Below are 56444 nucleotides of genomic sequence, written 5' to 3' on the forward strand. Positions count from 1 at the left end.
CGGCTGCCGCCGGCGCGGCTCAGCCCGCTGAGCCGGATCTGGATGATCGTGCTGCGTGGCTATCTCGTCGTCGCCGCCGGCCTCGTGCTGCTGCGGATCGTCCAGCTCGCCACGGTGGGAGCGTGACCGCGCGCAATCGCGGCCGGCGATGGAGCGCGATCGTGCTGCTCAGGCTGGCGAGCGCCATCCTGCGCGGCGCGGCCGCGCTCCACCGGAAACGCACAATCTCAAACGCCGGGCTGCGGACGGCGCTGTCGATAGCGCGATGTGTCGAACGGGCCGGCGCGCGGGTCGTGCTCGGCAGGGCATCGCAGCCGGCATTCATCAACACCAAGGACGAGGACAATGGCGGCATCGATTGAACGGTCGGTCGCGACCGGTTTGTCACGGACACGCGGCCGATCGCCGCCGATGTGGCCTGCCGCCTCGCGCTGTTACGTGACTGTCACGGTGGCGTGCAAATCGGAACGGTATCGGGCGCGCCTCAGTTGCTATTGCGAATTATTTGCAATAAGCAACAGGGGATGCTAGGTGCTGATCTGGCTTTGGATGGGACGACACAGATCGGACCGGGGACGGCGGGCGATGATTTCAAATCTCGGGTGGCAAGCGGCCACCAAATCTGCAGTGATGCCGGGCGAAACCGCCACTCGTTCGCGGAAAGCCGCGTCATGACCTGCGTCCGCCTCTTCCGGGTCCAGATCGCCGCCGGCGCAGCGCTCGGTGCGGCAACCTTCGGCGCGCCGGCGACCGCGGCCGATCTGGCGCTCAAATCCCCCGCCGCCAGGGCGGTCTACAGCTGGACCGGGTTCTACGTCGGCGCCCATGTCGGTTATGGCGACGGCACGCTGGGTCCCGGCACCAACCCGATCCTCGAACAGGGCGTGTTCTTTCCGCCCACCATCACCGGCGGGATCGGCGGCTTCCAGGTCGGATACAACAAGGAATTCGCCAACCGCTTCGTGCTCGGCGTCGAGGCGGATGCGACCTTCACGGGCCCGACCGACCTGCCGCGGCGAGTGCTCGGTCCCTTCAATTCGTCGATCGACTATGTCGGCACGCTGCGCGGCCGCGCCGGCTACTCTTTCGGTACCTGGATGCCTTACGTGACCGGCGGCTTCGCCTGGGGCCACAGCCAGGTTCGGATCAACGACGCCGCGGGCGAGGTGATCTCGGAGCCCGGCCAGTACCAGACTGGCTGGACCGTCGGCGCCGGCGCCGAATTTGCGGTGAGCGGCAATTGGACCGCCAAGGTCGAATACGACTATGTCGACCTGTCGCGCCGCACGCTCGGCCTCAATGATTTCGGCATGCCCGGCGTCAGCATCGACCCGCGTATTCATTTGCTGAAATTCGGCCTCAACTATCAGTTCGGCGACTCGCCATGGTCGGCGACGCCGACGCGCACCGCGCTGCCTGAATCGAGCGACTGGAGCGTGCACGGCCAGACGACGCTGCTGCCGCAGACCTATCCGTCCTTCCGTTCGCCCTATGCCGGCACCAACAGCCTTCCCGGCGCGGGGCAGTTGCAGCAGACCTGGACCACGACGGCGTTCCTCGGCGTGCGGCTCTGGGAAGGCGGCGAGTTCTACTTCAACCCGGAAACCGCGCAGGGCTTTGGCCTCAACGGCACGCTCGGCCTTGCCGGCTTCTCGAACGGCGAAGCGCAGAAGGCCGGCGCGCCGTTCCCGAAAATCCGGCCGCAGCGCTACTACTTCAAGCAGACCTTCGGCTTCGGCGGCGAGCAGGAAGACGTCGCCGACGGCCCAAACCAGATCGCCGGCAAGCGTGACATCGACCGGCTCACGCTCGTGGTCGGGCGCTTTGCAGTCGGCGATTTCTTCGACGGTAATTCCTACGCCAAGGACCCGCGCGCCGATTTCATGAACTGGGCGATGTGGGCGTCCGCCGCCTACGACTTCCCGGCCGACCTGCCCGGCTATACGCGCGGCGCGGTGGTCGAGCTCAACCGCAAGGATTGGGCGGTGCGCGCCGGCGTGTTCCAGGTGCCGAACGCACCGAACAGCGACGTTCTGGTGTTCGACACCGGCGGCGCCGTGGTGGAATTCGAGGGCCGCTATTCGATCTTCGATCAGCCCGGCAAGCTGCGCGTTGGCGTGTTCGGCAACCGCGGCAACACTGGCAATTACGCCCAGGCGCTCGCGATCGAGGACGCAAATCCGGGGCTCGACATCAACGACGTGATGGCCGGCATCCGCAAGGACAATCTGAAATACGGCTTCTATCTGAACGGCGAGCAGCAGATCGCAAAGGATGTCGGCCTGTTCGGCCGCCTCAGCTGGAACGACGGCAGGACCGAGATCCTGTCGTTCACCGATGTCGATCGCAGCGTCTCGGGCGGCCTGTCGATCAAGGGCAGCAGGTGGGGACGGGCGAACGACACGATCGGCATCGGTGGAGCGATCAACGGGCTGTCATCAGCGCATCGCGATTATCTTGCCGCCGGCGGCCTCGGTCTGCTGATCGGCGACGGCGCGCTGAACTACAGCCCGGAGCGGATCTTCGAGACCTACTACGCCTATCAGGTGAACAAGAACCTGACGCTGACCGCGGACTATCAGTTCATCACCAACCCCGCCTACAACGCCGACCGCGGCCCGGTGCACATCTTCTCCGGCCGCATCCACGGCGAGTTCTGAACGCGCCATCTCCCAACGTCGTCCCGGCGAAAGTCGGGACGACAGCAAATTTGCCGCGCCGTTCTTCTCAATGATGTCTCGGAGGTGGTTCGATAGAGCAAACGCCCTCTCCCCACTCAGATATATGTAGACCCCCGGGCTTGCCGCAAGCCCGGGATCATCCCGTAGAACGCGCGCCCAATCGAACGGAGGAGTGCGGGATGCGGGAACATGCTGTCGTGATTGCCGGCGGAGGTCCGACCGGGCTGATGCTGGCGGGCGAATTGGCGCTGGCGGGAATAGATGTTGCGATTGTCGAGCGGCGCGCGAGGGAGGACCTGATCGGCGCGCGGGCCGGCGGCCTGCACGCGCGCACCATCGAGGTGCTCGATCAGCGCGGCATCGGCGACCGCTTCGTCGTGCTGGGGACGCGCCATCCGGCGGTGCTGTTCCATTCTCATCTGGTTCCGCTTGAGATCACCGACTTTCCGACCCGGCGCAATTTCACGCTGGGGCTCCGGCAGAACCATATCGAGCGCCTGCTCGGCGAATGGGTCGGCGAACTGGCGGTGCAGACCTATCGCGCGCGCGACGTGACCGGCTTCACGCAGGACGACGGCGGCGTCGACGTCGAACTGTCGGATGGCCAATTGCTCCGGGCACAATATCTCATCGGCTGCGATGGCGGCCGGAGCTTCGTCCGCAAAGCGGCCGGCATCGAATTCGCAGGGTGGGATCCGACCACGAGCTGGCTGATCGCCGAGGCCGAGATGGCGGGCGAGCCGGAATGGGGCTTTCGCCAGCACGACGCCGGCACCTCAGCGATCGGCAAGGCGGAAGATGGCCGGCGGGTGCGGCTGGTGCTGACAGAGCGGCAACTCGGCACCGACCGGGAGCCGACCTTGCGCGACGTCAGCGAGGCACTGGTCGCCGCGTACGGCACCGATTTCGGCATCCACAGTCCGGTCTGGATCTCGCGCTTCACCGACATGACCCGGCAGGCCGTGACCTACCGCAAACAGCGCGTGCTGCTGGCCGGCGATGCCGCCCATGTGCATCCGCCGATGGGCGGCCAGGGCCTCAATATCGGCGTGCAGGACGCGGTGAACCTGGGCTGGAAGCTGGCCCAGGTGGTCAAGCAGATCGCGCCGGACAGCCTGCTCGACACCTACGAAGCCGAACGGCATCCGGTGGCGGCCCGCGTGCTGCGCAACACCATGGCGCATGTCGCCCTCAACCGCACCGATCCGCGCACCAGGGCGCTGAACGAGATCGTCTCCGGCCTGCTGCGCATGGACGAGCCGCGCAGAAGCTTTGCCGCGATGATGTCCGGCCTCGATCTTCACTACGATCTTGGCGACGGCCATCCGCTGCTCGGACGCCGCATGCCCGATCTCGATCTGGTCACCGCCAACGGCCCGATGCAGGTCTTCGCGCTGCTGCACCGGGCGCGGCCGGTGCTGCTGAATTTCGGCGCGCCCGGCGGCATCGCCATCGCGGGATGGACCGACCGGGTTCAGCTGGTCGATACCGAGTATCGCAGCGCATGGGAGCTTCCCGCGCACGGAACGGTTTCGGCCCCGACCGCGGTGCTGGTGCGGCCCGATGGCTACGTGGCCTGGGTTGGCGAGCAAACGCAGGCAGGCCTAACCGAGGCGCTGACCAAATGGTTCGGCGCGTCCGCTGGTACGTGGTGAGCGTAGCCCGGATGGAGCGCAGCGTAATCCGTGATCGGTCGATCCGCACAGAGAGTGGTCCCGGATTACGCTGCGCTTCATCCGGGCTACGGATTTGCCGCCCCTACCCCGCCGGCTGGAACGAATCCGCGCGCGCCATCGCCCAGGCGTCGCGGAAGCGGCGGTCCTGGGTACCTTCGAGCAGTTCGCCGGGGCGCAGCGTCGGATAGAGCTCGGCGAAGGAAGAGACCTCGGTGGTCGAACTTCGCTGCGAGAAGTGGATCGGGCGCAGCTCCTTGGTGTGCTCGAGGCCGGCGGCGGCGAGCAGCTCGGTCAGCGCGTGCAGGGTCGAGTGGTGGTAGTTGTACACGCGGTCGATCTTGTCGGGCACATAGAGCGCGCGGTTGCGGATCGGGTCCTGCGACGTGACGCCGGTCGGACAGCGATCAGTGTGGCAGCTCAGAGACTGGATGCAGCCGAGCGCGAACATGAAGCCGCGCGCCGAATTGCACCAGTCGGCCCCGATCGCCATCGCGCGCGCCATGTCGAAGGCGGTCGCGATCTTGCCGGAGGCACCGATCTTGATCCGATCGCGCGCGCCGATGCCGATCAGCGCGTTGTGGACGAAATTGACGCCCTCGCGCATCGGCATGCCGAGATGGTCCATGAATTCGAGCGGCGCGGCGCCGGTGCCGCCCTCATTGCCGTCGACCACGATGAAGTCGGGATAGAGCCCGCTCTCGTGCATCGCCTTGCAGATCGCCAGGAATTCCCAGGGATGGCCGATGCACATCTTGAAGCCGGCAGGCTTGCCGCCGGACAGCTTGCGCATCTGGGCGACGAATTCCATCATCTGCAGCGGCGTCGAGAACGCCTTGTGATAGGCCGGCGAGATGCAGTCCTCGCCCATCGGTACGCCCCGGATCTTGGAAATCTCCTCGGAAACCTTCGCCGCCGGCAGCACGCCGCCATGGCCGGGCTTGGCACCCTGGCTGATCTTGAGCTCGACCATCTTGATCTGATCGTCACCCGCGACGCGTGCGAACTCGTCGGGATTGAAGGTGCCGTCACGGTTGCGGCAGCCGAAATAGCCGGAGCCGATCTCCCAGATGATGTCGCCTCCCATCTCGCGGTGATAAGGGCTGACGCCGCCCTCCCCGGTGTCGTGGGCGAAGCCGCCCTTCTTGGCGCCGGCATTGAGCGCCCGCACCGCGTTCGGGCTCAGCGCGCCAAAGCTCATCGCCGAGATATTGAAGACCGAGGCCGAATACGGCTTGGTGCAGTCGGGGCCGCCGACGGTGATGCGGAATTTCTGGTCGGCCTTCGGCTTCGGCGCCACCGAGTGGTGCATCCACTCATAGCCCTCGCGATAGACGTCCTCCTGGGTGCCGAACGGCCGCTTGTCGAGCACCATCTTGGCACGCTGGTAAACCACCGCGCGGGTGTCGCGGGAGAACGGCATGCCGTCCTTCTCGCTCTCGAAGAAATATTGCCGCATCTCCGGGCGGATTTCCTCGAGCAGGAAGCGGACATGCGCCGAGATCGGGTAGTTGCGCAGCACCGCGTGGTTCTTCTGGGTGAGGTCGCGGATGCCGAGCAATGTCAGCGCGCCGAAGATGATCAGCGGGATCAGGACGATCTTGAAGACCTTGTGATCGAAAATCCCAACCAGCAGCAGGAGCGCGGTGACGACGGCGCAGATCGTCAGCACGATGAAACGCGGCGAGAACGGAAGCAGCACTGTATCCATGAAATTCCTCCGGTCTGCCCAAATGACCTGTCGGCCGCGAGCCTAATCCAACTCGCGGAACAAGTGCACTACGGTTATACGGCCGAGCCCTCACAGATGTGACAACCGCCCGAATGGGCGGGTGCGGATACCGGTCGAACTAAAACGAAATCGACTTTTGCACTGCAACGAAGCGGAGAGCCCCACAAAGACTGCGCCCCCTTTCCCGCTTGCGGGCGGGGCTAGCGCATATAGCGCTTGCGGGCTTCTGCAACTGACGTGTCCACGTCATCGAGCCATGGAACGAGGCCGATAGGGGGATAGGACAGCTGCCGTCGCACGGCGCGCTGCCAAAATATCGAAAACAACCCCATGCAAAGGAGCCGGCGACGTGCCGGCGCTCGACCAGCACCTTGACACGTCGGGCAAATCAGGGGTATTATTCTATTATCCCGAAATCATGATGTGAATCTGCAGCTCCTCCGTCGTCCCTGCCTGGTGCGCAATTGCGCACGGGAGCAGGCCCATACGCCGCGGCGGACCTTGTTGAAGGGACTCATCGTTCCAGCATCGCCCAACAATTGGCATTTGTGGTTATGGGTCTCTGCTTTCGCAGGGACGACGATGGGGATGGTTCTCGATTCGAGGCGTCACACCACGCGGTGTCATCACTCGCGGATGCCGCCTAGTGGTCGTGCGGCTGCAATTCGTGCGGGATGTGCCCCGGCCTCAGGCCGTCGCCGTCGAGCCAGGCGTTGGTGGTGTCGAGTGCCCGGGTAATGTGATCGGCAGTCCGCGAGAAATCGTAGGGCGAGCCGACCAGCGGGCAGAGCGGCGGCACCACGAAGTACTCGACATCGGGCCCGATGTTCTCGAGCTCGTTGACGAGCTGCCGCGCGATCAGGAGCGTCAGCGCGTGCAGGGCATTGGCGAGCGCGCCGATCGGCGGCGCCTGGTTGGCGCAGGCATGCCCGGTCGGCAGCACGATCAGGCGCTTGGCACCGTGCCTGACCGCGACGCGGACCGGCGTGTTGCTGGAGATCGCGCCATCGGCCAGGAAACGATCGCGGTAGCGCACCGGCGTGAACGCGCCGGGGATCGCGGTCGATGCGACGATCGCCTCGGCGGTCGAACCTTCCGACAGCACCACGCTGTCGCCGCTGATGATGTCTGTGGTGACGATGTGGATAGGGATCCGCGCGTCCTCGAGATTGCGGAACGGGATGTAGTCGTCGATCAGCTTGCGGACGCCGTCATGGGGGATCAGGAAGTCGCGCCGCCACAGGAAGCTCACCAGGGTCCGCCAGGTCACCGGAAACACGTCCTGCCGGTTGAGGCCGCGCCAGATCTCGGCCAGCCGCGCGACGCCCGAGACCGTCGGATCGCCGGCGTAGAACGCGCCGTTCAGTGCGCCGACGCTGGAGCCGACCACCATGTCGGCGACCACGCCATGCGCGGCCAGCGCCTGCAGCATGCCGACCTGGATCGCGCCAAAGCTGCCGCCGCCGGCAAAAACAAAGGCGGTTTTCGGTGCATCCGGATCGGTGATGGACAAGGTGCTGCTCCCAGATCGCCGCGTTCGCGCAACGGCCGCGCGGCGTTGGGGGCGTTATAGCAGTGGGAGATTGGACGGCGCCACATACACAGATGTCGTCCTGGCCTCATGCGCAATTGCGCACGGGAGCCAGGACCCATAACCACAATGCAAAAGGCTGGAGCCCGATGGGGCCCCAGCCTTCGCAAAACAGGGAGCGGTGGTAATGGTCCTGGCTTTCGCCAGGACGGACAATCCTGACGCTCTACGGCCTCAGCGCTCGACGAACGCCTTCTCGATCACGAAGTGACCGGGGGTGTTGCCGCTGCCTTCCTTGAAGCCGCGCGTCTCGAACAGCTGCTTCAGCTCTTCCAGCATCGCCGGGCTGCCGCACATCATGATGCGGTCGGTCTCGATGTCGAGCGGACCCTGATGCAGATCGGTGAACAGCTGGTTGGAGGTGATCAGGTCGGTGATGCGGCCGCGGTTGCGGAACGGCTCGCGCGTCACGGTCGGATAGTATGAGAGCTTCTCGGACAGCAGCGGCCCGAACAGTTCGTCGTCGCGCAGCTTGGCGACCAGCTCCTCGCCATAGGCGAGCTCGGAGACCTGGCGGCAGCCATGTACCAGCAGGATCTGATCGTAGCGATCATAGACCTCGGGGTCCTTAATCAGGCTGGCGAACGGCGCGAGGCCGGTGCCGGTCGACAGCAGCATCAGCCGCTTGCCGGGAATCAGGTTGTCGGTGATCAGCGTGCCGGTCGCCTTGCGGCCGACCAGGATGGTGTCGCCCTCGCGGATCTTCTGCAGCTTGGAGGTGAGCGGGCCGTCCTGCACCTTGATCGAGAAGAACTCGAGCTCTTCCTCGTGATTGGCGCTCGCCATCGAATAGGCGCGCAGCAGCGGCCGGCCGTCGACCTCGAGGCCGATCATGGCAAACTGCCCGTTCTGGAAGCGGAAACCGGAATCGCGGGTCGCCCGGAAGCTGAAAAGCGTATCGGTCCAGTGCTGAACGGAAAGAACTTTCTCTCGATAGAACGCGCTCATGGGTTTTCGTTTTCCCGACTGACCAGAGTTAGAATAGTTTGATTTTTAGACGGCTCGCGACGGCGCGGAAGTAGCCGAAATCACTGAAGATCTCGCGTGTCCATTGCGCCAATGCAGCAGATAGTCAAGATCAACTGGCGTGCAATTGCGATCTCAGAATGGCAGTCGTTCGACTTCGCGCAGAGGTTCAGCCGCGTCATCGTTAACACGTGGTAGTGCACGTAATTTACTTGCTGAGATCGGTATCGATCTGGCAATTAATTGCTACGAAAACCGCGGTGAAGGGAAAATGATCTCGTGGTCCTGATCAGCCAGCGAATCTTCCTGGAAACCATCAAAAAATATTGTTTGGCGCACGCGATTGCCGTCGAGGTGCGGTCCGGCGGCTGGCTGGTCACCATGACCAGGGGCAACGCGCGGCGGCTCGCGATCGGCTACGACGTCGGGCTGAACAGCGCGGTCGCGCATCAGGTCGCCAACGACAAATCGGCCTGCGCGGACGTGCTGGCATCGGCCGGCGTCCCCGTCATTCCGCATACGCTGTTTTTGGGCGCGAAGCTCAGCAAGCACATCCCGGGATCGGACTCGCTGGACGCGATGCAGCGTCTGCTCGAGCAGCATCCGCAGGGGCTCGTCGTCAAACCCAATGAGGGGACCTCCGGCGAGCTTGTCTTCCGTGTCAAGACGCGAACGCAACTGGAGACCGCGGTCGCGCGCGTCCTTGCCGCGCATCCAAGTCTCGCCATCTCGCCCTATGTCGAGATCGCGGACGAGGTGCGCGTCGTGCTGCTGGATGCGCGCGCGCTGATCGTCTACGGCAAGGCGCGCCCGTCGGTGACCGGCGACGGCATAAGATCGCTGCGCGCGCTGGCGCAGGCGAGCGCGACGGCCGAGCAACTCAAGACCATGACCGAGGATTTCGATGCCGCCGCGCTCGACGCCGTTCCGCCCGCCGGCGAACAGCTTCTGCTCAACTGGCGGCATAACCTCGATGCCGGCGCGGAGCCCGTGCTGCTCGCCGATGGCACGACGCGCGAGGCCTGCGTCGCGCTCGCGATCAGGGCCGCGCAGGCCGTCGGCATCCGCTACGCCTCGATCGACGTCGTGCGCACGGATGGCGCGTGGAAAATCCTCGAGGTGAACTCCGGGGTGAAGATGGAAGCGCTGGGGCGCCGGCATCCGGCGCTGGTCGAGGCGGCGTATTCGGCCGCGCTGGACAAAGTGTTCGCGTAGGCAGCGTTTCCCCGCCCGACGACGCGGGCTCGCCGGCGCGATCCCGCACTGTGAGCGCCCGATCAGTTTTGCGGGTGCTCCTTTTCATAGGCGGCGACAATCAATTCCGATTGCTCGATCTGTGCCGTGAGACGCTCGATCTCGGCTTGCGTCTCTGGAAACACGTCAGCCCCCGCCGTATTTCCGGATTGCAATTCCGCGATCAATTCCCGGTTCTTCGCAATCTGCTCCCGGTGCCAATCGATTTCGGGATCGTCTTGCATGGGCCACCCATCGGCGAGATCTACGACGCCAGCTCTCGCAGCAGCATGGGTGGATAAACCGGCTTCTCGAAAAACTTGACGCCCTCAGGCAGCGCGCTGTCCGGGGGCCGGCCCGAGATGACCATAACGCGCACGCCCGGATCGCAATCGACGGCCAAACGTGCAAGCTCGACGCCATCCATTTTGCCCGTGAGCTTGATATCGGTAACCACCAGCGACGGATGACGCATCTTGATGGCCAGCGCTGCCGTCTCGGCGTCCTCGCACTGGATGACGTCGAAATGGCCTTCTTCCAACAACAGCGCAATCATGTCGCGCTGGATCGTGTCGTCTTCGACCACAATTGCTATTTGACGAACTGGTCTCGCGTAAGCCATGGCGACCTCCGAACGATCAACCAGAGTTAATGACCGAGGACGCTGATAGTTCTGGTTCCCCAAGTCATGAGGGCCGGCTCCGGCAGACCTTTGCAAGTTCCGTGCGGAACAACTTTGCAGGTTTCAGCGTCATTGATGGGCGACAAGCCGGACGAGCCGAATGGTTCGGGCCTGAGCAAGGGAATTCTTGCGAGATAGTGCCAGGAGGCAGAGCTCATGAAGGACGTTGTGCAGTCGGATCAGGATCCTCGCGAACCCTACGGGACTGACGTGACGGCCGGCGCGACAGGCTATGCGTCCTCTCGACGATTGATCGAGGATCAGGCGCTTAAACGACCCGCGCTCGTCAAGCAGCCCAGAATGCAGCACGAGACGACCGATCGGCTTCGCGCTCGCCTGCCGCACGACGTCATTTCCGAAATGGAAGCAGAGCTGAAGCAACAGGTCGATCGAATCGTCGCCGAACGACATTAGCTGGTGAAGCGACGAGCTCGCTGACTTCAACAGCCGAATCTTGCCTGCCGATGATGCTCCAGAGATCGCGGCGCGTGGACACTCGAAGGTAGATCCCGCCGGATCGACGGAGCTTTGATGGGAGCGATTCTTGGGCGCGCGGTTTTCCAGGTCATGGTTGTTCTGGCGGCGGTCGGCATCGTTGCCCTCGCATGCATGGCAGTCCGCGGCGGCTGACGCGGGGCGGTGGTGCGGCCGGCACGGAAGCTCTGGCCGTCATTTTGATCGATTCAGCGCCTTGCTCATCCTGCGCAAGGGAGTACGCTTCGGTGCATTGATTGATCCGGAAACAGATTATGCGCAAACTTCTTTTGAGCTTCGTCGCACTCGCGGCGTTCGCCGCCGCCTTCAATCCTCCGGCCGCCAATGCGGTGTTTTGGCGCGGCGTCACGGCCCCGACGAATATCGACATCCACGGCTACCCGATCATCAAGGAGCCGCCTCCGAGCACATGCCAGCTGATCCACGTGAACGGATACTGGGTCCGGCAGTGCCTGGATTTGTCGCGGCGCTATTGGCGGTGAACGGCGCGCGCCGGACTTTGCGACCTCTCCTGCAAAGCGAGAGGCCGAAATTCGCGGCTAAAGCGCGATGAGATTAGGTTGAATCGTCATCGCGCCTTAGCTCTTTGTTTGAGCATGATCTTTTCGGAAAACCGCTTCGCACTTTTCCGGATCATGCGTTAGTTCGACCCGCCCGGCGAATCGTCGAGCGCCTTGAAGGCCTCTTCGAGCTGCGGTGACAGCGCGACATTGAGCTTCTCGCCGGTCGGCAGCCGGGCGACGAACCATTTGTTGTACAGCGGGACGATGTCGCGATTCGAGGCGAGCCTGCGGAACGCCCGTTCGACCACGTCCTTCATCTGCGGCTCGCCCTTGCGGTACATGATGCCGTAGGGATCGTAGGACAGGTAGTCGCCGGTGACGCGGAACTTGTCCTGCGACTTGTGCCGCGCGATCAGGCCGTAGAGCAGGATGTCATCGGTCGCGAACGCATCCGCCTTGCCGTCCACCAGCATCTGGTAGGACTGCTCGTGGTCGGGTGCGGTGACGATGTTGAGGCCGAGCTTTTGTTTGGCGTCGACATTGTGCATCGCCTGCTCGTTGGTGGTGCCCTTGGTCACCACCACCGTCTTGCCCTTCAGGTCGGCGACCTGGGTGACGCCGGAGGCCTTCGGCACCATCAGCTTGGTACCGGCCACGAACATCAGCGGCGAGAATGCGACCTGCTTGCCGCGCTCGGCATTCGCCGTGGTCGATCCGCATTCGAGGTCGATCTTCTTGTCGACGACCGCCGGAATGCGGTCGTCGGAGGTGACCTTGACGTAGTCGACCTTGAGATTGGCGTCGTCGACCTCGGTCCCGATCTCCTCGACGATCGCATCGCACAGCTCGAGGCTGTAGCCGATCGGCCGGTTGGAGTGATCGAGGAACGAGAACGGCGGCGAGCTTTCGCGATAGCCGATCCGCACCGTGTGCGTGGCCTTGATGTTGGCGAGCGTGGGGCTGAGCCCCTCGCCCGCCGGCTGTGCGGACACAGGGCCAGAGAGCAGGCTTGCCGCCAGCAGGCACGCTGACAGCAGGCATGTCGACAGGAGAGGCGCTTCAGCCCGTATCGGCCTCCAGCGGGCGCGATGCATGCATGCCTCCCGTCAATGGCCGGCCATCACGGCGCCGGGCACCGCATCCTGCGGCACTGCGTCGTCGGGCCCGAGCTCGTGCTCGGCCTTCAGCTCGCCCTCCCACTTCGCGACCACGGCGGTCGCCAGCGAGTTGCCGATCACGTTGGTGGCGCTGCGGCCCATGTCGAGGAAGGTGTCGATGCCCATGATCATCAGCAGGCCCGCCTCGGGGATGTTGAACTGCGCCAGCGTCGAGGCGATCACCACCAACGACGCGCGCGGCACGCCGGCGACGCCCTTCGAGGTGATCATCAGCGTCGCCAGCATCGCGAGCTGCGTGCCGACCGACATCTCGATGTGGTAGGTCTGCGCGATGAAGATGCTCGCGAAGGTGCAGTACATCATCGTGCCGTCGAGGTTGAAGGAATAGCCGAGCGGCAGCACGAAGGCCGAGATGCGCGAGGAGGCGCCGAACCTGTTCAGCCCCTCCAGCGTCTTCGGATAGGCCGCCTCCGACGAGGCGGTCGAGAACGCGATCATCAGCGGTTCGCGGATCAGCCGCAAGAGATGGCTGTAGCGTGGCCCGATCACGATGAACCCGACGACGACCAGGATGCCCCACAGGATCAGGAGCGAGAGATAGAAGCCGCCCATGAAGACGATGAGCTTCCAGAGCACGCCGAGGCCGTTCTTCGAGACGGTCGCCATGATCGCGGCCCACACCGCGAGCGGCGCGAACAGCATCACATAGCCGGTGACCTTGAGCATGATGTGCGCGAGGTCGTCGATCAGGCTCATGATCGGCTTGGCCCGTTCAGGCATCGCACCGAGCGCAACCGCGAAGAACACCGCGAACACGACGATCTGCAGAATCTCGTTCTGCGCCATCGCGTCCGCGATCGAGGTCGGGATCAGATGGGTGAGGAATTTTTCGATCGAGAACGCCGACACCGGCAGTCCGGTCGACTGCGCCTTGTCGGGCAGCGTGCCGGGGAAGTTGGCGCCGGGCTGCAGCAGGTTGACCATCACGAGGCCGAGCAGCAGCGAGACGAAGGAGGCGGAAACGAACCAGCCCATGGTCTTGGCAAAGATGCGGCCGAGCTTGGCACCGCTTCCCATATGGGCGATGCCGCCGACGAGGGTCGCGAAAACCAGCGGCGCAATGATCATCTTGATCAGTCGCAGGAACAGCATCGCGATCAGGTTGACGTCTGCTGCGATCTCGGCACGGCTGTCAGGAAAGTAGTTGAAGACAATCGTCCCCATCGCGATGCCAAGGACCATCGCAATCAGGATATACTGCGTAAACCTGCTGGACATTCTCTTACCCCCGTAAGTTCCCGGCGGAGGGCAAGTGTGGCAGATTTACGCAGCTACGCAACACGCTTCGCGTCCAGCGCGACTTTGCCGAAACGTTCCCGTTGTGGAATGCCAGCGCGCGGACTAGCGTTCATGCAGCGCACAATCTGTGCAAGGCGCTGCGCGCGTCGCAGTCAATTGCATGCGAAACGACCAACGCGAGGGGAGACACCACCAATGAACGACACCGTCAATCGCCAGATCCTGCTTGTCGAAAAGCCTACCGGCAAGCTTGGCCCCGAGCATTTTCGCCTGACCACGGGGACGATCCCCACGCCGAAGGACGGCGAGGCGCTGGTGCGGACGCGCTACATCTCGCTCGATGCCGCCAACCGTGCCTGGATGCACGGCGCCACTTACCGCGCTGCGGTGGAAGCCAACACCGTGATGGCCGGCGGCAGCATCGCCGAGGTGATCTCGTCGAAGGATCCCGGCCTGAAGCCCGGCGACATCGTGTTCGGCGACACCGGCTGGCAGGATTATGCCGCCGTGCCCGCCAGGCACCTGGCGAAGATGCCGAAGCTCGAGCCGATGACGCATCTGCTCAGCGTCTACGGCGTTGCCGGCCTGACCGCCTATTTCGGCCTGCTCCATGTCGGCAAGCCCAGGGAAGGCGAGACCGTGGTGGTGTCGGCGGCCGCGGGCTCGGTCGGCTCGATCGTCGGCCAGATCGCCAGGATCAAGGGCTGCCGCGTCGTCGGCATCGCCGGCGGCAAGGACAAGTGCCATTGGCTGACCAGCGAGCTCGGCTTCGACGCCGCGGTCGACTACAAGGACGGCGCCACCTACAAGGCGCTGCGCGCGGCGGCGCCCAAGGGCATCGACGTCTATTTCGACAATGTCGGCGGCGACATTCTGGAAGCCTGCCTGGCGCAGATGAACAATCGCGGCCGCATCGCCTGCTGCGGCGCGATCTCGCAGTATGACGGCGTCCCCTCCGCGCACGGCCCGCGCGGCGTGCCCGGCCTGATCGTGGTGAAGCGGCTGATCATGCAGGGCTTCATCGTGATGGACTACATGGACCAGCGCGATGCCGCGCTCGCCGACCTGCAGTCCTGGGTCGCCTCGGGCAAGCTCAAGGTGCAGGAGGACGTCATCGCCGGCATCGAGAACACGCCGCAGGCGCTGATCGGCCTGCTCGCCGGCGAAAACCGCGGCAAGCGCATGGTGAAGGTGTAGCGGTCTTTCTTACCTCTCCCCGCTTGCGGGGAGAGGTCGGATCGTATCGCAAGATGCGATCCGGGCGAGGGGGTACAGGTCTCGCCCCTCACCCCACCCTCTAAGAGCGAGCTTCGCTCGTCTCGACCCCGCAAGAGCGGAGCGAGGGAGTCAATGCGCCGTGCCCGACGCCTGCGGTGCGGCTTGCGGCGCCGTCTTGCCCTTCTTCGCCTTGCGCCAGTTCTCGAAACTCTGCACCACGACGAAGAACGCCGGCACGAACAGCACGGCGAGGCAGGTCGAGGCGATCATGCCGGAGAACACGGTAATGCCGATCGACTTGCGGGCGTTGGCGCCGGCACCGGTCGCGATCACCAGCGGCAGCACGCCGAGGATGAAGGCAAACGACGTCATCAGGATCGGCCGGAATCTCGCGCGTGCCGCGTCGATCGCCGCATCCAGCACCGACCGTCCGTCGCGCAGATGACGTTCCAGCGCGACCTCGACGATCAGGATCGCGTTCTTGGCCGACAGCGCGATCAACAGGATGGTGCCGATCTGGGTGTAGAGGTTGTTCTCGATATTCAGGCTCAGCAGCACCAGCGTCGGGCCGAGCAGCGACAGCGGCACGGCGAGGATCACCGAGATCGGCGCGTACCAGCTCTCATATTGCCCGGCGAGCACGAGATAGACCAGGAGCAGCGCAAGCGCGAACACGTAGTAGATCTGGCTGCCGACCTCCTTCTCCTGGTACGACATCGCCGTCCACTCGAAGCCCGAGCCGGGCGGCAGCGTCTTTGCCGCGATCTCTTCCATCAACGCCATCGACTGGCCGGACGAGTAACCCTGCGCCGGCAGCCCGATGATGGAGGCCGACGGATAGAGGTTGTAGAGGCTGATCAGCGACGGTCCGATCGAGGGCGTGATCTTGGCCACCGTTCCGAGCGGGATCATGTCGCCGTTGCTGTTGCGCACCATCATGTTCTCGATGTCGCGCAGGCTCAGGCGGTACTGTGCCTCGGCCTGGGTATAGACCTGGAAGGTGCGGCCGAACTTGGTGAACTGGTTGACGTAGCTGGCGCCGAGATAGGACGACAGCGCCGCGAAGATCTGGTCGGGAGTGACGTGCAGGGTCTGCGTCTTGATGCGATCGACGTCGACGTCGAACTGCGGCACCATCGAGCGGAACGACGACTGGACCCGCTGCAGCGCGCTCTGGGTCTGCGCATTGGCCACGATCGCCCCCGTGACCGCCTGCAGCTTGCCGTAGTCGGCATTGCCGTCGCGCAGCTCGACCTGCATGGCAAAGCCGGCGGCGTTGCCGATGCCCTGGATCGGCGGCGGCGGGATCACCAGGATGCGTGCCTCCGGGATCACCGCGAGCTTGTCGTTGAGCCCGTAGACCAGCGAGCGCAAATCCTCGCCCGGCCCGCGCGCGCTCCAGTCCTTCAGGATCAGATAGGCGACGCCGGCATTGGCGAGGCTCGAGGAATTGTCGAGCGCCGAGATGCCGGCGATGCTGATCACCTGGTCGACACCGGGGGTCTTGCCGGCGATCGTGGTGACCTCGTCGAGCACGTGCTGGGTGCGGTCGAGGGCCGCGCCGTCGGGCAATTGCACCGCGGCGAGCAGATAGCCCTGGTCCTCGATCGGAATGAAGCCGGTCGGCACCCGCGACAGGCCGTAGCCGGCAAGCCCGATGATGACAAGCGCAATGGCGACCGAGGTCTTGGCATGCCCGGCGATGCCGCTGACCAGCCGTGTGTAGCCGCGCTCCAGCCGGTCATAGACCGCGTTGAAGCCGCGATAGAAGAAGTTGCGCTGCTCGGGCGGCGCGGGAGGACGCAGCCATAGCGCGCACTGTGTCGGCTTCAGCGTCGCGGCGTTGACGGCGCTGAGCAGCGCGGTGGCGGCGATCACCAGCGCGAATTGCGCGTACATCCGCCCGGTCAGCCCGGGCAGGAACGCCGCCGGCAAAAACACCGAGATCAAGACCAGTGTGATGCCGACGATCGGCGCGAACAATTCGTCCATCGCCTTGATCGCGGCGTCGTGGCCCGACATGCCGCGCTCGATATTGTGCGCCGCGCCCTCGACCACGACGATAGCGTCGTCGACCACGATGCCGATCGCCAGCACGATCGCAAACAGCGTCGAGAGGTTGATGGTGAAGCCGAGCGCGGCCATGGCCGCGAACGCGCCGATGATCGTGACCGGCACGGTGGTTGCCGGCACCAGCATCGCCCGCCAGTCCTGCAGGAAGACCAGGATCACGACCAGCACCAGCAGGCCGGCCTCGAACAGGGTCTTGTAGACCTCCTCGATCGAGGCGTTGACGAACTTGGTGGTGTCGAACGGCGTGTCGTATTTGATGTCCTGCGGGAACTGCTTGGCGAGCTCCGCCATCTTCCTCTCGACGGCCTTCTCGACCTGCAAGGCATTGGCACCCGGCGACTGGAACACGCCGATGCCGGTCGCGGGCTTCTGGTTCAGCGAGAAGATCTGGCTGTAGGTCTGCGCGCCGAGCTCGACCCAGCCGACGTCGCGGACCCGGGTGACGTCGCCGACATTGCCTGTCTTGACGATGATGTCCTCGAACTGGCTCTTGTCGTCGAGCCGGCCGTTGACGTTCAGCGTGTACTGGAACGCCTGGCCTGCCGGCGTCGGCGGCGCGCCGACCTGGCCGGCGGTGACCTGCTGGCTCTGCTGCTGGATCGCCTGGATGACGTCCTGCGGCACCAGCGCGCGTACCTGCAGCTTGTTCGGATCGAGCCAGACCCGCATCGAATATTGCCCGGCGCCGAACACGGTGACGTTGCCGACACCCGGCAGGCGCGACAGCTCGTCCCGGATGTTGATGGTGGCGTAATTCGACAGGAACAGGCTGTCATAGGTCTTGTTCGGCGAGGTCAGCGTCACGAACAGCAGAATCGAGGTCGACTTCTTCTGGACCGTGACGCCCTGGTTCTGCACCGAGGTCGGCAGCTGCGACAGCGCGCTGGAGACACGGTTCTGCACCAGCACCTGCGCGAAATTGAGATCGGTGCCGATCTTGAAGGTCACCGTCAGCGTATAGGTGCCGTCGGCGCCGCTGTAGGACTGCATGTACAGCATGTCCTCGACGCCGTTGACCTGTTGCTCGATCGGCAGCGCCACGGTGTCGACCACCGTCTTGGCCGAGGCGCCGGGATAGCGCGTCGTCACCTGCACCGTCGGCGGCACCACGTCGGGATATTGCGCGACCGCTAGATTGTACAGCGCCACGCCGCCGATCAGGATCATCAGGATCGCGATGACGTTGGAAAGAACCGGGCGCTCGATGAAGAATTTCGAGATCATGGCGCGTGCGTCCTATTTGGCCGCCGCCGGCGCCGCGTCGGCCTTCTGCACCTGCGGATCGACCTTCTGCCCGGGGATCGCGCGCAGCAATCCGGCGGTCACGATGCGGTCATCCGGCTTCAGGCCGCTCTCGATGACGCGCAGCCCCTCATCGAGCGGGCCGGTCGTCACCTTGCGCTGCTCGACCACATTCTCGGCATTGACGATCAGCACGTAGCGGCCGGCCTGGTCGCTGCCGATCGCGACATCGGGCACCAGCAGCGCCTTGTTCTGCTTTTCGAACGGCACGCGAACGCGGACATAGAAGCCGGGCAGCAAGGTCCGGTCCGGATTTGGGAACACGCCGCGGACCGCGAGCGTGCCGGTCGACTGGTTGAGGGTCGGCGAGATGTAATCAAGCTTGCCCTTGTGCGGATAGCCGGTCTCGGTCTGCAGACCGACCTCGACCGGCAACTGCCTGAGTTCGTTGACCGTCAGACCACGACGGCGCGCTTCATCCCGCACGCGTTGCACGTCCTGTTCGTTGACGTTGAAGTTCACATAGATCGGATCGAGCTGCACGATGGTGGCAAGCTGGGTCGGTGACGCCACACCGACCAGCTCGCCGACCGAGACCAGGTGATTGCTGACGATGCCGTCGAACGGCGCGGCCACGTTGGTGTAGCCGTAGTTGACCGCCGCGATCCTGGTGTTGACCTGGGCCTGCTGCAGGCTGGCCTGGGCGTTGTCCCGGGTGGACGTCGAGGTATCAAGGGTCGCCTGCGAGACCGCCTGCCGCTGCACCAGATCGGTCTGCCGCTTGAAGTCGAGCTCGGCCTGCTTCAGCGTCGCCTGCGCGCCGACCTCTGCGGCCTGCGCCTGTTCCAGCTTCAGCTTGTAGGTCTCCGGCTCGATCGTGAACAGCGTGGTCCCCGCCTTCACGAAGGAGCCGTCCTGATAGTTGATCGCCTGCAGGAAGCCCTGCACGCGCGCGACCAGATCGACGGTCTGGATCGGCGCGGTGTTTCCGGTGGCGTCCAGATAACGTGTGATGGCGCGTTGCACCGGCGGCGCAACCTCGACCTTGGGCGGCGGCGGCGCAACAAAACTGTTTTGCTCGCAGGCACTTAAACTGACGAAGGCCGATACGACGAACGCGACGCGCGCAAGCGGTGCATTTCGCAGCCGCACAAAATTGCTCCGACCGAAATGCGCCGACGCGCGCGCATGCCTCATTTCCGAGCCTCGACTCAAATGACTAAATTTAAAGATCTCGTGACGGGCAAAAAATCCGCCTGCTTCATCCATAGCAACAATCCGCTTGCAGCGGAACTCGAAAGCGAAAATGATGCCGCTCGCCGAGGTTGTTACAACAAGACTTTTTCAGAACTCAGTTCAGTTGAGCCGGAGGCATCCGGCGCGACCAGAGGATTTATTCAGATGATCAATGCGTTGACACGAGCAACGAAGCTGTCCGCATGGCTTGCGCTTGCAGCATTCATGAGCACCGCACCGGCCTTGTCGCAGGCGCCGACCCAGGCGCAGCGCGACGCCATCAAGTCGCAATGCCGCAACGACTACATCGCCCATTGCTCCAGCGTACCGCCGGGCGGCGAAGCCTCGCTGCAATGTCTGCAGAAGAACATGGCAAGCCTCGGCCCGGGCTGCGCCAGCGCGGTGAAGGCCGTCGAAGCGCCGGCCGCCGCACCGAAGGCAGACTCCGCGCCCGCGGCGGCCAAGACCGAAGCTGCTCCGGCGACGGCCAAGCCCGCCGCCGAGGCCGCCGCACCGAAGGCGGCCGGAGCGCCGTCCAGCGCGCAGGTTTCGGCGATCCGCAGCGCGTGCCGCTCCGATTATCCCAAAGTCTGCGCGGGCGTGCCGACCGGCGGCGCGTCGGCGCTGCAATGCCTGGAAAAGAACAAGGGCAAGCTTTCGCCGGCCTGCGAGAAGGCCGTGGCCGCCGCCGGTGGCGGTGCCGCCGCGCCGGCCGCGGGCGCGGCAGGGACGGCAGCACCGGCGGCCGCGCCGGCCGTAATCGCGTTGCGGCCGCTGCGGCCGCGCGAAGAACTGTTGGTGCTGCGCTCGGCCTGCGGCGCCGACGTCCGCTCGATCTGTGGCGGCGTCCAGCCGGGCGGCGGGCGGATCGTGCAGTGCCTCGCGACCAATGCCGGCTCGCTGTCGCCGGCGTGCCGCGACGTGCTGGCGCCGTTCGCGGCGCGATAATCCTGTTGTCACGCTAGAGACCGGAGAAGGGAGCGAACAATGCTGCGTATCGTCCTGACCGCCGCGCTGCTTTGCGGCGCAACCGCCGTCTACGCCCAGGAGCTGACCACCGCGCAACGCGACGCCTGCATGGGCGACTACGAGAAGTTCTGCAAAAGCGTGACGCCCGGCGGCGGCCGCATCATCGCCTGTCTCGCCAAGCAGAGCGACAAGCTGGCGCCCGCCTGCAAGAAGGTGCTGGCGGAAGCGGAAAAGAAATAGCCGCGCAGGCGGTGAGACGACATGTGCCCGGCGATTTGCCGGGCACGGAGCCGTAGCACCTTGTTGCCACCTTCACGCCAACCATACCTCACCCGGGAGAGGGAATTTCATGCGTTCGATATTGCTGATCGCCGCGGCTCTGCTGTCCTTTGCCGCGACGATGACCTTCGAGTCTTCCGACGCCAACGCGGTCGTCTGTGCGCGCGGCGTCTATCGCGCCGGCTGCGCCGGTCCCAACGGTGCGGTCGTCGCCCGCAAACCCGTCGCCGCCGGCTGCCGCTGGGTATGGGTCGGCGGGGTCAAGGTCCGCCGCTGCTACTGAAACTTTCAGCCCCACGCGGCTAGTCGCCGCGCGCATTTTCCCTCTGGCGTTCCCGCCGGAGGGCGATTAGTCTGGACCCAAATTGTAAGTACACTGTCAATCTGGGAGGCAGACGTTGCGGATCGCCGTGATCGGCGGAGGGCCCGGCGGGCTCTATTTCGCCTATCTCTGGAAGAAGCGTCATCCCGACGCCGAGATCGACCTGTTCGAGCAGAACGCGGCCGGCGCCACCTGGGGCTTCGGCGTGGTGTTCTCCGAACAGGCGCTGGACTTCCTGCGCGCCGACGACCCCGAGACGGTCGACGCCATCGCCCCGCTGATGGAGAGCTGGAAGAACATCACCCTCAATCTGCGCGGCGAGAGCGTCGAGATCGACGGCGTCGGGTTCTCCTCGATCGGCCGGCTGGCGCTGCTGACGATCCTGCAAGGGCGCGTCCGCAGCACAGGTGTCACGCCGCGCTTCGACACCGTGGTGCAATCGGTCGACCAGCTCAGGGGTTACGACCTGATCGTTGCCGCCGACGGGCTGAACTCGATGGTCCGCCGCGGCTTCGAGGCCGCGTTCGACGCCTCGATCTCGCATTCCACCAACAAATTCGCCTGGTACGGTACCACCAAGACCTTCGCGACGCTGTCGCAGACCTTCGTGGCGACAAAGCGCGGCAGCTTCAACGCCCATCACTATCGCTATGCGAAGGACATGAGCACCTTCCTGGTCGAGTGTGACGCGGCGACCTGGGCGGCCTACGGCTTCGCCGACAAGAGCATCGAAGAGTCGCAGGCGATTTGCGAAGACGTATTCGCCGCGACGCTGGACGGCCACCGGCTGATCTCGAACAAATCGGTGTGGCGCAATTTCCCGTGGATCTGGAACGAGCGCTGGTCGCACGGCAACATGGTGCTGATCGGCGATGCCTTGCATTCGGCGCATTTCTCGATCGGCTCGGGCACGCGGCTCGCGATCGAGGATGCGATTGCGCTGACCAAGGCGCTCGAGACCGAGAGCGGCATTGGCGCCGCGCTTGCGCGCTACGAAAGCGAGCGCAAGCCCATCGTGAAGAAGCTTGTCACCGCGGCGCGGACCAGCGCCGACTGGTACGAGCATTTCCCGGCGCACATGAAGCTCGACCTGATGGATTTCGCCTACAGCTACATCACCCGCTCCGGCCGGATCGACGACGCGCGGCTGCGCGCGATGTCGCCCGCCTTCATGGCCCGCTACGCAGCCGCAAAGGGACAATCATGACCGGGATCGCCGACCAGGTTCCGCTGGACAATCCCGGTGCGCGCGAGATCGGCTTTACGATCCCCGAGCGCTACAATGCGAGCCGCATCCTGTTCGACAATCTCGGTAACGGGAATGCCGAACGCCTGGCGCTGACCGGCCCGGCCGGCACGCGGACCTATCGCGAGCTCTGCACTGAGGCCGCACGCTGGGGCCACGCCTTCCGGTCGCTCGGACTGCAGCGCGGCGACCGCGTCCTGCTGTTCCTCGACGACACCCCGGCCTATCCCGCGGCATTCTTCGGCGCGGTGCGCGCCGGCTTCGTGCCGCTCTTGATCAACACGCTGACGACGCCAGAGCTGCTGCAATTCTACCTGTCCGACGCCGGCGCGCAGGTCGCCGTCACCGATGCGGAATGCTGTGCGCGCTTCAACGCGGAAGCCTGCAAGGACACGCCGCTGCGTACGCTGGTGGTGGTCAATGGCGCCGCCGGTGATCACGCGGTTGCCGAAACGCGCGAGGCCGGCGACTGGCTGCAAGGATTTCCGGCCGAGCTCGACGCGGCCGACACGCACCGCAACGAGATGGCCTTCTGGATGTATTCGTCGGGGTCGACCGGCCGTCCCAAAGGCATCGTGCATCTGCAACACGACATGGCCTATAGCGAGCGCGCCTTTGCCCGCAACGTGCTGAAGCTTTCGCCCGGCGACATCTGCTTCTCGGTGCCGAAGATCTTCTTCGCCTACGGTTTCGGCAATTCGATCACGTTTCCCTTCTCGGTCGGTGCCGCGACGCTGCTGCTGCCGGGCCAGCCGAAGCCGGCCGCGATCTTCGCGGCGATCGGGCAATATCGGCCGACCGTGTTCTTCGGCCTGCCGACGCTCTACATCTCGCTGACCAAGGCCGAGGGCGCCGAGCAGACCGATTTCTCGTCGCTGCGGATGGCGGTCTCGGCCGCCGAGGTGCTGTCGGCCGACGTCTTCAACGGCTGGAAGCGGCTCACCGGGCTCGAGATCATCGAAGGCCTCGGCTCGACCGAAGTGCTGCACATCTATCTCAGCAACCGCGCGGAGCGAAAGAAGCTCGGCGCCGCCGGCCTGCGCGTGCCCGGCTACGAGGTCAAGCTGCGCGACAGCGATGGCCGCGAGGTCGGCGACAATGAGGAAGGCATCCTGTGGGTGCGCGGCGACTCCGCGACCCCGCTGTACTGGAACCGGCCGGACAAGACCGCCGAGACCGTGCGCGAGGACGGCTGGATCTACACCGGCGACCGTTTCATGCGCGACAGCGACGGCTTCCACTTTTTCCGCGGCCGCGCCGACGATCTGATCAAGATCTCCGGCCAGTGGGTCTATCCGCTGGAGGTCGAGCTCTGCCTTGCCGATCACCCCGACGTCCGCGAATGTGCCGTCTACGCCGCCGAATTGCCGGACCGGCGCATGACGCTGCGCGCCGTGGTTGTCATGAACAAGGCCGGCTTCGACACGGCCGAAGCGACGCGGCGGCTGCAGGACTACGTCAAGACAAAGCTGTTGCCGTACAAATATCCGCGCGAGGTCAAATTCATCGACGAGTTGCCGAAGACCGGCACCGGCAAGATCGACCGGCAGGCGGTGATGCGGATGTGAGGGCGCGTGCCCTTGCACGACAACGTCACCTCACACTCAATGTCGTCCCGGCGAAAACCGGGACCCATAACCACAAATATTTGCGGCGCGACGGCTGGGGCCGCAGCCCGCCATGACACCGCCTTCGGTGGTTATGGGTCCCGGATCGCGCTTTGCTTGTCCGGGACGACGAGTAAGTAGCTAGCCACCCAGCCCCGTCCCGCCATACAGCAAGGCGTTTCAATGTCGTCCCGGCGAAAGCCGGGACCCATAACCACAAATATTTGCGGCGCGAAGGCTGGGGCCCCAGCCTGCCATGACAACCGCGTTCGGTGGTTATGGGTCCCGGATCGCGCTCGCTACGCTCGCTTGTCCGGGACGACGAGTAATTAGTTGCCCAGCCCCGTCCCGCCGCACAACCACGCGATTCAACGTCGTCCCGGCGAAGGCCGGGACCCATAACCACAGGTATTTGTGGCACGACGGCTGGAGCCCCAGCCGCCATAACAACAGCCTTCGGTGGTTATGGGTCCCGGATCGCGCTCGCTACGCTCGCTTGTCCGGGACGACGAGTAATTAGCCACCCAGCCCTGTCCCGCCATACAGCCACGCGATATCGTCGCACCATTGATCCTGCGACTTCGCGCTCATGATCGCGTTGCGGATGCGGGCGTGCTCGCCTGCGGGATGGTAGACGTGTTCGCCGATCGCGCGTGACATCAGCTGCACGCGGGCAGTGCGCGGGAAGCGTTGCGCGCTGTAGGCTTCGAGTGCCGCTGTCTGGTCATCGTGACTGGCCAGCATGTGCGACAGGCAGACCGCGTCCTCCATCGCCTGGCAGGCGCCCTGCGCAAAATATTGCAGCATCGGATGCGCGGCGTCGCCGAGCAGCACCACGCGGCCGTCGATCCACCGCTCGTTCGGATCGCGGTCGCACAGCACCCAGAGCTTCCAGTTGGTGCCGTGGCGGATGATGTTCTGCGCCCGTTCATGGACGTGAGTAAAACCCTTCATCACCTCTTGCTCGGAGACCGGCTTGCCGGCAACCGGCTCCGGCGCATTGTTGTGATAGGTGACGACGAGGTTGAACACCTTCCAGCCCGACAGCGGATAATGCACGATGTGGCATTTCGGACCGGCCCACAGCGTCGCCGCGTTCCAGCGCAGGTCCTCCGGCATCTGCTCGGTCGGGATCACCGAGCGATAGGTGGTGTGGCCGGAGACGCGCGGCGGACCGTCCGTCGTGACCTGCTTGCGGATGTTCGACCACAAGCCATCGGCGCCGATCAGGAGGCGGCCGGCAATCCGCTCCCCACTCGCGAGCGTAGCGGTCACCGACGAACCATCCTGCTCGTAGCCCGTCACCTCGCTGGACACGCGTAGCTCGATCAGCTCGTGGTTCTGGCAGGCGCGCAGGAACACGCCGTGCAGGTCGCCGCGATGCACCACGGCATAGGGATTGCCGAACCGCGCGCGAAAGGCGTCGCCGAGGTCGATATGGGTGATCTCGTCGGCGGTCAGCGCATCCATCAGCCGGAGCTGATCGATATAGACGGCCATGTTGCGCGCGGCTTCGCCGACGCCGAGATAGTCGAAGGCGTGGAACGCGTTCGGGCCGAGCTGGATGCCGGCGCCGATCTCGCCAAGCGCGGCAGCCTTCTCGAGCAGGATCGAGCGGATGCCCTTCTGCGCGAGGCCCAGCGCCACGGCAAGGCCGCCGATGCCGCCACCCGCGATCAGGACAGGTCTCGTCTCCGCCATCAGCCCGACCTCCCGAGATGTTCGAGCGCATCCTCGGCGCGCAGCGGCACCCGCGACGCCTCGTTGTTGAGGTCGACGAGCTGGGTCAACAGCGCCAGCAACGTCTTGCGGTCGGCTGGCTTCAGCGGCTGCAGCATCCGCGCCTGTGCCTTGTCGACCGAGGGCATGATGTCGCTCAGCACCGCCGCGCCGGCCTTGGTAAGATAGAGCAGCTTGACGCGCTTGTCCTCGGGCGCCGGCTTGCGCACGATGAACTCCTTGGCCTGCAGCCGCTCGATCACATTGCCGAGCGTGGAGCGATCGAACGCGATCACCGCCGAAAGCCTTGTGGCGTCGATGCCGGGATGGGTCGAGATCGTGACCAGCGCGGCATATTGCACCGGCGTCAGGTCGAACGCCTTGCACTCCTCGATGAACAGCGCGACCGCGATCTGCTGCATCCGCCGGAACAGGTAGCCGGGCGCGGTATAGACCGCGTCCATGGTGACGGGCGCAGGCTTGTTATTCGGCATCGGGCTGCTTGTCCGGGGCGGCGTCGGCAAACGCCTTGATTTGCTTTGCCGCGGCCTCGGCCTTGAGCAGGCGCGGGTAGGCCGAAACGTCGACGCCGAAGCGTCGCGCATTGGCGAGCTGCGGCACCAGACAGAGATCGGCCAGCGTCGGCGCATCGCCAAAGCAGAACGGGCCGGACTCCGCCGCGATCAGGGTCTCGCAGGCCGACAGTCCCTCGCGATTGGCCCAGGCCGCCCATTCCGTCACCTGCTCTTCGGGCAGGCCGAGCTGACGCAGCCGCGCCAGCACTTTCAAGTTCTGCACCGGGTGGGTGTCGCAGGCGATCGCCTGCGCGAACGCCCGCACCTTGGCGCGCCGCAGCGGATCGTTCGGCAACAGCGGCGGATTGGGATTGGTCTCGTCGAGCCATTCGATGATCGCGAGCGACTGGGTGAGGATCGCGCCGGCGTCGCTCTCCAGCGTCGGTACCAGCCCCTGCGGATTGATCGCGAGATAGGCCGGCGCACATTGCTCGCCCTTGCGCAGATGATGCGGCAGATGCTCTGAGGTGAGCCCCTTCAGATTGAGGGCGATCCGGACCCGGTAGGACGCGCTGCTCCGGAAATAGCCATGCAGCTTCATCGGAACCTCCCTTGCATTTCCCTATTGGCTTGGTTGATTGACGCTAGCCATATTGTCAGTATACTGTCAATTAAATTGCACCGACAAGAATGATGGGAGGCTTGCCATGGAAGCCGTGCAGAAGACCCCTGAGCGCGAGGCGTTCTACAGGAAGATCGACGGCCAGAACCTCTCGGCGCTGTGGAACGTGATGAACGATCTGATCACGCCGGAGCCGAAAAGCGCCTGCCGTCCGCACTTATGGAAGTTCGACCAGATCCGCGAGTACATGAACGAGGCCGGCAAGCTGATCACGGCCAAGGAAGCCGAGCGCCGCGTGCTGGTGCTGGAAAATCCCGGCCTGCGCGGTCAGTCCAAGATCACGACCTCGCTGTTCGCCGGCGTGCAGATGGTGGTGCCGGGCGACATCGCCCCCGCCCATCGCCATGCCCAATCGGCGCTGCGCTTCGTGCTCGAGGGCAAGGGCGCCTTCACCGCCGTCGACGGCGAGCGCACCGCGATGTCGCCGGGCGACTTCGTCATCACGCCGTCGATGACCTGGCACGATCATTCCAACGAAACCAATGAGCCGATGTTCTGGCTCGACGGGCTCGACATCCCGATGGTGCAGTTCTTCGACTGTTCGTTTGCCGAAGGCGCCAAGGAGGACCAGCAGTCGATCTCCAAACCGGCCGGCGCGAGCTTCGCGCGCTACGGCCACAATCTGCTGCCGATCGACCAGAAGCGGACCTCGAAGACCTCGCCGATCTTCAACTATCCCTATGAATACACCCGCGAGGCGCTCGAGAAGGCCAAGGTCAGCGACGAGTGGGACGCCTGCCACGGGCTGAAGCTGAAATTCTCCAACCCCGAGACCGGCGATTTCGCGATGCCGACCATCGGCACCTTCATTCAGCTGCTGCCGAAGGGTTTCAAGACCGCGCGCTATCGCGCAACCGATGCGACCGTGTTCGCCGCGATCGAGGGCAAGGGCCGCACAAGGATCGGCGACCAGACCTTCGAGTGGGGACCGCGCGATTTGTTCGTGGTGCCGAGCTGGCACTGGGTCACCCACGAGGCCGATGCCGACTCCGTGCTGTTCTCGTTCTCCGACCGCCCGGTGCAGCAGAAGCTCGACCTGTTCCGCGAGGACAGGGGCAACGCTTAACAGGCGCGGCAAAGTGTAATGCTGTCGTCCCGGGCAAGCGAAGCGCGACCCGTTTCGCGGGGACAGGGGGAGCGCGTAAGTCTCGTCGTCCCGGCGAAGGCCGGGACCCATAGCCACCGCCCTCGGTTGGTTGAAGACCCTGCGGCCCCAGCCTGTTCTAACAACCGCGCCCTGTGGTTTTGGGTCCCGGTCTTCGCCGGGACGACAGTGGTGTTGCGGGCCGGCAGGTTGCCTTCACCGCCAGTGCAGCAACCGCGTCTCGAGCAAATTGATCAGCTTCCCCACCGCAAGCCCGAACAGCGACAGGATCACGACGCCGGCGAGCAGCTGATCGGTCTGCATCAGATTGCCGGCCTGCAGCACGAAGGCGCCGATGCCGTATTGCGCGCCGATCATCTCGGCGCTGACGACGAGCAGCAGTGCGACCGACGCGGTGATGCGGAAGCCGGCGAGGATCGAGGGCAGCGCGCCCGGCCAGATCACGCGGCGCACGATGGCGTGGAACGGCACGTTGAAGCTCTGCGCCATCCGGATCAGGTTGCGCGGCACCGCATCGACGCCGCTATAGACCGAGATCGCGGTCGAGAAGAACACGCCAAGCGCAATGGTCGCGATCTTCGGCTCCTCGCCGATCCCGAGCCACAGAATGAGCAACGGCAGCAGCGCGATCTTCGGAATCGGAAACAGCGCCGAGATGAAGGTGATGCCGACGCCGCGCGCCATGGTCGACAGCCCGATCGCGAAGCCGACCACGACACCGGCGGCCGTGCCGATGATCCAGCCGGTACCGATCCGCATGATGGACCACGACAGGTGCTGCCATAGCGCGCCCGACATCGCGAGCTTGTAGATCGCGACCGCGATCGCCGACGGCGCCGGCAGGAACAGCGGATTGACCCAGCCTGCGCTGCCGGCGAGCTGCCAGACCGCGATCACAAGCGCGAGCGCGATCCAGCCGGCATGGCGGCTGCCGCCGGGGATAAAGCCGGCGCCGCGAAACGCGACCGGGCGCGTCGCCTCCGCCGATTGGTCTTTCGCTTCCTGCGGCGCGCGGTCAAGCATGCTGGACCTCGCGCTCGGCATCGATCGCCTCCTTCCGGATCAGCGACCACAGCTCACCCTGTAGCGCGGCCATCGGCCCGCGCGCATCCGTCGTGCCGCGCTCGGCGCGCGTCATCGGAATGGTCACGATTTCCCGGATCCGGCCGGGGCGGCGCGACAGCACCACGACGCGGTCGGCGAGCCGCACCGCCTCCTCGAGATTATGCGTGACATAGACCGCGCCCATCGATCCGTCGGCGAGCAAGCGCACGAAATCCTCCATCAGGAGCTCGCGGGTCTGCGAATCCAGCGCCGACAGCGGCTCGTCCATCAGCAGGATCGCGGGTCGAACCGCGAGCGCCCGCGCAATGCCGACACGCTGGCGCATGCCGCCGGACAGCTGCTTGGGATAGGCCGCGCGAAAATCCGACAGCCCGGTGCGGCGTAGCGCATCGTCGATCACAGCCCGGCGCTCGCCGGCACTCAAGCCCGTATGCAACAACGGAAACGCGACGTTCTCCTCGACCGTATTCCACGGCAGCAACGCAAAGTCCTGGAACACGAAGGTCAGCGGATTGAGGCTATCAGCCGGCGCTGCGCCGCGCAGTTCAGCCGCGCCTGCAGCCGGCCGCAGCAGGCCGCCGAGGATCGACAGCAGCGTGCTCTTGCCGCAGCCGGACGGACCGACGATCGCGACAATCTCGCCGGCGCGGACCGTGAAGGAGACATCGTCGAGCACGTCGAGCGCGCCGAAGCGATGGCTGATATGGCCGGCGATCAGGTCCATGGTGCGTCACTCGCAATGGAGCTCGTCATTGCGAGGAGCGAAGCGACGAAGCAATCCATCCATCCGCACATGTGGCGCGATGGATTGCTTCGCTTCGCTCGCAATGACGGTTCGTTACGGCTCGACATCAATCCGCCTTCACATAGTCCTTGGCGATGATCGCATTGGCATCGAAGCCCTTGTCGACGAAACCCTGCCCCTGCAGCCATTTGATCTGGTTGTCGAGATTCTTCACGTCGAGCTTGCCGTCGGGATCGATATAGGCGCAATTGCCGACCACCTGCGCGACCGGCAGGTTGGTGTATTTGGCGATGATCTCGAGCAGCGGCCTGGTCTTGTCGTTGATCGGCGCCACGCCGTCCTTGATCGCAGTCAGGATCACGTCGTGATATTCGTGGTCGGCACGGGTGAGCGCGGTGAGCAGCCTGGTCACCAGCGGTGCGTTGGTCAGCGCCTTCGGCGACGCGAAGATGGCCCCCAGCTGCCACGGCGTCTCGTCGCCGACCCAGCCGAGCAATTTCGCGCCGTTGGAATCCATCAGCGTCCGCGCGGTCGAGACCGGCAGCAGCGCGGCGTCGACGGTTTCGCCCTTCAGCGCCGCGGCCGCGTTCGACAGCGACTGCAGCGGCACCACCTTCACCTCGGACAGCTTGAAGCCGTATTTATCGGCCAGCAGGCCGAGCGAATAATGGAAGCTGGAGCCGACCTGGGTCACCGCGACGCGCTTGCCGGCGAGATCCTTCGGGGTCTTGAGACCGGCGGCGTAGGCGTTGTTGCTGGCGAAATAGCCGATCAGGGGATAGCCGGCCTTCTCGCGGCTCATGCCGCCGATCACCTTCAGCGTGCCCTTGCCGGCGAGATTATAGAGCCCCGCGGTGACGGCGGTGATGCCGAAGTCGACATCGCCTGACGCGGTCGCAACCGCGATCGGCTGCGCCGCGTCGAAGAATTTGAGCTCGACGTCGAGACCGGCGTCGCGGAAATAGCCCTTGTCCTGCGCGATGAACACCGGCGCCGAGGACGACAGCCGCAGCACGCCGATCTTTGCCTTCAGGAGATCGTCGGCCCGCGCGAGACCGCTCGCGGCCCACACCAGGAGACCCGCGAGTGCGAGCCGCGCCCAACCCTTCATTGCCGTTCTCCACTTACAATCCTGCAGGCACGGCCTGATCGCGGCCGATGAACGCGCCCTGTGTGCCGAGCTGTTGTTGCAACTTTTCGACGGAAATGTCGCGCGGAATCGTATTGCCCGACAGCGCGAGCGCGGCTGCGGTTCCCGCCGCCTCGCCCATCACAAAGCAGGCACCGGAGACGCGCGCCGCGGATTGCCCCTCATGGGTCATCGAGGCGCAGCGGCCGGCGACCAGGAGATTGTCGACGCCCTCCGGTACCAGCATGCGGTACGGCAGCTCGTTGTAGCCACGGCTCTCCGGGATCGGCGGAAACTCGAAGATCACATCGCCCGGCACATGGGATTCCTTCGGCCAGCCATTGACGCCGATCGAATCCTCGAACGAGGCGCAGCCCAGCACGTCCTCGCCTGACAGCATGTAGCCGCCGATCACACGCCGCGTCTCGCGGATGCCGAGCTGCGGCGGCAGATCGACGATGTAGGAATTCTCGAAGCCCGGCACCGTGCGCAGGAACTTGAACGCCTCGACCGCCTGGCGGCGCCCCTCGATCTCGCCGCGCGTCATGTCGTCAGGATCAATACCGGAAATGGCGCCGCCATCGCTCCGCGTCACCTGCGTGAAATTCACCCGCCATTCGATCTGCGATTTCTGCGGCCGCACGATCGCCGACTTGCGCGGGAACGTGTGGGTGCCGGCGGCCTCGGCCTCAGCCATCAGCGCCGGGATGGTATGCCATGCATCGCCGGCCTTCGCCGGATCGATGCCGTTGAGGCGGAACATCATCGAGGGGTAGAGCATGCCGCCGGCATTATCGCCGACCTCATGGGGCGCGCCGGCCCACACCGCGAGATCGCCGTCACCGGAGCAATCGATGAAGATGCTGGCGCGCACCGCCTGCCGGCCGGCCTTGGTTTCCACCATCAGCGCACGGATATGCGCGCCATCCATGACGACGCCGGCGCCGAGGGCGTGGAACAGAATGTCGACCTTGTGATGTGCGAGCAGATCGTCGGCTGCGATCTTGTAGGCCGCGGTGTCGTAGGCCTGCGCAAGGATCTTGCCGAGGATCAGATGCGGCGCGTTCAGCCCGCCGAGCCGGTCGATCCGCGCCAAGAGGTCGGAGGCGATGCCCTGCACCACGCGGTGCATCTCGCCGAAAATGTTGGCGTGCAGTCCGCAGAAGTTCGTCACGCCGGCTGCGGTGCCCATGCCGCCGAGAAATCCGTAACGCTCGATCAGGAGCGTCCGCCGTCCGGCACGTGCCGCGCCGACCGCTGCCGCGATGCCGGCCGGTCCGCCGCCAAGCACCACCACGTCATATTCGCCATAGACCGGCACCTGCCGCGCAGGCTCTTCGATCGTGCTCGCTCGCATCATTTCCGCCCTGAACAAAGTTGATTGGGCCAACTATGAATTGATGCATATTGCAGTACAATCCACCAAATTATGTAATCAGCTTTCGCGAATCGAGAAAGGCTCGAGCAAGGCAGATGGATACGCTGGTCAATCTCGAAGCCTTCCTCGCCACAGCCGATGCCGGCGGGTTCTCTGCTGCTGCGCGCAAGCTCAATGTCGCGACTTCCGTCGTCGCCAAGCGCGTCTCCCAGCTCGAGGAGCGGATCGGCACCGCGCTGTTCCACCGCTCGACCCGCCAGTTGCGGCTGACCGAGGCCGGGCAGCAATATGTGCATCGCGCCCGCGGCGTGGTTGCCGATGTCGGCGATCTCTTGTCGCGGATGGGCGAGAAGCAGCGCGATCTGTCCGATCATCTGCGCGTCAAGGCGCCGACGTCGCTGACGGTGGCGCGGCTCGCCGATGCCTTCACGATTTTCCAGAAGCAGAACGGAAGCGTGAAGCTCGAGATCGTGATGATCGATCGTCCGGTCGATCCGGTGACCGAAGGTTTCGACCTCGCGATCGGCGCCTTCCCGCATTCCTTCGGCGGCGTGGTCGACGAGCCCTTGTGCCGGCTGCCGCGCCTCGTGTGCGCCTCGCCGGCCTATCTGAAGACGCACGGCATACCGAAGCATCCGCGCGACCTGGTCGACCATCGCTGCCTCAGCTTTCTGCCGACCGGACCGGAATGGCCGTTCGAGGGACCGCGCGGCCGCATCAATATCCAGGTCCGCCCCATCTTGAGCTCAAACGAAGGCCGCGTGCTGACGCAAAGCGCGATCGCCGGCAACGGCGTTGCGCTGCTCTCGCATTATCTGGTCGCGGACGCGCTGCGCGACGGCGCGTTGCAACCGGTACTAACCGACTTTCCGATTCCGGAATTGTGGGTCAAGGCCGCCGTTCCCGAGCGCCGCATCGATGCCGCCGCGGTGCAGGCGCTGCTGAAGACATTGAAAAAATCGCTGTCGCAGCCGCTGTGATGCGACGCCGGCCTTGCCGTTGGCATGCCGACCTGAGACACGGACGCGAAAGGATCGCCCGCTTGAAACTCCCGATCTCAGTGTCGTTTGGTCTCATCATCGTTGCGACGCCCGCGGCGGCGATCGAGACCTGCCGCTTCATTGAGGCCAAGGCGGAGCGCGAGGCCTGCTACCATCGGCAAGAGCAGGAACTTGCGGCGAAGCGCAAGCCCGAGCCGCCGGTGACGCGGTCGAGCGAATCGAAGACGTTCGATCAACTGCAGCTGATGCGCCGTGACGACGAAGAGGTCTATCGCAGCATGCGCGGCATCTGCCGCGGCTGCTGAGCCTACGCGCCGCCGCCCCACCGCCCCGCGCGCTTCTCGGCGAAGGATGCAAGCCCTTCGGCAGCTTCCGCGGTCTGCCGCTTGGCCGAATGCAGATGAACGAGGCGTTTGTAAGCGTCATCGTCCACGCCCATGCCGCCGAACGAGCTTTCCATCGCGAGCTTCTTTGTCTCGGCCATCGCATCCGGCGCATTGCCGAGCAGCTGCTCGACCACCTTGGCGCCGGCGCTGTCGAGCTCGGCTGATGGCACCACCTCATGGACGAGGCCGATGCGGCGGGCATCCTCGGCGCCGAACCGTTCGCCGGTCAGCGCGTAGCGGCGCACCTGGCGGACGCCGATCGCGTCACAGAGCTGCGGGATGATGATCGCCGCGGTCAGGCCCCAGCGCACCTCGGTGATCGAGAACAGCGCGTTGTCGGCCGCGATCACGATATCGCAGGCCGAGATCACGCCGGTGCCGCCGCCAAAGCAGCCGCCCTGCACCAGCGCGACGGTCGGGACCGGCAACGTGTTGAGACGCTGCACCGCCTCGAAGGTGGCGCGCGATGCCGCCTCGTTCTCCTCGAACGACTTCGGCCGCACGCCGTTGATCCATTTCAGGTCGGCGCCGGCCTGGAAATGCTTGCCGTTGCCCTTCAGCACGACGACGCGCACCGGTTTGGTCGAGAGATCGTCGATCGCGGCCAGCACGCCCGCGATCAGCGCGCCGTCATAGGCATTGTTGACCTCGGGGCGATTCAGCGTGACGGTCGCGACCCCGCGCGCATCGAGGCTCCACAGGACTGGGCTGGCCGACATGACGTTGCTCCCTCGTTCGGCATTGCTGTTATCTTGTACGAGCCTTGCACTATGGCGAGAGCAGGCGCCTTGATCCATCACTTTCGAGCGCGCGCGACTGCACCACGCGCATGACGGGTTGCGCGATGCCCCGCGCTTGTGGAAACTGACGGGGCACGTTGCGGAGAATTGTTCCACTCATGCGTATTTGCATTTTCGGCGCGGGCGCCGTCGGCAGCCACTTCGCGGTCCGGCTCGCGCGCGCCGGCCACAATGTGTCCTGCGTGATGCGCGGGCCGCATCTCGACGCGGTGAGGACCAGCGGACTGACGCTGAAGGTCGGCGATAGCAGCATCACCGCCAGGGTGAAGGCCTCAGCCGATCCTGCCGATCTGGGACCGCAAGACATCGTCATCAGCACGCTGAAGGCGACCGGCATCGGCGCGCTCGCAGCCGGGCTGCCGCCGCTGCTTCAGGGCGACACGTCAATCGTGTTCGCGCAGAACGGCATTCCCTGGTGGTACGATCTCGGCCTGCCGCCGCAGCATCCCGCGATTCCTGATCTCGGCTTCCTCGATCCCGGCGGGCATTTGCGCAGCGCCGTCCCGAAGGAGCGGATCATCGGCGGCGTGATCTTTTCCTCCAACGAGGTGGTCGCGCCCGGCGTCGTCGCGAACCTGTCGCCGGACCGCAACCGCCTCTTGATCGGTGAATGCGACGATCGGCAGAGCGAGCGCATCGCCTGCCTGCGTGCGGCGCTCAACGACGCCGCGATCGAATCGCCCGAGGTCAGCGAGATCCGCGAGACGATCTGGTCGAAGCTCTTGACCAACATGTCGATGTCGGTGCTCTGCCTGCTGACCGGGCTGACCGCGCGCGGCGTCCGCGACGACCCCGACATGCAGGACGTGATCCCGCGCCTGCTTGACGAAGCCAATGCGGTGGCGACACGCTATATCCCCGCCGTCAAGCGCGTCACCCGCAGCGGGCCGGCGCCGGACCACAAGCCATCGATCCTGCAGGATTACGAACTCGGGCGCGCCATGGAGATCGATGTGCTGGTGCGCGCACCGGCGGCATTCGCCCGCGCAGCCGCCATTTCGACCCCGATGCTCGACCTGGTGGCCGCGCTCGCGGTCCAGAAGGCGCGTGACAAGCGCCTGTATCAGGGCTGACAATCCGGCCCACCACGATAACAAGCAGGGACATCGAACCATGCAAGTCAAGGACAAGGTCTGCGTCGTCACCGGCGGCGCGAGCGGGATCGGCGAAGCAGTGGCGCGGGCCTATGCGGACGCCGGTGCTCGCGGCGTCGTGGTCGCCGATCTCAAGACCTCGCGCGATCGGCTCGCGAGCGTCGCCGGCGATATCGACGGCCTCGCGGTCACCGCCGATGTCGGGCTCGAGGAGGACATCAAGGCGCTGATCGCCGCGGCCGAGGACAAATATGGCCCGGTCGACGTGTTCTTCTCCAATGCCGGGCTCTCGCGCAAGGGACAGGAGGCTGCCTCCGATGCCGACTGGGACGTGAGCTGGCGCGTGCATGTGATGAGCCACGTGTTCGCGGCGCGCGCGCTGGTGCCCGGCATGCTCGCGCGCGGCTCCGGCTATCTCATCAACACCGCATCCGCCGCGGGGCTATTGGCCTCGCTGAACTCGATGCCTTACGGCGTGACCAAGAACGCCGCGGTCGCGCTCGCCGAGCATCTCGCCATCCAGTATGGCGATCGCGGCATCCGCGTCTCCGTGCTCTGTCCGCAATCGGTGCAGACCGGCATGACGACGCCGGGCCCGAGTGCCGCGCGCGTCGACGGCGTGCTGCAGCCGGGCGAGGTCGCGCGCATGGTGATCGAGGCGATGGCCGAGGAGCGCTTCCTGATTCTCTCGCATCCGCAGGTGCAGGAATACATGCAGCGCAAGGTCACCAATCGCGAGCGCTGGCTGTCCGGCATGCGCCGCCTGCGCGACCGGATCTATGGCGGGGTGGCGTCAGGCTGACCGCGGCGCAAATTTCTCCAGCAGGCCGGAATAGGCCTTGGCCGCGGGCGACGCGTAAGCACCGCGGCGCGACGTCGTGAGCTTGAGGCCGGCAAGCGCTTCCGCCTGCTTCACCGCGGCGGCCACGCCGTCGACCACAGGCACGCCGAATTGCACCGACAGCTCATGGGCAAGGTCGGCCATGCCGGCGCAGCCGAGCACGATTGCGTCGGCGCCCTTGTCGAGCGCCCGCGCGATCTCGGCCTCCAGCTTGGCCTTGGCGCCCGAGCCCGGCTTCTCGAGATCGAGCACCGCGACGTCGCAGGCGGTGACCACGGCGCGGTCGGCAAAGCCGTAGCGGCGCACCAGTTCCTCGAGCGGCACGATCGAACGCGGCAGCGTGGTGACGATGCCGATGCGCTTGGCGATCTGCCCGGCGGTGACCAGCGCCGCCTCGCAGATCCCGACCACCGGATAGCGCGCCGCCGACCGCGCGGCATCCAACCCGGTGTCGTCGAAACAGGCGACGATGCCGGCATCGGCATCGGGCGTTTTCAGCAGCGCCTCGATCAGCCCGGGCACGGCGAAGGCTTCGTCGTAGAAGCCCTCGATCGAGGCCGGTCCCATCGCAGATGTGACGGCGACGATCTCGGTGCCCGGCGCGGCCACCGCTTGCGCCGCGGCCGCGATGGTCGCGGTCATCGACGCGGTGGTGTTGGGATTGACGATCAGGATCCTGGTCATATGCCGAGATTAGTAGCCCGGATGGAGCGGAGCGCAATCCGGGACGGTGTCACAGGCGGCAAAGCCTGTCTGCTTACGCATGCTTCGCCACCCAGGCCGCGAAGGCGTCGAGCACCTCGGCCATCACCTCGCGGTCGTTGCGGCCGGATCGCTTGAGGACATGGAAGGAGTGGTCGGCCTCCTGCACCAGATGCAGCGTCGCGCGATGACTCAACCCCTTCACCGCGGGCTCGAGCAGGTCGAGCTCGGCCAGCGCATCGCGCGTGCCCTGCAGGAACAGCATCGGGACCTCGACCTCGGCGAGATGCTTGGCCCGCTCGCTCGACGGCTTGCCGGCGGGATGCAGCGGAAAGCCGAGAAACACCAGCCCGCGCACGCCGGCGAGCGGCGCCTTGGCCTGTGCCTGCGAGGTCATGCGTCCGCCGAACGACTTGCCGCCGGCGAACAGCGGCAGTTCGCCGCAATGACGCGCGGCCTCCGCCACCGCGGCACGCACCGTTGCCTGCGCGACGGCGGGCGGATCGGGCCGCTTGCTGCCCTTCTCCATGTAGGGAAACTGATAGCGCAATGTCGCGATGCCGCGCTCCGCCAGGCCCTCCGCAATCGCGGCCATCGAGGGATGCGTCATGCCGGCGCCGGCGCCATGGGCAAACACATAGGCGCTACGAGCCTGCGCCGGCCGCAGCAGCAGCGCGGACACCGTGCCGTGGTTCGAGACCGTGATCGTGAGCGGCTGCGCGCCTGACGTGTTCAAGATGACATCTCGAAGAATTGTTGCGCCGTTGTTTCTAGCCGCTGGCCTCGATGCGCGCAAATGCCGCCGCGGAGGGAACGCCGCAAGTGAACTGGCTCACAGCCAATCAACATTTCCGTTGTTAGACCAAGCGCCGCCACTGTAGGATGGCGCACACAGCATCACACGCTTAACGCGAACTCGTTTTTCGGCGAATTTTAACATCTCATCCATATCACGCGCGAGTACCGCGAACTGGGGGAACGGGGCATGCCTCGCAAGACGATATTCGTCATCGGACTGTTGATTGTCGCCGGCGTCCTCTATTTCAAGGACGATATCGAGACGGTGGCGAGCGGCTTCCGCGTCAAGGTCGTCGACTACCAGCCGCCGGCAAAGACGGTGTGGCTGGATCAGAATGTCAGCGCGGAGCGGTTGCGCTGGTTCTATCACGCCGACCAGGGCACACGGACCTTCGGCATTCCCCATGAATGGTTCATGGCGCTGGAGCAGCCGACGGTCTGGCCGCTGTTCACCGCGGCGCCGCGACTCAGCGAGACCAATTATCTCGGCCGCTTCGGCTTTATTCCCGACACGGTGATTCCGGGCAAACCCGATGCGCTGCCGATCGGCTTCGCGCAGGGCGGTCCGATGGCCGATGCCAACGGCGCGCCCTGGCGCAATCCGCACAGCAAGGCGGACATGACCGGCGTCGGGCTGACCTGCGCCGCCTGCCACACTGGCAGCTTCAGCTATCGCGGCACCGAGATCGTGATCGACGGCGGGCCGGCCAACACCAATCTGTTCGAATTCCAGAAGAGCGTCGGCGTCTCGCTGCTGCTGACGCGGTTCTGGCCGGGGCGCTTCTCGCGCTTTGCCGACGAGATCCTCGGCAAGGACGCCAGCCTCGACGAGCGCATGGCGCTGCGCGGGCAGCTCGACCTCGTGCTGAAGCAATACGCCAACATCAATTCGCTGGAGAACAAGGTCGCCGCCAACAGCGTCGAGGAAGGCTATGCGCGGCTCGACGCGCTGAACCGGATCGGCAACCAGGTGTTCTCGATCGATCTGAACAACCCGAACAACTACGCCTCGCATTCGGCGCCGGTGCATTTCCCGCGGATCTGGAACGCACCGTGGTTCAGCTGGGTGCAATATGACGGCTCGATCATGCAGCCGATGGTGCGCAACGCCGGCGAGGCGCTCGGCGTCAGCGCCGAGCTCAACCTGCTCGACGAGTCCAAGGGACTTTACAAATCGAGCGCGCGGATCGACGTGCTGCACGAGATGGAGCGGATGATCGCCGGCGAGCCGCCCAGCGAGGACAAGGGCTTTGGCGGACTTGCGTCGCCGAAATGGCCGGAGAACATCCTGCCGCCGATCAACATGGATCTCGCGAAGAAGGGCGGCGAGCTCTACAAGACGCATTGTCAGGGCTGCCACGGCCCGGCGATCGACAGCAAGGCGCTGCCCGCGAGCGAAGCCTTTGCGCTGTTCAAGGACAAGAAGCGCTGGACCAGGAACGAGGCCGGCCAGCCGCTGCTCGACGTCGAGATGATTCCGATCAGCCATATCGGCACCGACAGCGCGCAGGCCGAGGGCCTCGCGCACCGCACCGTCGAGACGCCGGCCAATCTCAACATCAAGGACGGCAGTTTCGGTCCGGCGCTCGGCGAGCTCGTCGAGAAGACCGTCGACTATTGGTACGACCAGAACAAGACCCCGCCGGAAGATCGCAAGCGCATCAACGGCTACCGGCCGAACGAGATCCAGGCGCCGCTCGCCTACAAGGTCCGGCCGCTCAACGGCATCTGGGCGACCCCGCCCTATCTGCACAACGGCTCGGTCCCGACCATCTACGCACTGCTGTCGCCGGTGAGGGATCGTCCCGCAACCTTCTATCTCGGCAGCCGGGAGTATGATCCCAAGGATCTCGGCTATGCCTGGAAGGACAAGATCAAGAACGCCTTCATGCTCGACACCACCAAGCGCGGCAACGGCAATTCCGGCCACGAATTCTCCAACGAGAAGCGCTCCGGCGTGATCGGGCCCGAGCTGAAGGAAGACGAACGCCGCGCCCTGATCGAGTTCATCAAGACGCTGTAGGCCCCGAAGGGACTGTGCCCCCTCTCCCGCGCGCGGGGAGGGCAATCGCATATGGCCGTTTGAGGCAATCGGAGTTCCCACAAACTCGTCATGCCCGGGCTTGTCCCGGGCATCCACGTCTTCGTTTCCACGCAAAGAAAAGACGTAGATGGCCGGGACAAGCCCGGCCATGACGGCGCGGAAGAATCTGTTCATTCCAAATGCGATTGCCCTGCGCGCGCGGGGAGGGTTGGGGTGGGGTATCTCCGCGAGTCACATTGCGGAAAGAGCCCCCACCCGCATCGCATCTTGCGATGCGATGCGACCTAAGAGCGAGCTTCGCTCGTCTCGCCCCGCAAGCGGGAGAGGTGAACTGCGTTTGCGGATAGAATACTGCACATCCTCCGTGTCGGCTGATGTCCTCGCCAACAGCGGCTGTCCTTCAACTCTTCGGCACCGGCTGCCGGCGCGCCGGGCGGGTCATGGCCTCGAGCTCGAGCAGCTGGTTGAGCTGCGCCTCGGTCAGCAGCTTTTCCTCCAGCACGATGTCGGCGACCGAGCGGTTCTCCTTGAGCGCACGGCGCGCCACGCGCGATGAGGCCTCATAGCCGAGCGACGGCGCCAGCGCCGTGATCAGGCCGATCGAGCCCTGCACCAGGCTGCGGCAACGCTCGCGATCGGCCTCGATGCCGTCGACGCAACGCTTGGTCAGCGTATCGACCGCCGCCGTCAGCATGCGCAGCGAGCTCAAGACGCAATAGCCGATGGTCGGCTCGAACGCGTTGAGCTGCAACTGGCCACCTTCGGCGCACATCGTGACCGTGAGGTCGTGCCCGATCACCAGGAATGCCACCTGGTTGACCACTTCTGGAATGACAGGATTGACCTTGCCGGGCATGATCGACGAGCCGGCCTGCACCGCCGGCAGGCGGATTTCGCCGATGCCGGTGCGCGGCCCGGACGACAGCAGCCGCAGGTCGTTGCAGATCTTGGACAGCTTGACCGCGACGCGCTTGAGCACGCCGGAAAACAGCACGAAGGCGCCGAGATCGGACGTCGCCTCGATCAGGTTGGAGGCAAGCACCATCGGCTGGCCGGACAGCCGCGACAATTCCTCGACCGCGAGCGCCGCATAGCGCGGATCGGCATTGATGCCGGTGCCGATCGCGGTGGCGCCGAGATTGACCTCGCGGAACAGCGCGGAAATCTCGTTCAGGCGCGCGACGTCCTCCTTCACGGTCACGTGGAAGGCGTCGAATTCCTGGCCGAGCGTCATCGGCACCGCATCCTGAAGCTGGGTCCGCCCCATCTTCAACACGTCGGCGAACTCCACCGCCTTGCCCTTGAGGGAGTAGGCGAGATCGTCCAGCGCGCGCACCAGCGGCTGGGTGGCGAAGATCACCGCGAGCCGCAGCGCGGTCGGATAGGCGTCGTTGGTCGACTGCGCCATGTTGACGTCGTCGTTCGGATGCAGCGCGTGATAGTCGCCCGGCTTGCGCCCCATCAGCCGCAGCGCGACGTTGGCGATCACCTCATTGGCGTTCATGTTGGTCGACGTGCCGGCGCCGCCCTGGATCGCGTCGACGACGAAGGATTCGGCATAGACCTTTTCGGTCGCAATCCGGGTGCAGGCGGCCTCGATCGCATCCGCCTTCTCCGGTGCGAGATAGCCGAGCCGCTTGTTGGCGCGCGCGGCGGCCTGCTTCACCAGTGCCAGCGCGCGGACGAATTCCGGGAAGTGCCCGACCGGCACGCCGGTGATCGGAAAGTTCATCACCGCGCGCTTGGTATGAATGCCCCACAGCGCATTGGCCGGCACATCGTCCTCGCCGAGCAGATCGTGCTCGGTGCGGGACTGCGCCTGCTCGATCGGCACGGTGCGGACGGTCGCGACCGCGAGCTGGCTGGGGCCGCCGCTCTCGCCGGAGGGGGACGCGGCAGCTGCAGCGTTGGCGGTCTCAACCTTCGATTCGGCCATGGTAGCTCCGTTACCTCACGCAGATCGTGTCGTCAGCGACGCCGGCCATGATGCGCCCGGCGGGCGTCGAAAGCCAATGCCTATCGGCAGAGTCTTGCACACCGGTGAGCGGAGGGACGCGGAAAAGCAGTATTGGCGCGCGCCGAACCTGGAGATTAAGGGCTTTGCCTTATCCGTCATGATAACAACAACTTATAACTCGATATCGCGGCTCGCTTCGCGACCGATGCGGCTGCTTTCTCGGCCCCGTCGTCGCGTGCTAGACGAGCATCGACTGGCGCAAGGGCGCCGCCGACACTGAACGAACCGAGGACCAAAGCCGTGTCCAACAACAACGAAGCGATCACCATCAAATTCCGCTGCCCGGCGGAGCTCGAGGGCAAGATTCCGCCGCCGATGCCTGCGTCGTTGGGGCTTCCCGGATGGCTCAAGGCGATGCCGACGCAGGCCTTCAATACGATGAGCAATCGCGAAGAGGATACCGTCAAGCGTTGCCCGCCATTCGTCGATGCGATGACATCGGGTTTCCTGTTGCCGCTGATCTGCGATCTCAAGGTCGAGAATGGCGCGATCACTTGGGACAACGACCTTCCGGCCGGCGGCGCGCTCGAATTCCCGCGCTCGCCGGTCGGCTTCCACGACGAAAGCCAGGTGGTCGGCTCGCCGCTGTTCGAGCCCGACCGCTTCGTCATCAAGTTCGTCAATCTGTGGACCATCGAGGCGCCGCCGGGCTACTCGCTGTTCTTCACGCATCCGGTCAACCGGTTCGACCTGCCGTTCACCACGCTGACCGGCATGGTCGATTGCGATCTGTTTCACGACAGCTGGGTTCATTTCCCGGCACGCTGGCACGACACCAGTTTCAACGGCGTGTTGCCCAAGGGCACGCCGGTTGCGCAGTGCTTCCCGGTGAAGCGCGAAAACTGGGTCGCGCAGACCGCGGCGATGACGCCGGATGAAACATCGCGCGCCCAGGAACTGACCAACAGGATGGCCCGCGAGTCCGGACTCTATCGGCGGCAATTCCGGACGTAGAGCGGGCGCGCGAAGCTCAGCTGCGGCCTCCTCCGTCATTGCGAACTACCCGATGGGGGGCTCCGCAACCACCGCCGTCGTTCTGGCGAAAGCCAGGACCCATAGCCACCGTCTTCGATGATGAACGGGATCGCGGACCGGTGTCGCTCAACAGTTGAGATTTGGGGTAATGGGTCCTGGCTTTCGCCAGGACGACACCGAATATGTGGCACGATCCTGAGCCAGTTCGGTGTCATCACCCGCGCATGCGCATGCGGGTGATCCAGTATTCCAGAGACGCTTGTGCTTGAGCGCAGAGGCCGCGGCTTATCCCGGCTGTCGTCCCGGCCCCCGTGCGCAATTGCTCACTAGGCCAGGACGACGGTGCACCGGCGGCCGCTCTCGATTCTTGTTTTGACGCGTTAGCGCGAACCGGTGTTCGCTTCGCTCGAAAACGCTCTAGCTCAGAAATTCCGCAAAGGCGCTGCGACGGAAGAAGAAGCGGCCGTGCGATGACATGATCAGCGCGGCGGTCGTGCGGCCGATCATTTGCGGCCGGCCGCGCAATGCGAGACGCAGATTGGCCTCGCCGGCCGCGCGGTCGCCCATTTCCAGAAGACTGGCGGAGAAGCTGAGACGCGTCAGCGGGTCGTCGGGGCGCTGCGCCACCACCTGGCGGTAGAGATCCGCCGCGGCAGCATATTCGCCATCGAGCAGCAGCACACGCGCGAGCGCGGCGAGAACATCCGGATGTCCCGGCGCCGCGTTGCGCAGCTTCTCCAGAATCTCGCGCGCCCGGCCGCGCTCATTGCGCTGGGGCAGCAGCTGCGCCAGCAGCAACTGAAACTCGAGGCTCCCCGGCGCGAGAACCAGCGCGCTCTCGATAACGGCAACCGCCTCGTCGATGCGGCCGGCCGAATGCAATTGTCCTGCCAGGGCCTGGAATGCGGGCAGGTACGGCGGCCGCCGCGCGGTGGTTCGCCGCAGCACATCGATCGCCTCGCTGCCGCGACCGGCGCCGCCGAGCGCTGCGCCGAGCAGGGTCTCGAGGCCAGGATCCTCGACGCGGCGCACGGCGCGCTCGAGCGGCGCAATCGCCTCCTCGTTGCGGTTCTGGATCATCAGCGCCCGTGCCAGGATCGAGGCGGCGCCGACATCGCTCCGGTTTGCCTTCAAGACCTCCGCCGCCAGCCGCTCGGCCTCGGCGACCTGTCCCATCTGCAATGCGACCACGGCGCGTTGCAGAACCGGGGATGGGCTGGGCCCGCGATTGGAAGGAGGCGGCGGTTTCGGCATGCGGTCCGTCACGAGATGGTTCTGCTCAGCCGTTATCACTGCCGCCGACGGAGCGTCCAGCGAAAGTCGCGCCCGGACACCGAGATACCGTCCGGTTCCGGCCCGCACCGACCGATTCATCATCCCTGCGGCTGCCGGGCGACCGAGGTCCAACCACCCTATCCATGCAATTTTTCGACTGCTTAACCTATTCAATCTAGCTTGGGTTGCCATAGCAGGGCCCGGCTAGATGCTCGCAACAACGCTCGAAACCATTCAGTCGACGGACTCGAAGCGCGCCAACTACACGCGCGGAATCCTCGTGATGCTGGTCGCCGCCCTCCTGTTCAAGGTTGTGTGGTTCTCGCAGCTGGGGCTGGGGCACGGCCGCGAACTGGTCGACTTCGCCGCCTTCTACATTACCGCAAAACTGGTGTGGCTCGGCGACCTCGACCAGGCCTATCAATTCGCGAAGCTCGCCATCATCGAGAAGCAGGCGTCGGGCGGGCACGACGGCTTCATGCCGTGGACCTATCCGCCGCAATTCAACCTGCTGCTGGCTCCGTTCGCGCTGGTCCCGTTCGGAATGGCCTATCTGTTGTTCATGGCCTCGACGCTGGCTGTTTACCTCGCCGTGCTGCGGCGTCTTGCCGGAAACCGGTTCGTGCTCGTGCTGATCGTTTTCTTCCCAACGATCGGGGTCACGCTGGCATGCGGTCAGAACAGCTTCCTTACCGCCGCACTGATCGGACTGGTGTGCCTGTACTTCGAAGAGCGGCCGATGCTCGCGGGCGCGGCGCTTGGTCTCATGATCATCAAGCCGCATTTCGCCGTTGCCTTCGCACTCTATGCCATCCTGCGGCGCTCGTGGATCGTCGTGATGACGGCGGGCGCCGTCGTGCTGATCAGTTCGGCGATCTGCACTGTGCTGTTCGGCATGCAGATCTGGCCCGTGATGCTGCAGAGCGTGCATGATTCGTCGGTATTCCTGCGCGAAGCCTATTATCCGCTGTATCGAATGGTCTCGACCTATGCCGCGCTGCGAACCACGGGGGTCTCCGCATCGGCAGCGTTTATCGGCCAGGGCATCGTCGCCGTCCTTGCGCTCGGCATCGTGCTGGTCGCGGTCTACCGCAAGATGCCGGTGCGCGAGAGTCTCGGCCTGACTGCGATCGTATCGGTTTGCTTCAGCCCCTATGCGTATGATTATGACTTCCTGATCTTCAGTATCGGACTGGCGCTGCTGTTGCCGGCGCTTCAGGCCAAGGCCCGCGAGTGGGAACGTGCGATCATCTATGCCGCGCCGATACCGATCGGAGCCTTCGGCTACATGCACACGGTCCATAACAACACGCCCCGCACCGACGTCCATTGGGTCGACGTGCTTTCGATCGGAGGCTTCGGGATCGCCGCGCTGATCACGCTGATCGTCGCAATCCTGCTGCTGCGCGAGTCAAGCGCCTCCGACCCCGTTCCGGCGCAGGGGCCGCTTGCGAGGATTTGAGCACCCGGCGCGACACCCCCGCGATCACGCAACGCTCACGGCGCCACCATTTCGAGACGATCGCGCGCCGGCAGGGTCGACGCGAAGGCCTTCAGGGCGCCGGCGACGAGAAGCGGCTCCGCGGCCGGCGTGACGTAGAAGCTTACGTCACCCCGCGCGCCGGTCACCGGGATCGTGTGCAGAATCGCAACCTTCCTCCAGCTCGCCGGCACGCCCTGCGCAAACCAGCTGTCGTAGATCATGGCGACGCCGACATGATGCTCGTCGGCGAGCGCGGCGATCTCGGGCGGGCCGTAGCGGCCGGCGCGCTTCGCCTTGCGCACGCGCTCCGAGCCGAGCCCCCACAGATCGAGGACAAAGTTCGGATTCCCCCAGGCAACGAGCCCAAGATCGTTCACGGCAATCGGCCGCCGGTAGAGCTGCTGGGCGAAGCGGCCCAACTGATAATGCTGCTCGTAGACGCCGCGCGAGGCAAATGGCGTCTCCAGGGCGGCGCTGGCATAGCCCACGCTGGCAAAACCGGCCAGCCCAATGCTGGCGAGCGTCGCGGCGGTCCATTGCGGGACGCTCAAGACCGCTCGCGCACGTGCAGCCGCGTAGAGCAGCGCCAGCACTGCAAGCGCAACGATGTAAACCTCATACCGGTAGAACCAGCCATATTGACCAAAGCCGAGATGCGCCGCGATCGCGGCGAGCACCGTCGCACAGACGATCAGGGCGCCGCGGTCGGAGCGCAGCAGCGCCATCGCGCCGGCGAGCGCAAGACCGAGCAGCATCAGCCTGAAGCCGGCGGGATCAGCGAAGCTGTCGCCGAGATTGCGGAGGATGGAGCCGAACACGCCGGCTCCTTCATAGCCGGATTCGGCGATGCGCGATTTGAGCAATACCGAGCTCGGCAAGAGCGGGAGACCGAGCGAGGCCATGCGCGCGAAATACGCGGCGTACGCGCAGAGCGTGACGGCGGCGGCCGCGGCGGCAAACCGGCGCTGGCCGAGCAGAGCAAACCCCATCATCGCCGCAACGGCAAACGCGATCCCCTCGAAGCGAATCAGCGGCAGCAGCACCAGCGCCGCGAAATGCATGGCGGTCGGCGATCGTCCGCGCGCGGCTTCGGTCAGGCCGCCGAAGGTCGCGACCGTGGCCCAGACGTGAAGACTGTGCTCCATGCCGGTCATCGGCAGGGCGATCGCGCTTGACGAAAAAATGGCGAGCAACGCGACGAAAAACAGCAGCGGCTTCTCCCGGCCGGGGTCGAGCAGCTCAGCCGATTCAAGGATGCGCAGGAAAGCCACGACAGTCGCGGCCGCGGCCGCGGCATTGATCAGGAGCGGACCGAATGCGCCAAGATGCAGCGTCTCCGTCACGGCCAGCAGATAGGGCCAGATGATCGACGAGCTTGGCGACGAGACCTCGGAGGCATTGACGCCGTAGCCGCCGGACCGGATGTGATCGGCGACGGCGAGGTGGATGTAGGGATCGTCGAGGGTGAAGATCAGCCTGCCGTCGCAGAGCGTGACGCTGAAGATCAGCGTCACCGCGAACAGCACGAGCCACAGCGATGCCGTCACAAGCGGGACGCTCTGCCGGATCGCGCTGGATCGCGGGAACGACGCCTGGTTGGCGGCGATGCCGGGCATCAGATACGCATCCGCTTGAAGATCGTCTCCGGCAGCGCGCAGATGATCGCCATCACCAGGCGGAAGCGGCGGGCCACATAGATCACGTCACGCGGCCTGGTCACATCGGCCCGGAAGATATCCTCCGCGACCCGATCCGGCTGCACCGTCAGCGGAGCCGGCAGCTTCATATGCGCCGTCATCCTGGTCCGCACGAAACCGGGCTTGACGGTGACGACGCGGACCTTGCCCGCAAGCGTCAGGCGATTGCGCAAGCCGGACAGGAATTGCGAGAAGCCGGCCTTGGCCGCGCCGTAGTAATAGTTCGAGGCCCGCCCGCGATCGCCGGCGACCGAGCTCACGCCGACGATGGTGCCCGAGCCGCGCGTCGCGAAGGCTTGCGCGAACAGTTCGAGCAGCAGGGTGGGCGCCTCGAAATTGGTGCGCATGATCTGCGTCGCGAGGCCGGGATCGGTCTCGGCACGCGATTGATCGCCGAGCTCTCCGACAACGCATACGACGGTGTCGGGAAGTGGCGAAAGACCGGCGACGAAGCCGCCGAGCTGCCCGGTCTGCAGCACGTCGAGTGCGACAACCGAGGTTTCGATACCGCTTCGCGTCTTGATGTCGTCCGCATTGCGCTGTGCCGCCCCGATATCGCGGGCGGCGAGCGTCACGCGCCATCCCTCCCTCGCATAGCGCAGCGCGGTCGCGTGCCCGATGTCCGAGCTGCCGCCAATCACCAGAATTGATTTTGTGCCGGTCATCAAATTCCAAGCCGTGCTGAAAGATTGGACACGAGGCGACTGTTCGCCCCGATCTGCTGGCGGATGTCCCGCAAGGCCGCAAGGCCGGGATATCCGGATTCGAATGTCGCGCGGGACTGCCGCGCATCCTTGGCGAGATAGAGCCGGCCGCCGGCATCGACCACCAGCGCGTCGAGCTGGTCAAGAAAGGCGAACAGCGCGTCGGTGACGGGAAAGTCCATCGTCAACGTGTAGCCGCGGAGCGGAAACGACATCGACCCGCTGCCTTCGCCAAGCTGCTTGAGCACCGCAAGAAACGACGCATCGCCGCGCCGCGACACACGATCGAGAATTTCGGCGAGAACGCGGCGCGCGCGGTCGAGCGGGATCACGCATTGATACTGCACGAAGCCGCGCCGGCCGTAGATCCTGTTCCAGTCGGCGATCGCATCGAGCGGAAAGAAATACGGGTCCCAATGGACCAGCCGCGGCTTGCCCGGATGCGCGGCGCCGCGGCGGAAGTACAGCTCGTTGAACACCCGCATCGATGCGCGATTGAGCAGCCATCCCGGAAACAGCTCCGGGACCGCGAGCCGCGACGTGCGAAGGCTGGGGAACGTCTCAAGGTCCGGTCCTAGCGTATCCTTGTCGCGACGCGTGGCGTGCTCGGCGAGATAGACGAGCGAGCGTCCGAGCGCCGCGCCGCGCGCGAGGCAGTCGATCCAGGCCACCGAATAGGTGGTCGATGCGCTGCTTTGCAGCTGATCGATCGCCGCGTCGAGATTGCCGGCGACGCGGGTGTCCTGACGCAGCCAGGCGGTCTCGATCGGCAGCAGCCGCAGCGTCGCGTCGAGGATGATGCCCGTCAGGCCCATGCCTCCCAGTGTCGCCGCGAACAGCGCGGCGTTTTCCGATCGCGAGCAGGTGACGATCTCGCCGCCAGGCAGCGCGAGGCGGAACGAATCGACGATGGTGCCGAAGCCGCCATCGCGATGATGGTTCTTGCCGTGAACGTCGGCCGCGATCGCGCCGCCGACCGTCACGAATTTCGTTCCGGGCACGACCTTGAGGAAGAAGCCGCGCGGCTCGAAAACGGCAAGGATGTCGGCGATGGTCACGCCGGCTTCGACCGTCAATCGGGCGGTTGCGGCATCGAAGCTCCGCATCCGGTTCAGGCCGCGCGACGAAATCGTGGATTGCGTTCCGATCGCGGCATCGCCATAGGCCCGTCCGGCCCCGCGCGCGACGACGCCGGACCGCGCAAGCAGGTGGTCCCGCGCGCCTGCGGGCGTCTGCGGCGCCAGCAGTTCGGACGACGCCCTGGGATAGTTGCCCCAGCCGGACAGCCCAATCCCGTCCGGATTGGAGGCCGATGGCACAGGTGCTGGTAACGCAGCCGCCGACATCGCTAGATGGCGGCGAGCATGATGGCGCCGATCGCGCCGAGCGCGACCCAGCTGACGCGATCCCTCAGCGCAAAGATGACCGGATCGTCGTCGATCAATCCGCGCTGCGCGAACAACATCACACGGCCGATCCAGTACATCAAGATCGGACAACCGACCCAGAGCAGTTGCGGATGGCTGTAAAGCGCGCGCACCGTATCGGACGAGATGTAGAGCGTGAAGATCACGACGGCGTTGAAGCCTGACGCGGCGGCGAGGATCGCGATCATCGCTTTGTCCTCGACCTGGTAACCGCGCGCCGCCAGCACAGCGCCGTCCGGTTGGCCGGCGAGCTCGATATAGCGCTTCACCAGCGCCAGCGACATGAAGATGAACAGCGAGAACGCGAGCAGCCATTCCGACATCGGCACGCTGATCGCAACGGCGCCGCCGATCACGCGGACGGTGTAAAGCGTGGCGAGCACAACGACGTCGACGGTCGCGATGCGCTTGAGCCAGAACGAATAGGAGGTGGTCAGCGCGAAATAGCCGAGCAGGACGCCGCCGAACTCGATCGATATCGACATTGCGATCGCAAAGGCGGAGACCAGCGCCAGGGCCATCGCGCCGACGGCCCGCGATGCCGGGATGGCGCCGCTTGCGATCGGGCGGTTGCGCTTGGTCGGATGCGCGCGGTCGGCCTCGACGTCGAGAAGATCGTTCAGGATGTAGGCGCCCGACGCGCAGAGCGAAAATGCGATCACCGCAAATAGCGACGTCGCCGCCGATCCCAATGCGAATTTGTGTGCGGTCAGCAGCGGCACCAGCACGAGGGCGTTCTTGGCGTATTGATGCACCCTGAACAGCTTCAGCCAGCTGCGCATACTGACCCGCGCGGGCGCGGACGGCTCGGATCGAGCGGGGCGCGCGAGGCGCGATGCGGAATCGGGCAACGCGACCGCCGCGCTGCCGATGTAGTCAAAGCCCTGGTGAAGCAGGGGCGGCAGCTCTTCGCGCTGTGCCGCCGCCAATTGACGTTCCGGCGCGGCGGCCCAGGCGGTAAAGACCCCAAGATGCTGGGCGACCGCGCTGACGAACGGCTCGGGATGGGTTTCCGAGCAAAGGTACACCGGGCGGCCTTCGCCCAGCACCTGCAGCAGGAACCTGACCGCGTCGTGGTCGAATTGCGCCCGGGATGGATCGAACCCCGATGGATCCGCACCATGCGCTGATCGCGCTTGCGGTCCAAGGGAAGCGGTGATCGCCGCGGCGAAAGCGCGAAGGCGGCGGATCAGATCGGATGCGATATCGGCCGGGGCGGAGCTTCCCCGCATCATGACCTCGTCGACATCGACGACGAGCGGCCGGGCCTTTGAACGCAGCGGATCGCGAAGGGCATCGCCGCCCCCCTGCTCAACCCGTTCTGGAACGCTAGCTCGCATACGCGCGGTCTTCCGGTGCCCCCTCCCCATTGTCCCGGGCTTTCCCTAATTTGGGGTGAACTTGGGAGGAGCGAACGCCGGGCAGATGGCGCCGAAATGCATGTTGAAAAGCCTCGCCGACCGCGCGCGGCGAGCGAAAAATGGCGATCCCGGGAAGACTCGAACTTCCGACCTACGGTTTAGGAAACCGTCGCTTAGATCTAACTTTGGCCTACGAAGCCTAACAACGCCAACCCCCAGAATCCCTGAAAATGCCCTTTAAAGCGTGGATTCCGAGCGGCGACCAGGGTATGTTACCCACGAGCCCTAACAGGGCATAACGAGCCGATTGCGTTACCCAGCTGTTACCCCTAAAGGAGGCTGCGATCGCCAAAGCATTGACGTCGGCGGCAGTTAAAAATCATCGCGCCGGTAAAACGCGCCGCGAAATACCTGATGGTGGTTGCCCCGGCTTGCACCTAGTAGTGCAACCGAGCGGAGCCAAGTCTTGGGCGTTGCGCTATCGCCGACCGGATAAGCGCACCGCAAAGCTAGTTCTGGGTTCAGTGTTCGAACGGGATGGTCAAGAGCCCGACACGGCACCGGTGATAGGTGGGCACCTAACGCTCGCGAGTGCACATCGGCTGGTGGGAGAACTGCGGCATCAAATAGCCCAAGGTAGGGATCCGGGTGCCATACACATGGCCGAACGTGAGCGCCGTCGCGCTGCGACCGTTGAACGCGCAGCAAATACTTTCAGTGCGGCTGCAAAAGACTTCATAGAGCAATATGCGAGCAAAAAGATCCGCCGCTGGGAAGAGCAATCCCGCCTTCTTGGCATTCGGCCTGAGGATTTATCCCTCATTCCAAAAGGTCTCGCAGACCGGTGGAACAAGAGACCGATAGCCGAAATCGATGGCCATGACATTCACGGTCTGATCGATGAGACCCGTCGGAGCGGTGCACCTGGCTTAGCGCGACGGAGCGATGGACCGACAGAAGCACGTGCGCGCGCGATGCTAAGCTGCCTTTCTCGGATGTTCAGCTGGCTCTTGCAGCACCGTCGGATTGACCTAAATCCGTGCTCTGGCGTCCACCGACCTGACGCGCCGAAGGCGCGTGACCGCGTCCTGACCCAAGCCGAAATTGTCAAATTCTGGGCGGCGGCTAACGCTGAACGTGTGGAATTCGGCGCGCCGCTTAAGCTCTTGCTGCTGACCGGCTGCAGGCTCAAGGAGGTTTCAGGAATGACATCAACCGAGCTAAGCGACGACTGTACGATATGGAGCATTCCCGGGATGCGCACAAAGAACGGACGGCCGCACTTGGTGCCGCTGGCACCAATCGCACAGGAGATTCTGGCAAGTGTGCCAAAGAACAGAGCCACACAGAATTACATTTTCTCTACCACGGCCGGAGTTTCCCCGGTAAGTGGCTGGTCAAAAATCAAGCGTCGCGTGGATCAAAGAATGAAGATACCTGCTTGGCGCCTCCATGATTTACGGCGAACTGCAGCGACCGGCATGGCCGAGATTGGCATTGCCCCTCATGTTGTAGAAGCAGCGTTAAACCATATTAGCGGAGCGAAAGCCGGCGTGGCTGGCGTCTACAATCGGGCTCAATACGCCGCAGAGAAGAAGGCCGCGCTTAGTCGCTGGGCTGCGCACCTCCAGGGCATCATCAACAGCAAGGCGGCCGACGTGGTGATGCTTCGAAGCCAGAAGAAGCGTCCATGACTCCAGTGGTCGCCACCCATCAACAGCAGGAGGTGAGACCGTGACCGCGCAGAAGCCCGCGGATTGGAAGAATGATGACGCGGTTCTCGACTACATCAAAGGTATCCTTGACGCCGTGGTTCGCGATTCAAGCGAGGATCCTGAACTGTTCAGGCTTCACCCGAAATCGGTATGGGCAGAACGCAAACTAAAAGTACACAAACTCGAAGACGAAGCAGTCGAGTTCGCGGAGGCGGGGAATTATAAGCTACTGGCCGCGCTGCTGCGGAAAAATCATCCAGCGAACGATGAGTCACTTGACGTCGCCCCATGGGACCGAGACGATTTTCACGGAGCTATGCTTCCGTCTGGCCCTGTCGGCACGATCAGATCGAATCTCTCTCCAAGCACGTACGAACTGATTGCCGATATACTTGACGGAACGCACAGAAAGCCCAAGCATCGACCACCAGCATCCCCGGACGAGCGACGCGCGATGACGCGGGCGCACGATGCAGCGGACTGGGTGCCCGTCATAAAGGCTATTCTTCAAAAGGCCTATCCGAACCAAGCCAACAGTCAAATTTACGACCGCGCGGTATGGGCCTCAGCGCGCCTCAATGGAATAAGGCCACAAAGATTGCAAGGTCTCTTGGGTCGCCCGAAGTCTGATCGCCGCCGCTTGCAAGACCCATAAGTGCCCACTTTTGGGCCCGTGCGATACCAATGCCTGCAGGGCATTGTTTGCCTCTGCAACAGACAGAGGCCGCCATGCGCTGCGAAATCACAAGCACCAGCATTGCTCACGACGAATTGGTGCCCGACACCGTCGTAGCTTCGGAATTTCACAAAAGTCTTATGACGCTTTACCGTTGGACTCATGATCCGACGCTCGACTTTCCTCCACCGATCAAGATTCGAAACAGAAATCATCGCAGTCGCAGGGGTCTCGAAGAGTTCAAGGCCCGGATGATGCTCGCTGGCATCACTCAGCGCGCTGAGAACAAGTGAAAAACTCGCAACGCAGGCAACCGACAATACGCTGCAAGCTGTCGCCTCCAACGATCGATGGTTTGCCTCCGATGCAAAGCCGAATCAGAACGCTGACTGAAGAATGATGGCCCTCACAAGGAGCAACCATGATGGACGAACTCAAGCGACAGGACATTATTTCTCGAATAGTTGAAGAGACGTCGCGTCAACTCGAGATACGCGCAGCACTCATATGTGGCGCCCCCGACCCATTGGAAATGGTTCGGTGGCTCAAACCGATCATTTCGGATCCACATTTCGAAGGGGGCGCCATACCGTCGATATACTACAAGATTGCTGAATTCGAGATGATGGTCCGCGACGCAAAAACAAAGCGCGAGCCGACGAGCGAAAATCTAACTCATTGAGGGAAGCGCGATCATGACTAATGCTCCTCTAAAACCCGTCGAAAGCTCACTACCTCTTCATTCTTCCTCCGCGATGTGGGTTGACGCGTTGAAGGACGTAGATGACGACTACGACAATATGCCCATACCACCCCATCTCAACATGCCCGAGGGTTTCACCTCAAGCGAAGACAGCGATGCAATTGCGCGAGCACAAGTTACGCCCGAGATGCGCGCTGCGTCGACTTCTTATCAAAGAGAAATGTTGGCAAATCTCGATGCCGAAGTTCGGAAACATGCGGACCCTTTAAACTCAGTGCATTTGATGGCGCGCATGGCCACCATGATTTCATATGGGACTGTACCCCCAGCTTTGGCCTTCAGCACATTCGCCCAGGCTGCTATGGAACGCGGCTCTCGACCCTTCTACGAACTCTATCATGACGCTCATGAGCAACTGATCTACTTCAGAGACCAAAGCAGGTATGAAGGAAAGCCTGCGACGCCAGCGTTCAATAGCGATGAGTACGGGCCGATGGCAGCGTACATCCACAATCAAGGTCTTGAGGGCCTCACCGCCCTAAACGAGCGCGAGTTTTTCCACAATGATGAGCGGGTAAGCACCCACTCTCTCAATGCCATCATTGATGCCCGGTTACGTGTTTGCAGTCTTTGGGATCCAATCGGGGAGAAAAGCGTCCCCGTCAGCAATCGTCTCGTCAACGAAGTTCGAGGAGCCATGGCGCGGATGTGGCCTCGTTTGTCGGACCAAGGCACGGCTGCTGTCGGCGTTACTGGTCCGAGATACGCACAAAGGGTGGCCCTATTCGGCGAAAATCAGACTTGCCTTGATACCGATGCTTGGACGTCGAGCGCCATCCTTTGGCAGGCGTGGATCGCATTTTGCGAGAGCCGCTCGGAACGGCCGGGCGCGAACTCTAGCTTCTTCAAGGAACTCGCGCGCTGGAGCGGGGGCCGCATTCAACGAGGCAAAAAAGGAAAGGGCTCAAGCAGAGCACCAGGCTATTGCGGCATTAAGCTAATTTGAGATCGACTCCGATGGAATCAAACTCTCGATTTTCGCGGCCGGGATGGCCGGGTTGGCCGGGCTAGACTCCTATACGCGCGCGCACGCGTATCTACCTAATGATGTCCGGTATAGGCGCGCAGGCGCGCGCGCATACAACTACCTTGGCCAGCCCGGCCATCCCGGCCCCCGGGGGCGTGGCGACTTGTGGATTTCCGCCACCATCGACGCCGCGGTCGAGAGCCAAGGATGCGCTTTGGCCCGCGGTTGCCCAAACCGTGGGGCGCCTTATATTTATGCTTATAAAGCAATTACTTGCCTGCACTTCTGCCCATTCTCCAGTTTCGGGGTATCGTACGGGTACGAATGTAGCCCCCGCCAATGCCCGCCAAATGGCCTCCCCAGCCCCTTCGGTGCAGTTCGCATGCGTGGGGCGGGTAGGTAGCGGCTTGAGCCAAAGAAGCTATGGACTAGCCCCTAATGGCCTGAGGCTAGCCGTGCCTGCCTGGGCCACGCGCTGCCCACCTTGTCTAGCGAGCACATAGCACGCTGAATGATGGGCGCCCTCGATTTGGGCCTGTGCAAGATGCCGGCCCGGTGCGCTCGCAAAACCCGCAACCTACACTATCTGTCCTCGCGCGGATCGAGTCCCTGCCCGCTTCGATAGTTTGCCCAACTGCGAGTTCGGCGGCAAAGCTAAACGGCGTTGGATCATGTCGCGACATATGCAACGGACCCCCCTTGAGCTTGGTCTTCAGCTCAATATCAATTGCCTAATTAGGCGCGACTTCATTCAACCGGGAAAGTCAACTCAGCCATCACGTTTTCAATGGCTGGACGATGACGGCGACGAAAGGGCAGCAGCCCGCCTCGACGCGGACCTCACAAGTCCGTCCGGCGATACTGCGCGTTGCGGCACGATGCGGATTCAGGCCGACTGGATCAATCAGACCGTCCAGATAGTGGGTCGCCCGCGCCATTTCGGCGGCGTGCAGTGGTATTTTGTTTGCCCCGCTCAAGGCAGGCATGTTTCCGTGCTGTGGTCGATGCCGCGCAAAAGATATTTCGTCGGCCGCAAGGCACTTGGTAATCAGATCGCCTATCTGTCGCAGTACCATTCGCCTGAAGCACGCGCGCATTACTCAGCCGAAAAGCTCATCAAACGAACCTGGGGGCCAGATGCCTTGGATGAGCTCCCGAAGCCGAAGTGGATGAGATGGAGGACTTACGAACGGCTATCTAACAAGCTACAAAAAT

The 56444-nt window shown here is 64.4% G+C and carries 52 protein-coding genes, 1 tRNA gene and 1 pseudogene (2 of these 54 running past the window's edge); 28 read left to right on the top strand and 26 right to left on the bottom strand.

Annotated elements, in window-relative coordinates; translation table 11 throughout:
- The 4 genes from QA639_RS40045 to QA639_RS40060 form a co-directional block, all read left to right on the top strand.
- On the top strand, positions 1–126 hold the 3' end of the coding sequence (locus QA639_RS40045; RefSeq protein ID WP_028337603.1) for an Nramp family divalent metal transporter. 1518 nt of this gene lie to the left of the window's left edge; the window shows 126 of its 1644 coding nt (coding positions 1519–1644); its start codon lies beyond the left edge, outside the window; the stop codon is at positions 124–126.
- Positions 123–362 (top strand): hypothetical protein, encoded by a 240-nt coding sequence (locus tag QA639_RS40050; RefSeq protein WP_028337604.1) that lies wholly within the window; start codon positions 123–125, stop codon positions 360–362. Before QA639_RS40045 ends, QA639_RS40050 begins: the two co-directional genes overlap by 4 nt.
- A 309-nt stretch (positions 363–671) precedes the next feature.
- Positions 672–2660: a carbohydrate porin gene (locus QA639_RS40055; protein WP_283088786.1), complete on the top strand. Its 1989-nt coding sequence runs from the start codon at positions 672–674 to the stop codon at positions 2658–2660.
- A 200-nt stretch (positions 2661–2860) separates the two neighbouring features.
- Complete coding sequence (locus QA639_RS40060) at positions 2861–4336, top strand: FAD-dependent monooxygenase (RefSeq protein WP_283088787.1); 1476 nt, start codon at positions 2861–2863, stop codon at positions 4334–4336.
- Between the two features lie 103 nt (positions 4337–4439).
- Here QA639_RS40060 and QA639_RS40065 read toward each other — a convergent pair whose 3' ends face one another.
- From QA639_RS40065 to QA639_RS40075, 3 genes are all read right to left on the bottom strand, one after another.
- Complete coding sequence (locus tag QA639_RS40065; protein ID WP_028337607.1) at positions 4440–6065, bottom strand: FMN-binding glutamate synthase family protein; 1626 nt, start codon at positions 6063–6065, stop codon at positions 4440–4442.
- Positions 6066–6729: 664 nt separating this feature from the next.
- Positions 6730–7599 (bottom strand): patatin-like phospholipase family protein, encoded by an 870-nt coding sequence (locus QA639_RS40070; RefSeq protein WP_157342415.1) that lies wholly within the window; start codon positions 7597–7599, stop codon positions 6730–6732.
- Positions 7600–7851: 252 nt separating this feature from the next.
- Positions 7852–8625: a ferredoxin--NADP reductase gene (locus tag QA639_RS40075; protein WP_024581583.1), complete on the bottom strand. Its 774-nt coding sequence runs from the start codon at positions 8623–8625 to the stop codon at positions 7852–7854.
- A gap of 297 nt (positions 8626–8922) precedes the next feature.
- On the opposite strand from QA639_RS40075, the gene QA639_RS40080 reads away from it, so the two are divergent.
- Complete coding sequence (locus tag QA639_RS40080; protein ID WP_283088788.1) at positions 8923–9858, top strand: ATP-grasp domain-containing protein; 936 nt, start codon at positions 8923–8925, stop codon at positions 9856–9858.
- A 62-nt stretch (positions 9859–9920) separates the two neighbouring features.
- Here QA639_RS40080 and QA639_RS40085 read toward each other — a convergent pair whose 3' ends face one another.
- Entirely contained in the window at positions 9921–10121 is a 201-nt protein-coding gene (locus tag QA639_RS40085; RefSeq protein WP_283088789.1) for a hypothetical protein, read from the bottom strand.
- A 20-nt stretch (positions 10122–10141) separates the two neighbouring features.
- Entirely contained in the window at positions 10142–10498 is a 357-nt protein-coding gene (locus QA639_RS40090) for a response regulator (RefSeq protein WP_283088790.1), read from the bottom strand.
- 216 nt (positions 10499–10714) lie between these two features.
- Here QA639_RS40090 and QA639_RS40095 point away from each other — a divergent pair, with 216 nt between their 5' ends.
- Positions 10715–10972 (top strand): hypothetical protein, encoded by a 258-nt coding sequence (locus QA639_RS40095; RefSeq protein ID WP_283088791.1) that lies wholly within the window; start codon positions 10715–10717, stop codon positions 10970–10972.
- A gap of 335 nt (positions 10973–11307) precedes the next feature.
- Positions 11308–11535 (top strand): hypothetical protein, encoded by a 228-nt coding sequence (locus tag QA639_RS40100; RefSeq protein ID WP_028337614.1) that lies wholly within the window; start codon positions 11308–11310, stop codon positions 11533–11535.
- A gap of 158 nt (positions 11536–11693) precedes the next feature.
- Here QA639_RS40100 and QA639_RS40105 read toward each other — a convergent pair whose 3' ends face one another.
- On the bottom strand, positions 11694–12650 hold the full coding sequence (locus tag QA639_RS40105) for an amino acid ABC transporter substrate-binding protein (protein ID WP_157342418.1): 957 nt from the start codon (positions 12648–12650) through the stop codon (positions 11694–11696).
- Between the two features lie 12 nt (positions 12651–12662).
- Positions 12663–13952 carry a dicarboxylate/amino acid:cation symporter gene (locus tag QA639_RS40110; RefSeq protein WP_028336266.1) on the bottom strand — a complete coding sequence of 430 codons (1290 nt, stop codon included), beginning with the start codon at positions 13950–13952 and terminating at the stop codon, positions 12663–12665.
- 216 nt (positions 13953–14168) lie between these two features.
- On the opposite strand from QA639_RS40110, the gene QA639_RS40115 reads away from it, so the two are divergent.
- The gene (locus QA639_RS40115) at positions 14169–15170 is read left to right on the top strand and encodes an NADP-dependent oxidoreductase (protein ID WP_028336265.1); all 1002 of its coding nucleotides are present in this window, start codon (positions 14169–14171) and stop codon (positions 15168–15170) included.
- A gap of 150 nt (positions 15171–15320) precedes the next feature.
- Here QA639_RS40115 and QA639_RS40120 read toward each other — a convergent pair whose 3' ends face one another.
- Complete coding sequence (locus QA639_RS40120; RefSeq protein WP_283088792.1) at positions 15321–18488, bottom strand: efflux RND transporter permease subunit; 3168 nt, start codon at positions 18486–18488, stop codon at positions 15321–15323.
- A gap of 12 nt (positions 18489–18500) precedes the next feature.
- Positions 18501–19658, bottom strand: coding sequence for an efflux RND transporter periplasmic adaptor subunit (locus tag QA639_RS40125; RefSeq protein ID WP_283088793.1), 1158 nt, complete (start codon positions 19656–19658; stop codon positions 18501–18503).
- 249 nt (positions 19659–19907) lie between these two features.
- Here QA639_RS40125 and QA639_RS40130 point away from each other — a divergent pair, with 249 nt between their 5' ends.
- The 5 genes from QA639_RS40130 (at position 19908) to QA639_RS40150 (ending at position 24126) form a co-directional block, all read left to right on the top strand.
- Positions 19908–20690: a cysteine rich repeat-containing protein gene (locus tag QA639_RS40130; protein ID WP_028336262.1), complete on the top strand. Its 783-nt coding sequence runs from the start codon at positions 19908–19910 to the stop codon at positions 20688–20690.
- Positions 20691–20729: 39 nt separating this feature from the next.
- Positions 20730–20951 carry a cysteine rich repeat-containing protein gene (locus QA639_RS40135; protein ID WP_028336261.1) on the top strand — a complete coding sequence of 74 codons (222 nt, stop codon included), beginning with the start codon at positions 20730–20732 and terminating at the stop codon, positions 20949–20951.
- 109 nt (positions 20952–21060) lie between these two features.
- Positions 21061–21273, top strand: a complete 213-nt coding sequence (locus QA639_RS40140) for a hypothetical protein (RefSeq protein ID WP_028341820.1) — start codon at positions 21061–21063, stop codon at positions 21271–21273.
- Positions 21274–21388: 115 nt separating this feature from the next.
- Positions 21389–22519 carry an FAD-dependent monooxygenase gene (locus QA639_RS40145; protein ID WP_283088795.1) on the top strand — a complete coding sequence of 377 codons (1131 nt, stop codon included), beginning with the start codon at positions 21389–21391 and terminating at the stop codon, positions 22517–22519.
- Positions 22516–24126 carry a benzoate-CoA ligase family protein gene (locus QA639_RS40150; protein WP_428841123.1) on the top strand — a complete coding sequence of 537 codons (1611 nt, stop codon included), beginning with the start codon at positions 22516–22518 and terminating at the stop codon, positions 24124–24126. The genes QA639_RS40145 and QA639_RS40150 overlap by 4 nt, the downstream gene beginning before the upstream one ends.
- Positions 24127–24681: 555 nt before the next feature.
- Here QA639_RS40150 and QA639_RS40155 read toward each other — a convergent pair.
- From QA639_RS40155 to maiA, 3 genes are read right to left on the bottom strand one after another with little or no spacing between them, the layout of a single operon-like run.
- On the bottom strand, positions 24682–25866 hold the full coding sequence (locus tag QA639_RS40155; protein WP_283088796.1) for a 3-hydroxybenzoate 6-monooxygenase: 1185 nt from the start codon (positions 25864–25866) through the stop codon (positions 24682–24684).
- A complete protein-coding gene (locus QA639_RS40160; RefSeq protein WP_092083193.1) occupies positions 25866–26378 on the bottom strand; it encodes a MarR family winged helix-turn-helix transcriptional regulator in 513 nt (170 codons plus the stop codon). Before QA639_RS40160 ends, QA639_RS40155 begins: the two co-directional genes overlap by 1 nt.
- Positions 26368–27000, bottom strand: coding sequence for a maleylacetoacetate isomerase (gene maiA, locus QA639_RS40165; protein ID WP_283088797.1), 633 nt, complete (start codon positions 26998–27000; stop codon positions 26368–26370). Before maiA ends, QA639_RS40160 begins: the two co-directional genes overlap by 11 nt.
- A gap of 106 nt (positions 27001–27106) precedes the next feature.
- Between maiA and gtdA the strand changes: the two genes are divergently transcribed.
- Positions 27107–28147: a gentisate 1,2-dioxygenase gene (gene gtdA / locus QA639_RS40170; RefSeq protein WP_283088798.1), complete on the top strand. Its 1041-nt coding sequence runs from the start codon at positions 27107–27109 to the stop codon at positions 28145–28147.
- Between the two features lie 234 nt (positions 28148–28381).
- Here the strand turns inward: gtdA and QA639_RS40175 are convergent, their stop codons facing one another.
- From QA639_RS40175 to QA639_RS40190, 4 genes are all read right to left on the bottom strand, one after another.
- Complete coding sequence (locus QA639_RS40175) at positions 28382–29209, bottom strand: ABC transporter permease (RefSeq protein WP_198400121.1); 828 nt, start codon at positions 29207–29209, stop codon at positions 28382–28384.
- On the bottom strand, positions 29202–29975 hold the full coding sequence (locus tag QA639_RS40180; RefSeq protein ID WP_157342436.1) for an ABC transporter ATP-binding protein: 774 nt from the start codon (positions 29973–29975) through the stop codon (positions 29202–29204). Before QA639_RS40180 ends, QA639_RS40175 begins: the two co-directional genes overlap by 8 nt.
- A 127-nt stretch (positions 29976–30102) precedes the next feature.
- Positions 30103–31107, bottom strand: coding sequence for an ABC transporter substrate-binding protein (locus tag QA639_RS40185; protein WP_157342438.1), 1005 nt, complete (start codon positions 31105–31107; stop codon positions 30103–30105).
- Positions 31108–31120: 13 nt separating this feature from the next.
- Positions 31121–32482 (bottom strand): FAD-dependent oxidoreductase, encoded by a 1362-nt coding sequence (locus QA639_RS40190; protein WP_157342440.1) that lies wholly within the window; start codon positions 32480–32482, stop codon positions 31121–31123.
- A 116-nt stretch (positions 32483–32598) separates the two neighbouring features.
- On the opposite strand from QA639_RS40190, the gene QA639_RS40195 reads away from it, so the two are divergent.
- Together QA639_RS40195 and QA639_RS40200 are read left to right on the top strand one after the other, a co-directional pair.
- Complete coding sequence (locus QA639_RS40195; RefSeq protein WP_157342442.1) at positions 32599–33483, top strand: LysR family transcriptional regulator; 885 nt, start codon at positions 32599–32601, stop codon at positions 33481–33483.
- A gap of 62 nt (positions 33484–33545) precedes the next feature.
- Complete coding sequence (locus tag QA639_RS40200; RefSeq protein WP_038377750.1) at positions 33546–33809, top strand: hypothetical protein; 264 nt, start codon at positions 33546–33548, stop codon at positions 33807–33809.
- Between the two features lie 2 nt (positions 33810–33811).
- Here QA639_RS40200 and QA639_RS40205 read toward each other — a convergent pair whose 3' ends face one another.
- Positions 33812–34609, bottom strand: a complete 798-nt coding sequence (locus tag QA639_RS40205) for an enoyl-CoA hydratase-related protein (protein WP_028336248.1) — start codon at positions 34607–34609, stop codon at positions 33812–33814.
- Between the two features lie 179 nt (positions 34610–34788).
- Here QA639_RS40205 and QA639_RS40210 point away from each other — a divergent pair, with 179 nt between their 5' ends.
- Positions 34789–35763, top strand: coding sequence for a ketopantoate reductase family protein (locus QA639_RS40210; RefSeq protein ID WP_283088800.1), 975 nt, complete (start codon positions 34789–34791; stop codon positions 35761–35763).
- A 40-nt stretch (positions 35764–35803) separates the two neighbouring features.
- Entirely contained in the window at positions 35804–36586 is a 783-nt protein-coding gene (locus tag QA639_RS40215; protein ID WP_157342444.1) for an SDR family oxidoreductase, read from the top strand.
- Here the strand turns inward: QA639_RS40215 and QA639_RS40220 are convergent.
- Both QA639_RS40220 and QA639_RS40225 read right to left on the bottom strand, forming a co-directional pair.
- Positions 36578–37309 (bottom strand): aspartate/glutamate racemase family protein, encoded by a 732-nt coding sequence (locus QA639_RS40220; protein ID WP_157342446.1) that lies wholly within the window; start codon positions 37307–37309, stop codon positions 36578–36580. The two genes, QA639_RS40215 and QA639_RS40220, sit on opposite strands and share 9 nt — an antisense overlap.
- Positions 37310–37382: 73 nt before the next feature.
- Positions 37383–38063 carry an alpha/beta hydrolase family protein gene (locus tag QA639_RS40225; protein ID WP_157342448.1) on the bottom strand — a complete coding sequence of 227 codons (681 nt, stop codon included), beginning with the start codon at positions 38061–38063 and terminating at the stop codon, positions 37383–37385.
- A 249-nt stretch (positions 38064–38312) separates the two neighbouring features.
- Between QA639_RS40225 and QA639_RS40230 the strand changes: the two genes are divergently transcribed.
- Positions 38313–40148, top strand: coding sequence for a c-type cytochrome (locus QA639_RS40230; RefSeq protein WP_157342450.1), 1836 nt, complete (start codon positions 38313–38315; stop codon positions 40146–40148).
- Between the two features lie 421 nt (positions 40149–40569).
- On the opposite strand, the gene QA639_RS40235 is transcribed toward QA639_RS40230, so the two are convergent.
- Entirely contained in the window at positions 40570–42105 is a 1536-nt protein-coding gene (locus tag QA639_RS40235) for an aspartate ammonia-lyase (protein ID WP_080667182.1), read from the bottom strand.
- Positions 42106–42426: 321 nt separating this feature from the next.
- Here QA639_RS40235 and QA639_RS40240 point away from each other — a divergent pair, with 321 nt between their 5' ends.
- Positions 42427–43140 (top strand): hypothetical protein, encoded by a 714-nt coding sequence (locus QA639_RS40240; protein WP_028336241.1) that lies wholly within the window; start codon positions 42427–42429, stop codon positions 43138–43140.
- 438 nt (positions 43141–43578) lie between these two features.
- On the opposite strand, the gene QA639_RS40245 is transcribed toward QA639_RS40240, so the two are convergent.
- Complete coding sequence (locus QA639_RS40245; RefSeq protein ID WP_283090696.1) at positions 43579–44337, bottom strand: tetratricopeptide repeat protein; 759 nt, start codon at positions 44335–44337, stop codon at positions 43579–43581.
- 307 nt (positions 44338–44644) lie between these two features.
- Here QA639_RS40245 and QA639_RS40250 point away from each other — a divergent pair, with 307 nt between their 5' ends.
- A complete protein-coding gene (locus QA639_RS40250; protein ID WP_283088801.1) occupies positions 44645–45898 on the top strand; it encodes a glycosyltransferase family 87 protein in 1254 nt (417 codons plus the stop codon).
- Positions 45899–45933: 35 nt separating this feature from the next.
- Here QA639_RS40250 and QA639_RS40255 read toward each other — a convergent pair whose 3' ends face one another.
- The 5 genes from QA639_RS40255 to QA639_RS40275 form a co-directional block, all read right to left on the bottom strand.
- Positions 45934–47535: a hypothetical protein gene (locus QA639_RS40255; protein WP_283088802.1), complete on the bottom strand. Its 1602-nt coding sequence runs from the start codon at positions 47533–47535 to the stop codon at positions 45934–45936.
- On the bottom strand, positions 47535–48281 hold the full coding sequence (locus QA639_RS40260) for an SDR family oxidoreductase (protein WP_283088803.1): 747 nt from the start codon (positions 48279–48281) through the stop codon (positions 47535–47537). The genes QA639_RS40255 and QA639_RS40260 overlap by 1 nt, the downstream gene beginning before the upstream one ends.
- Positions 48281–49666: an FAD-binding oxidoreductase gene (locus QA639_RS40265; RefSeq protein WP_428841124.1), complete on the bottom strand. Its 1386-nt coding sequence runs from the start codon at positions 49664–49666 to the stop codon at positions 48281–48283. Before QA639_RS40265 ends, QA639_RS40260 begins: the two co-directional genes overlap by 1 nt.
- A gap of 2 nt (positions 49667–49668) precedes the next feature.
- Positions 49669–50979: a UbiA family prenyltransferase gene (locus QA639_RS40270; protein ID WP_283088805.1), complete on the bottom strand. Its 1311-nt coding sequence runs from the start codon at positions 50977–50979 to the stop codon at positions 49669–49671.
- A gap of 249 nt (positions 50980–51228) precedes the next feature.
- A tRNA-Arg gene (locus tag QA639_RS40275) sits at positions 51229–51308 on the bottom strand.
- Positions 51309–51464: 156 nt separating this feature from the next.
- On the opposite strand from QA639_RS40275, the pseudogene QA639_RS42125 reads away from it, so the two are divergent.
- From QA639_RS42125 to QA639_RS40305, 7 genes and pseudogenes are all read left to right on the top strand, one after another.
- Positions 51465–51701, top strand: a pseudogene (locus QA639_RS42125) (Arm DNA-binding domain-containing protein); the annotation flags it as partial.
- Positions 51702–51767: 66 nt separating this feature from the next.
- Positions 51768–52802, top strand: a complete 1035-nt coding sequence (locus tag QA639_RS40280; protein ID WP_283088806.1) for a tyrosine-type recombinase/integrase — start codon at positions 51768–51770, stop codon at positions 52800–52802.
- Between the two features lie 40 nt (positions 52803–52842).
- Positions 52843–53478 (top strand): hypothetical protein, encoded by a 636-nt coding sequence (locus QA639_RS40285; protein ID WP_283088807.1) that lies wholly within the window; start codon positions 52843–52845, stop codon positions 53476–53478.
- A gap of 74 nt (positions 53479–53552) precedes the next feature.
- On the top strand, positions 53553–53792 hold the full coding sequence (locus tag QA639_RS40290) for a hypothetical protein (protein WP_283088808.1): 240 nt from the start codon (positions 53553–53555) through the stop codon (positions 53790–53792).
- A 128-nt stretch (positions 53793–53920) separates the two neighbouring features.
- Positions 53921–54181, top strand: a complete 261-nt coding sequence (locus QA639_RS40295; protein ID WP_283088809.1) for a hypothetical protein — start codon at positions 53921–53923, stop codon at positions 54179–54181.
- A 13-nt stretch (positions 54182–54194) separates the two neighbouring features.
- A complete protein-coding gene (locus tag QA639_RS40300) occupies positions 54195–55208 on the top strand; it encodes a hypothetical protein (protein WP_283088810.1) in 1014 nt (337 codons plus the stop codon).
- Between the two features lie 692 nt (positions 55209–55900).
- Positions 55901–56444 carry the 5' portion of a hypothetical protein gene (locus tag QA639_RS40305; protein WP_283088811.1) on the top strand. Its footprint extends 59 nt past the window's final position, so the window shows 544 of its 603 coding nt (coding positions 1–544); it begins with the start codon at positions 55901–55903; the stop codon falls past the right edge of the window.

Origin of the sequence: Bradyrhizobium pachyrhizi (assembly GCF_029714545.1) — a bacterium.
Lineage (GTDB): Bacteria > Pseudomonadota > Alphaproteobacteria > Rhizobiales > Xanthobacteraceae > Bradyrhizobium > Bradyrhizobium pachyrhizi.

Excerpts from the sequence above, each read along its gene's own strand:
- QA639_RS40055 (WP_283088786.1), top strand. The coding sequence starts at position 672 with ATGACCTGCGTCCGCCTCTTCCGGGTCCAGATCGCCGCCGGCGCAGCG.
- QA639_RS40060 (WP_283088787.1), top strand. The coding sequence starts at position 2,861 with ATGCGGGAACATGCTGTCGTGATTGCCGGCGGAGGTCCGACCGGGCTG.
- QA639_RS40065 (WP_028337607.1), bottom strand. The coding sequence starts at position 6,065 with ATGGATACAGTGCTGCTTCCGTTCTCGCCGCGTTTCATCGTGCTGACG.
- QA639_RS40075 (WP_024581583.1), bottom strand. The coding sequence starts at position 8,625 with ATGAGCGCGTTCTATCGAGAGAAAGTTCTTTCCGTTCAGCACTGGACC.
- QA639_RS40085 (WP_283088789.1), bottom strand. The coding sequence starts at position 10,121 with ATGCAAGACGATCCCGAAATCGATTGGCACCGGGAGCAGATTGCGAAG.
- QA639_RS40090 (WP_283088790.1), bottom strand. The coding sequence starts at position 10,498 with ATGGCTTACGCGAGACCAGTTCGTCAAATAGCAATTGTGGTCGAAGAC.
- QA639_RS40095 (WP_283088791.1), top strand. The coding sequence starts at position 10,715 with ATGAAGGACGTTGTGCAGTCGGATCAGGATCCTCGCGAACCCTACGGG.
- QA639_RS40100 (WP_028337614.1), top strand. The coding sequence starts at position 11,308 with ATGCGCAAACTTCTTTTGAGCTTCGTCGCACTCGCGGCGTTCGCCGCC.
- QA639_RS40105 (WP_157342418.1), bottom strand. The coding sequence starts at position 12,650 with ATGCATCGCGCCCGCTGGAGGCCGATACGGGCTGAAGCGCCTCTCCTG.
- QA639_RS40110 (WP_028336266.1), bottom strand. The coding sequence starts at position 13,952 with ATGTCCAGCAGGTTTACGCAGTATATCCTGATTGCGATGGTCCTTGGC.
- QA639_RS40115 (WP_028336265.1), top strand. The coding sequence starts at position 14,169 with ATGAACGACACCGTCAATCGCCAGATCCTGCTTGTCGAAAAGCCTACC.
- QA639_RS40120 (WP_283088792.1), bottom strand. The coding sequence starts at position 18,488 with ATGATCTCGAAATTCTTCATCGAGCGCCCGGTTCTTTCCAACGTCATC.
- QA639_RS40130 (WP_028336262.1), top strand. The coding sequence starts at position 19,908 with ATGATCAATGCGTTGACACGAGCAACGAAGCTGTCCGCATGGCTTGCG.
- QA639_RS40135 (WP_028336261.1), top strand. The coding sequence starts at position 20,730 with ATGCTGCGTATCGTCCTGACCGCCGCGCTGCTTTGCGGCGCAACCGCC.
- QA639_RS40140 (WP_028341820.1), top strand. The coding sequence starts at position 21,061 with ATGCGTTCGATATTGCTGATCGCCGCGGCTCTGCTGTCCTTTGCCGCG.
- QA639_RS40150 (WP_428841123.1), top strand. The coding sequence starts at position 22,516 with ATGACCGGGATCGCCGACCAGGTTCCGCTGGACAATCCCGGTGCGCGC.
- QA639_RS40155 (WP_283088796.1), bottom strand. The coding sequence starts at position 25,866 with ATGGCGGAGACGAGACCTGTCCTGATCGCGGGTGGCGGCATCGGCGGC.
- QA639_RS40160 (WP_092083193.1), bottom strand. The coding sequence starts at position 26,378 with ATGCCGAATAACAAGCCTGCGCCCGTCACCATGGACGCGGTCTATACC.
- maiA (WP_283088797.1), bottom strand. The coding sequence starts at position 27,000 with ATGAAGCTGCATGGCTATTTCCGGAGCAGCGCGTCCTACCGGGTCCGG.
- gtdA (WP_283088798.1), top strand. The coding sequence starts at position 27,107 with ATGGAAGCCGTGCAGAAGACCCCTGAGCGCGAGGCGTTCTACAGGAAG.
- QA639_RS40175 (WP_198400121.1), bottom strand. The coding sequence starts at position 29,209 with ATGCTTGACCGCGCGCCGCAGGAAGCGAAAGACCAATCGGCGGAGGCG.
- QA639_RS40180 (WP_157342436.1), bottom strand. The coding sequence starts at position 29,975 with ATGGACCTGATCGCCGGCCATATCAGCCATCGCTTCGGCGCGCTCGAC.
- QA639_RS40185 (WP_157342438.1), bottom strand. The coding sequence starts at position 31,107 with ATGAAGGGTTGGGCGCGGCTCGCACTCGCGGGTCTCCTGGTGTGGGCC.
- QA639_RS40190 (WP_157342440.1), bottom strand. The coding sequence starts at position 32,482 with ATGCGAGCGAGCACGATCGAAGAGCCTGCGCGGCAGGTGCCGGTCTAT.
- QA639_RS40195 (WP_157342442.1), top strand. The coding sequence starts at position 32,599 with ATGGATACGCTGGTCAATCTCGAAGCCTTCCTCGCCACAGCCGATGCC.
- QA639_RS40205 (WP_028336248.1), bottom strand. The coding sequence starts at position 34,609 with ATGTCGGCCAGCCCAGTCCTGTGGAGCCTCGATGCGCGCGGGGTCGCG.
- QA639_RS40210 (WP_283088800.1), top strand. The coding sequence starts at position 34,789 with ATGCGTATTTGCATTTTCGGCGCGGGCGCCGTCGGCAGCCACTTCGCG.
- QA639_RS40215 (WP_157342444.1), top strand. The coding sequence starts at position 35,804 with ATGCAAGTCAAGGACAAGGTCTGCGTCGTCACCGGCGGCGCGAGCGGG.
- QA639_RS40220 (WP_157342446.1), bottom strand. The coding sequence starts at position 37,309 with ATGACCAGGATCCTGATCGTCAATCCCAACACCACCGCGTCGATGACC.
- QA639_RS40230 (WP_157342450.1), top strand. The coding sequence starts at position 38,313 with ATGCCTCGCAAGACGATATTCGTCATCGGACTGTTGATTGTCGCCGGC.
- QA639_RS40235 (WP_080667182.1), bottom strand. The coding sequence starts at position 42,105 with ATGGCCGAATCGAAGGTTGAGACCGCCAACGCTGCAGCTGCCGCGTCC.
- QA639_RS40245 (WP_283090696.1), bottom strand. The coding sequence starts at position 44,337 with ATGGGACAGGTCGCCGAGGCCGAGCGGCTGGCGGCGGAGGTCTTGAAG.
- QA639_RS40250 (WP_283088801.1), top strand. The coding sequence starts at position 44,645 with ATGCTCGCAACAACGCTCGAAACCATTCAGTCGACGGACTCGAAGCGC.
- QA639_RS40255 (WP_283088802.1), bottom strand. The coding sequence starts at position 47,535 with ATGCCCGGCATCGCCGCCAACCAGGCGTCGTTCCCGCGATCCAGCGCG.
- QA639_RS40260 (WP_283088803.1), bottom strand. The coding sequence starts at position 48,281 with ATGACCGGCACAAAATCAATTCTGGTGATTGGCGGCAGCTCGGACATC.
- QA639_RS40265 (WP_428841124.1), bottom strand. The coding sequence starts at position 49,666 with ATGTCGGCGGCTGCGTTACCAGCACCTGTGCCATCGGCCTCCAATCCG.
- QA639_RS40270 (WP_283088805.1), bottom strand. The coding sequence starts at position 50,979 with ATGCGGGGAAGCTCCGCCCCGGCCGATATCGCATCCGATCTGATCCGC.
- QA639_RS40280 (WP_283088806.1), top strand. The coding sequence starts at position 51,768 with ATGGCCGAACGTGAGCGCCGTCGCGCTGCGACCGTTGAACGCGCAGCA.
- QA639_RS40290 (WP_283088808.1), top strand. The coding sequence starts at position 53,553 with ATGCGCTGCGAAATCACAAGCACCAGCATTGCTCACGACGAATTGGTG.
- QA639_RS40295 (WP_283088809.1), top strand. The coding sequence starts at position 53,921 with ATGATGGACGAACTCAAGCGACAGGACATTATTTCTCGAATAGTTGAA.
- QA639_RS40300 (WP_283088810.1), top strand. The coding sequence starts at position 54,195 with ATGACTAATGCTCCTCTAAAACCCGTCGAAAGCTCACTACCTCTTCAT.